General features: G+C 70.4%; 48 protein-coding genes (2 of these 48 running past the window's edge). 18 read left to right on the plus strand and 30 right to left on the minus strand.

Features of this window, described 5'->3' with window-relative positions; translation table 11 throughout:
* Positions 1-1,131, minus strand: partial view of a two-partner secretion domain-containing protein gene (locus H6G99_RS03650; RefSeq protein WP_353617163.1) — the 5' end (the start) only. Its footprint begins 2,394 nt before the window's first position; 1,131 of the gene's 3,525 nt are visible here — the first part of the coding sequence; its start codon is at positions 1,129-1,131; its stop codon lies beyond the left edge, outside the window.
* Positions 1,131-2,840, minus strand: coding sequence for a ShlB/FhaC/HecB family hemolysin secretion/activation protein (locus H6G99_RS03655; protein WP_190609951.1), 1,710 nt, complete (start codon positions 2,838-2,840; stop codon positions 1,131-1,133). The genes H6G99_RS03650 and H6G99_RS03655 overlap by 1 nt, the downstream gene beginning before the upstream one ends.
* A gap of 444 nt (positions 2,841-3,284) precedes the next feature.
* Between H6G99_RS03655 and H6G99_RS03660 the strand changes: the two genes are divergently transcribed.
* Both H6G99_RS03660 and H6G99_RS03665 read left to right on the plus strand, forming a co-directional pair.
* Positions 3,285-4,028 (plus strand): hypothetical protein, encoded by a 744-nt coding sequence (locus H6G99_RS03660; protein WP_190609953.1) that lies wholly within the window; start codon positions 3,285-3,287, stop codon positions 4,026-4,028.
* Positions 4,029-4,078: 50 nt separating this feature from the next.
* A complete protein-coding gene (locus H6G99_RS03665; RefSeq protein WP_190609955.1) occupies positions 4,079-4,537 on the plus strand; it encodes a thermonuclease family protein in 459 nt (152 codons plus the stop codon).
* Between the two features lie 7 nt (positions 4,538-4,544).
* Here the strand turns inward: H6G99_RS03665 and acnB are convergent, their stop codons facing one another.
* On the minus strand, positions 4,545-7,145 hold the full coding sequence (acnB, locus tag H6G99_RS03670) for a bifunctional aconitate hydratase 2/2-methylisocitrate dehydratase (RefSeq protein ID WP_502707670.1): 2,601 nt from the start codon (positions 7,143-7,145) through the stop codon (positions 4,545-4,547).
* Positions 7,146-7,335: 190 nt separating this feature from the next.
* Between acnB and H6G99_RS03675 the strand changes: the two genes are divergently transcribed.
* Together H6G99_RS03675 and H6G99_RS03680 are read left to right on the plus strand one after the other, a co-directional pair.
* Positions 7,336-8,409, plus strand: coding sequence for a 3-deoxy-7-phosphoheptulonate synthase (locus tag H6G99_RS03675; protein WP_094586423.1), 1,074 nt, complete (start codon positions 7,336-7,338; stop codon positions 8,407-8,409).
* A gap of 148 nt (positions 8,410-8,557) precedes the next feature.
* Complete coding sequence (locus H6G99_RS03680) at positions 8,558-8,914, plus strand: hypothetical protein (protein ID WP_094586421.1); 357 nt, start codon at positions 8,558-8,560, stop codon at positions 8,912-8,914.
* Between the two features lie 11 nt (positions 8,915-8,925).
* On the opposite strand, the gene H6G99_RS03685 is transcribed toward H6G99_RS03680, so the two are convergent.
* From H6G99_RS03685 to H6G99_RS03715, 7 genes are all read right to left on the minus strand, one after another.
* The gene (locus H6G99_RS03685; protein WP_190609959.1) at positions 8,926-10,389 is read right to left on the minus strand and encodes a mechanosensitive ion channel family protein; all 1,464 of its coding nucleotides are present in this window, start codon (positions 10,387-10,389) and stop codon (positions 8,926-8,928) included.
* Positions 10,389-11,060, minus strand: a complete 672-nt coding sequence (locus tag H6G99_RS03690; RefSeq protein ID WP_094586417.1) for a diacylglycerol/polyprenol kinase family protein — start codon at positions 11,058-11,060, stop codon at positions 10,389-10,391. Before H6G99_RS03690 ends, H6G99_RS03685 begins: the two co-directional genes overlap by 1 nt.
* Positions 11,061-11,080: 20 nt before the next feature.
* Entirely contained in the window at positions 11,081-12,106 is a 1,026-nt protein-coding gene (locus tag H6G99_RS03695; protein WP_094586415.1) for a sigma-70 family RNA polymerase sigma factor, read from the minus strand.
* A gap of 117 nt (positions 12,107-12,223) precedes the next feature.
* Positions 12,224-14,365 carry a polyphosphate kinase 1 gene (gene ppk1, locus H6G99_RS03700; RefSeq protein WP_286190979.1) on the minus strand — a complete coding sequence of 714 codons (2,142 nt, stop codon included), beginning with the start codon at positions 14,363-14,365 and terminating at the stop codon, positions 12,224-12,226.
* 55 nt (positions 14,366-14,420) lie between these two features.
* On the minus strand, positions 14,421-15,701 hold the full coding sequence (locus H6G99_RS03705; RefSeq protein WP_190609962.1) for an MFS transporter: 1,281 nt from the start codon (positions 15,699-15,701) through the stop codon (positions 14,421-14,423).
* A gap of 7 nt (positions 15,702-15,708) precedes the next feature.
* On the minus strand, positions 15,709-17,013 hold the full coding sequence (locus H6G99_RS03710; RefSeq protein ID WP_190609964.1) for a glycosyltransferase family 4 protein: 1,305 nt from the start codon (positions 17,011-17,013) through the stop codon (positions 15,709-15,711).
* A 65-nt stretch (positions 17,014-17,078) separates the two neighbouring features.
* Positions 17,079-18,071 (minus strand): glycosyltransferase family 2 protein, encoded by a 993-nt coding sequence (locus H6G99_RS03715; protein WP_190609965.1) that lies wholly within the window; start codon positions 18,069-18,071, stop codon positions 17,079-17,081.
* A 150-nt stretch (positions 18,072-18,221) separates the two neighbouring features.
* On the opposite strand from H6G99_RS03715, the gene H6G99_RS03720 reads away from it, so the two are divergent.
* Together H6G99_RS03720 and H6G99_RS03725 are read left to right on the plus strand one after the other, a co-directional pair.
* Complete coding sequence (locus H6G99_RS03720) at positions 18,222-18,869, plus strand: succinate dehydrogenase/fumarate reductase transmembrane subunit (RefSeq protein WP_190609967.1); 648 nt, start codon at positions 18,222-18,224, stop codon at positions 18,867-18,869.
* An 8-nt stretch (positions 18,870-18,877) separates the two neighbouring features.
* Complete coding sequence (locus H6G99_RS03725; RefSeq protein ID WP_286190980.1) at positions 18,878-20,788, plus strand: fumarate reductase/succinate dehydrogenase flavoprotein subunit; 1,911 nt, start codon at positions 18,878-18,880, stop codon at positions 20,786-20,788.
* Here H6G99_RS03725 and H6G99_RS03730 read toward each other — a convergent pair.
* Positions 20,745-22,496, minus strand: coding sequence for a putative bifunctional diguanylate cyclase/phosphodiesterase (locus H6G99_RS03730; protein WP_190609970.1), 1,752 nt, complete (start codon positions 22,494-22,496; stop codon positions 20,745-20,747). The genes H6G99_RS03725 and H6G99_RS03730 overlap by 44 nt on opposite strands.
* Before the next feature lie 211 nt (positions 22,497-22,707).
* Between H6G99_RS03730 and H6G99_RS03735 the strand changes: the two genes are divergently transcribed.
* Positions 22,708-23,451 carry a succinate dehydrogenase/fumarate reductase iron-sulfur subunit gene (locus tag H6G99_RS03735; RefSeq protein ID WP_190609972.1) on the plus strand — a complete coding sequence of 248 codons (744 nt, stop codon included), beginning with the start codon at positions 22,708-22,710 and terminating at the stop codon, positions 23,449-23,451.
* Positions 23,452-23,455: 4 nt separating this feature from the next.
* On the opposite strand, the gene H6G99_RS03740 is transcribed toward H6G99_RS03735, so the two are convergent.
* From H6G99_RS03740 to H6G99_RS03750, 3 genes are all read right to left on the minus strand, one after another.
* Complete coding sequence (locus H6G99_RS03740) at positions 23,456-24,559, minus strand: acetate/propionate family kinase (RefSeq protein ID WP_190609973.1); 1,104 nt, start codon at positions 24,557-24,559, stop codon at positions 23,456-23,458.
* Entirely contained in the window at positions 24,556-26,988 is a 2,433-nt protein-coding gene (locus H6G99_RS03745; RefSeq protein ID WP_190609975.1) for a phosphoketolase family protein, read from the minus strand. The genes H6G99_RS03740 and H6G99_RS03745 overlap by 4 nt, the downstream gene beginning before the upstream one ends.
* A 110-nt stretch (positions 26,989-27,098) precedes the next feature.
* A complete protein-coding gene (locus H6G99_RS03750) occupies positions 27,099-27,719 on the minus strand; it encodes a histidine phosphatase family protein (RefSeq protein WP_190609976.1) in 621 nt (206 codons plus the stop codon).
* Positions 27,720-27,855: 136 nt separating this feature from the next.
* On the opposite strand from H6G99_RS03750, the gene H6G99_RS03755 reads away from it, so the two are divergent.
* Entirely contained in the window at positions 27,856-30,069 is a 2,214-nt protein-coding gene (locus H6G99_RS03755) for a molybdopterin oxidoreductase family protein (RefSeq protein ID WP_190609978.1), read from the plus strand.
* Here the strand turns inward: H6G99_RS03755 and H6G99_RS03760 are convergent.
* The 6 genes from H6G99_RS03760 to H6G99_RS03785 all read right to left on the minus strand — a co-directional run bounded on the left by H6G99_RS03760 (position 30,040) and on the right by H6G99_RS03785 (position 37,011).
* Positions 30,040-30,621 (minus strand): Crp/Fnr family transcriptional regulator, encoded by a 582-nt coding sequence (locus H6G99_RS03760; protein WP_190609979.1) that lies wholly within the window; start codon positions 30,619-30,621, stop codon positions 30,040-30,042. The two genes, H6G99_RS03755 and H6G99_RS03760, sit on opposite strands and share 30 nt — an antisense overlap.
* A 20-nt stretch (positions 30,622-30,641) precedes the next feature.
* Positions 30,642-31,475, minus strand: a complete 834-nt coding sequence (locus tag H6G99_RS03765; protein ID WP_094586391.1) for a nitrate ABC transporter ATP-binding protein — start codon at positions 31,473-31,475, stop codon at positions 30,642-30,644.
* 38 nt (positions 31,476-31,513) lie between these two features.
* A complete protein-coding gene (locus H6G99_RS03770; protein ID WP_190609981.1) occupies positions 31,514-33,550 on the minus strand; it encodes an ABC transporter ATP-binding/substrate-binding protein in 2,037 nt (678 codons plus the stop codon).
* Positions 33,551-33,552: 2 nt separating this feature from the next.
* Positions 33,553-34,386: a nitrate ABC transporter permease gene (ntrB, locus tag H6G99_RS03775; protein ID WP_094586387.1), complete on the minus strand. Its 834-nt coding sequence runs from the start codon at positions 34,384-34,386 to the stop codon at positions 33,553-33,555.
* A 52-nt stretch (positions 34,387-34,438) separates the two neighbouring features.
* The gene (locus H6G99_RS03780; protein WP_190609983.1) at positions 34,439-35,752 is read right to left on the minus strand and encodes a CmpA/NrtA family ABC transporter substrate-binding protein; all 1,314 of its coding nucleotides are present in this window, start codon (positions 35,750-35,752) and stop codon (positions 34,439-34,441) included.
* A 206-nt stretch (positions 35,753-35,958) separates the two neighbouring features.
* Positions 35,959-37,011, minus strand: a complete 1,053-nt coding sequence (locus H6G99_RS03785) for an anthranilate phosphoribosyltransferase (protein ID WP_353617164.1) — start codon at positions 37,009-37,011, stop codon at positions 35,959-35,961.
* Positions 37,012-37,360: 349 nt separating this feature from the next.
* Here H6G99_RS03785 and H6G99_RS03790 point away from each other — a divergent pair, with 349 nt between their 5' ends.
* From H6G99_RS03790 to H6G99_RS03800, 3 genes are read left to right on the plus strand one after another with little or no spacing between them, the layout of a single operon-like run.
* Positions 37,361-38,956, plus strand: coding sequence for a ferredoxin--nitrite reductase (locus H6G99_RS03790; RefSeq protein WP_286190981.1), 1,596 nt, complete (start codon positions 37,361-37,363; stop codon positions 38,954-38,956).
* 7 nt (positions 38,957-38,963) lie between these two features.
* The gene (locus tag H6G99_RS03795) at positions 38,964-39,656 is read left to right on the plus strand and encodes a hypothetical protein (protein WP_190609988.1); all 693 of its coding nucleotides are present in this window, start codon (positions 38,964-38,966) and stop codon (positions 39,654-39,656) included.
* 30 nt (positions 39,657-39,686) lie between these two features.
* Positions 39,687-40,205, plus strand: coding sequence for a universal stress protein (locus H6G99_RS03800; RefSeq protein WP_190609990.1), 519 nt, complete (start codon positions 39,687-39,689; stop codon positions 40,203-40,205).
* On the opposite strand, the gene H6G99_RS03805 is transcribed toward H6G99_RS03800, so the two are convergent.
* From H6G99_RS03805 to H6G99_RS03825, 5 genes are read right to left on the minus strand one after another with little or no spacing between them, the layout of a single operon-like run.
* Entirely contained in the window at positions 40,166-41,770 is a 1,605-nt protein-coding gene (locus H6G99_RS03805; RefSeq protein ID WP_190609992.1) for a glycine betaine ABC transporter substrate-binding protein, read from the minus strand. The genes H6G99_RS03800 and H6G99_RS03805 overlap by 40 nt on opposite strands.
* Positions 41,767-43,143, minus strand: a complete 1,377-nt coding sequence (locus H6G99_RS03810; RefSeq protein WP_190609993.1) for an APC family permease — start codon at positions 43,141-43,143, stop codon at positions 41,767-41,769. The genes H6G99_RS03805 and H6G99_RS03810 overlap by 4 nt, the downstream gene beginning before the upstream one ends.
* 23 nt (positions 43,144-43,166) lie before the next feature.
* The gene (locus H6G99_RS03815) at positions 43,167-44,270 is read right to left on the minus strand and encodes an oxygenase MpaB family protein (protein WP_286190982.1); all 1,104 of its coding nucleotides are present in this window, start codon (positions 44,268-44,270) and stop codon (positions 43,167-43,169) included.
* 8 nt (positions 44,271-44,278) lie between these two features.
* The gene (locus H6G99_RS03820) at positions 44,279-44,824 is read right to left on the minus strand and encodes a DUF924 family protein (protein WP_190609995.1); all 546 of its coding nucleotides are present in this window, start codon (positions 44,822-44,824) and stop codon (positions 44,279-44,281) included.
* A 3-nt stretch (positions 44,825-44,827) separates the two neighbouring features.
* On the minus strand, positions 44,828-45,049 hold the full coding sequence (locus tag H6G99_RS03825) for an amino acid transport protein (RefSeq protein WP_190609996.1): 222 nt from the start codon (positions 45,047-45,049) through the stop codon (positions 44,828-44,830).
* Between the two features lie 63 nt (positions 45,050-45,112).
* On the opposite strand from H6G99_RS03825, the gene H6G99_RS03830 reads away from it, so the two are divergent.
* On the plus strand, positions 45,113-45,871 hold the full coding sequence (locus H6G99_RS03830; RefSeq protein WP_190609998.1) for a type 1 glutamine amidotransferase: 759 nt from the start codon (positions 45,113-45,115) through the stop codon (positions 45,869-45,871).
* Here the strand turns inward: H6G99_RS03830 and H6G99_RS03835 are convergent.
* Positions 45,816-46,979 (minus strand): anthranilate phosphoribosyltransferase, encoded by a 1,164-nt coding sequence (locus H6G99_RS03835; protein WP_286190983.1) that lies wholly within the window; start codon positions 46,977-46,979, stop codon positions 45,816-45,818. The two genes, H6G99_RS03830 and H6G99_RS03835, sit on opposite strands and share 56 nt — an antisense overlap.
* A 40-nt stretch (positions 46,980-47,019) precedes the next feature.
* Here H6G99_RS03835 and H6G99_RS03840 point away from each other — a divergent pair, with 40 nt between their 5' ends.
* Genes H6G99_RS03840 through H6G99_RS03865 form a run of 6 tightly spaced genes read left to right on the plus strand, consistent with a single transcriptional unit; the run spans position 47,020 to position 52,979 of the window.
* Positions 47,020-47,676: a CbiX/SirB N-terminal domain-containing protein gene (locus tag H6G99_RS03840; protein WP_190610001.1), complete on the plus strand. Its 657-nt coding sequence runs from the start codon at positions 47,020-47,022 to the stop codon at positions 47,674-47,676.
* A gap of 7 nt (positions 47,677-47,683) precedes the next feature.
* On the plus strand, positions 47,684-48,493 hold the full coding sequence (gene cobA, locus H6G99_RS03845) for a uroporphyrinogen-III C-methyltransferase (RefSeq protein WP_190610003.1): 810 nt from the start codon (positions 47,684-47,686) through the stop codon (positions 48,491-48,493).
* Positions 48,494-48,513: 20 nt separating this feature from the next.
* On the plus strand, positions 48,514-49,332 hold the full coding sequence (gene modA / locus H6G99_RS03850; RefSeq protein ID WP_190610005.1) for a molybdate ABC transporter substrate-binding protein: 819 nt from the start codon (positions 48,514-48,516) through the stop codon (positions 49,330-49,332).
* Positions 49,332-51,188: a molybdate ABC transporter permease subunit gene (gene modB, locus H6G99_RS03855; RefSeq protein ID WP_190610007.1), complete on the plus strand. Its 1,857-nt coding sequence runs from the start codon at positions 49,332-49,334 to the stop codon at positions 51,186-51,188. The genes modA and modB overlap by 1 nt, the downstream gene beginning before the upstream one ends.
* Before the next feature lie 41 nt (positions 51,189-51,229).
* Entirely contained in the window at positions 51,230-51,745 is a 516-nt protein-coding gene (gene moaC, locus H6G99_RS03860) for a cyclic pyranopterin monophosphate synthase MoaC (RefSeq protein ID WP_190610009.1), read from the plus strand.
* The gene (locus H6G99_RS03865; RefSeq protein WP_190610011.1) at positions 51,738-52,979 is read left to right on the plus strand and encodes a molybdopterin molybdotransferase MoeA; all 1,242 of its coding nucleotides are present in this window, start codon (positions 51,738-51,740) and stop codon (positions 52,977-52,979) included. The genes moaC and H6G99_RS03865 overlap by 8 nt, the downstream gene beginning before the upstream one ends.
* 1 nt (position 52,980) lies before the next feature.
* Here H6G99_RS03865 and H6G99_RS03870 read toward each other — a convergent pair whose 3' ends face one another.
* The 4 genes in view from H6G99_RS03870 to H6G99_RS03885 are tightly spaced (at most 34 nt apart) and all read right to left on the minus strand, a layout consistent with a single transcriptional unit that may run on beyond the window.
* Positions 52,981-53,562, minus strand: coding sequence for a pyridoxamine 5'-phosphate oxidase family protein (locus tag H6G99_RS03870; protein ID WP_190610013.1), 582 nt, complete (start codon positions 53,560-53,562; stop codon positions 52,981-52,983).
* Positions 53,563-53,596: 34 nt separating this feature from the next.
* On the minus strand, positions 53,597-54,082 hold the full coding sequence (locus tag H6G99_RS03875) for a molybdopterin synthase catalytic subunit (protein WP_190610015.1): 486 nt from the start codon (positions 54,080-54,082) through the stop codon (positions 53,597-53,599).
* A 3-nt stretch (positions 54,083-54,085) separates the two neighbouring features.
* Complete coding sequence (locus tag H6G99_RS03880) at positions 54,086-54,373, minus strand: MoaD/ThiS family protein (protein WP_094585365.1); 288 nt, start codon at positions 54,371-54,373, stop codon at positions 54,086-54,088.
* A 4-nt stretch (positions 54,374-54,377) separates the two neighbouring features.
* A protein-coding gene (locus H6G99_RS03885; RefSeq protein ID WP_190610016.1) for a bifunctional diguanylate cyclase/phosphodiesterase crosses the window boundary here: on the minus strand, positions 54,378-56,527 show its 3' portion. It continues 1,048 nt past the right edge of the window; 2,150 of the gene's 3,198 nt are visible here — the last part of the coding sequence; its start codon lies off the right edge, out of view; its stop codon occupies positions 54,378-54,380.

The raw sequence follows: 56,527 nt of genomic DNA on the forward strand, positions 1-56,527 counted from the left end.
GTCGACACGAACACCATCGGCATTCAGGAGAACGGCCCCGGCTGGCAACGTCAGGCCAAGGACGCTGGCCTCGTCTCGTTCTTCGGCGACAAGGTTGCCCTGGGCGTCGGTATGCGTCAGACGGCGCTTGAGGGAGCCCCCATTGGTGCTTTCCCGATGCCCCTCCTCGATCGCCTCGATGCCGTCATAGACGTAGAAATCAGCTGCCCGGAAGTTCGGGGAGAAGAAGAGATCGTTGAACTGACCGGCTTTGGCCCCGGAGGTGCTGATCACGAAGCGCTCCAGGTCGTAGGTGGCCTGGAGTGAAAGGGTCGCCCGTTGGGGAGAGGGCCTGCCACTGATCTGGATGAACCCGAAGCCGGTGGGCAGGCCAGGGGCCGCCGTGAAGGTGTTGGTCGGCAACCCGGTGGTGCCGATCCAGAGGGAACCTTCAGGCTGCACCCCATTGACGGTGGTGTTGACCCCATCTGTTCCGGTGGCTGCGCTGCGGGTGCCCCTGGTGAAGATCGCTGCCGTTGGACCCACGCTCACCGAGGGAGCCACCATGGCGATGCCGCCTCCGTTGGTGGATCGGATGGTGCCATCCACCTGGATGGGGCCATCCCCATCGGCCATGACGATGCTGATCAACGGGGCATTCAGGCCAGGGCCATAGACCTCGCCCGAAAGGAACCGCTGCTCAGCTCCGGCAGCGAGCGTGCCCGTGCTGAGCAGGATGCTGGGCACGGAAATCAAGGCGGTGGAGCCCACCGTGATGCCCTGGTTGTTGATCAACACCACAGGGTTGATGGCCCTGAGCACCCCATCAAGCCGTGAGGCACCGCCACCACCGCGCACGTAATTGAGAACCGCTCCCTGGTTCTGGAAATCGACCGTGCCACCGGGGCCGATGTTGAAGCTGCCCCAGCTGATCACCGCCCGGCCAGGGGTGGTGACGGTGAGGGTGCTCCCTGAGGTGGTCACGGTATGGGCCCCGCTGCCCACCTGCTGGGGACTGGTGGGCAGCACCTGGGCGCGGGCCATCGGCGGCGAGCTGGACTGGGCCAGCGTCAGTGCCACCATCCCTGCGTGTGACAGGCGCCAGAGGAGGGCCTGCAAGGTGGTCGGGACGGTTGGATCGGCGCGTTTCATCAGAACCACCACCGCAGGGAACCCCACACCCTGGCTCCCTTGTTGAAGCCGTCAGCATCGGTGTTATCAAGGCTGCCAGGGTTGTTGCCGATGGGGAAGCCGACCTTCAGGGAGAGAAGCCAGTCACCGGAGGTGCCCAGATCCACCCCCACGCCCGTTCCGGCCAGGCCAAAGGAATTGGGCTGCAGCGCATCGGTGAAGGGAGTGTTCCAGCGCCAGATGTAACCGGCATCGATGAACGCCACAAAAGACAGCAGCGGAGATGCACGGTAGATGAGATCAAACTGGCCACTGAAGCCGCTATCCCCGGGTGCTTCTCCCGGTGGATAGGCCCGCACACCATTGGGATAGCCGAGGGACATCTTTTCGGCACCGTCAAGATTGTTGAAAGCTTTCTGGGCCTGGATGAACACCTTGGCCTGCCAGCGATCGGAGAAGACCTGATAGCGGCTGTACACCAGCCCCACCTTGTTGAAGCCACCATCGGTGTTGGCGGTCAGGGCATCGAGAAACAGATCATTGCTGTTGCCGGAGCGATCCAGATTGCCAAGGCTGTACTGAAGCAAGGCTGTATTTAGGCCGGTGCCGAGTATCGCATCCTGCTTCTGGCCAATCAGGGAGAGCCGAAGCACCTGGCTGTCCCTGTCGCGGACCTCCGTCCGTTGGATTCTGTCGATGTAGCTGTTGTACTCCGCGCTTAAGGAGCCCCAGAGTGATTGCTTGGGCCGTCGCCACAACGGTTGCTGAAAGCCGAGCCTAATATTGCCAGTTCTGCCATTGATGTCAGCACTGAAGAGTTCATCAAGAAGCCGATACCTGTTGTAGTTGGCGTAGAGATTCAGTTGCCCGCCATCGGGTGTGACGGGAAGTGCAAAGTTCAGCGATCCCACCCAGTTACCCGTGCCGGAGCTGTTGCCCCACCAGCTCCCCTCGAGAGAAGTCCGCTCGCCTCGACCCAGCAGATTCGAACCCGTGAGCGTCAGATCAACGTCAACACTGCCAAGGAAACGGTTGATCTCGTTGTTGATATTGAGCTCGCCGCTGAAGCGATCGGTGTCGAAGACGCTGAGCACCACGTCGGTGGTGCCGGTCTCGGATCCCGGCTGGAGCCTGGAGCGCACCTGCACCCCCGCCAGATCGTTGAGCTTGAGCAGGGCGGATGTGAGTTTGTCGAGACGCAGCAGACTGCCCCGGGCCACGGAGGCCCTGATCGTGGCCTTGGCGATGCCGTCGTTGAGGTGATGCGGCACAGTGGAATCAATCTTGACCTCCCCCATGCGCGCCTCTGTGACGGTGATCATGAGCGGACCACCTTTGGGGCCGCTCGGATCGATCCGCACCAGAGCGAGCAGGCCACGGGAGCGATAGGCGTCGCGAATGGCGATGCGCAGAGTTTCCAGGTCGCGCAGGCTGACGGGACGGTTCAGATAGGGAGCGGCCAGGGTTTCGAGCTGGCCCTTCCACTGCACCGACACCCCTTCAAAGCTCACACTGCTGTAGGAGAAGTCAGGCAGAGTTTCCGGCAGTGGCTCTTTCTCTTGGACGGGTTGTTCGGGGAGCTGCGGCTTGTTGAGCTGCTCCAGCTGGCGACGGTTCTGCTCATCGAGGGTGTCGCGCAGGCGCTGGTCCCGCTCGTAACGCTGGATGGCACCGGAGGGGAGCGACTGAGCCCAGGCATCGCCTCCGGTGCTTGCCAGGGCCAGCAGCAAGCAAGCCCCAAGTTTAATGTTGCACCGACCCATTTACCGGTAATTCTACTCCTTATCGATTTACTTTAGCACACTGTCCTGCCTTCTGTTCTCCGTCTAGTCCTTGGCGACCTAAAAGTTGGGCTGTGAATGGATTGGTAGGGTGCTGCCCTGAGTTCCATCGGAAGGACGTATTTCTAAGGCCCTGGTCGACATCGTCATGGCCAGAGAGAAGTTCCCGATGGCCGGAGATTCTGGTCATGCCTGAGAGAGCTTCTGCAAGGCATTGGCTGGAGAGCCGAAGCATTGACAGGATCCTGATGGCCGTCCCTGCCTTTGAATGGAAGGTGTACACCAGATCCATACGAAGAGACGTGAAGAATGGTCCCTATGGATGTAGTCGTCGACCCTGGTCTGGGCAACCCTCCCAGGTAGGATCCCCTCAGTTTCTCGCCTAGGGAACCAATGCGTACTCCCGTCGCCTGTGTTGCTGCTGGTCTTCTGGCGATCAGCATTCCGGCCGGGGTTGGGCAAGCCCAGAGCGCGATCGAGAGCCAGAGGGTCACGTTTCGAGCCGGAGCTGATTCCACCCTGCTGAAGGGCCAACTCAAGGGCGACCAGACCATCGATTACAACCTGCGGGCCGGCGCCGGTCAGACCCTGACCGTGGAACTCAAGGGTTCCAACCCACAGAACTACTTCAATGTGATTGCGGCCGGAACCGACACCGCCCTGTTCATCGGCAGCAGCTCCGGGAATCGCTTCCGTGGGCCTTTGCCCAGCGATGGCGATGTCAGGGTGAGGGTGTATCTGATGCGGCCGGCGGCGCGCCGCAATGAATCCAGCACCTACAGCCTCAAGGTGGGGATCAGTGGTGCTCCCCTCGCCCCCGTGCCCGCGTCCCTCGATGCCCTGATCCCCGGCACGCCGTACCACGCCTCTGCGGAGGTGCCCTGTGGGTCCGGCAGCAGCGGCAAGGCCGCCCGGTGCAAGGCCTCCGTGATCCGCCGGGCCAACAACAGCGCCACGGTGGTGGTGATGAACCCCGAGGGCCAGAAGCGTCAGTTCCTGTTCGTGAAGGGCAAGGCTGTCGCTTCCGATCAGCCCGAGAAGCTCTCGGTGCAGCGGCGCGGCGATGTGTCGGTGCTGCTGCTTGGGGAGAACTTCGAGCGCTACGAGATTGTCGACGCCCTGGTGGTTGGGGGTTGAGGCCCCAGCCCGTGGGGAGGGATGGCGCCGTGAATCTCCCGTTGGTTGGTGTGTCCGCCCTGCTCCTTTCGATGACGGGGGCTCCGGTCCTCGCCATTCCCCCTCCTCCCGCTGACGACGTCCGGGTCGTGAAGGTGCTGGATGGCCACACGATCGTCGTCACCCCCTACGGCGATCCGTTCAAGGTGCGGCTGGCCTGCCTCCGGCCCCCACAACTCCCACAGAGCAGCTCGGGCCTGGCCGCCAAGGCCGCCCTGGAGGCCCTGCTCCAGCCCGGTGCCTGGGTGACGCTCTCGACGCGCAGCAAGGCCGCTGACGGCGTCGAGCTGGCGGAGATCACTCCCGTTGGTTCGAGGGTGCCGATCAACCTGAGCCTGGTGCAGGTCGGCATGGCGGCGCTGGATCGCCAGGCCGCGAGCCCATGCAATCAGGAGATCTACCACGAGGCGGAGATGAGAGCCCAAGCCATGCGACTTGGACTCTGGAGGCCATCGCCGGGAACCCGATAGGGGTAGCTCAGACCTCCGCCAGCACCTTCTCCTCCTCCTCCACGCTCACCACCCGCCCGGCATCCTCGAAGCCGTCGATCTGGTCGAAGTTGAGGTAGCGGTAGAGCTGGTCGGAGAGGGGATCGATCTTGGCCGCCGCGATCTCCAGGTACTCGGCCGGGCTGGGGATGCGCCCCAGCAGGGCGCACACCGCCGCCAGTTCGGCGCTGCCCAGGTACACCTGGGCGCCATTGCCGAGGCGGTTGTTGAAGTTGCGGGTGCTGGTGGAGAATACGGTGGTGTTGTCCTCCACCCGGGCCTGGTTGCCCATGCACAGGGAGCACCCGGGCAGCTCCATGCGGGCGCCGGCGGTCTCGAACTTGGCGGTGTAGCCCTCGGCCCGCAGCACCTCATCGTCCATGCGGGTGGGGGGACACACCCACAGACGGGCGGCGCTGGTGCCGGCCCCGTCCATCACCGTGGCGGCGGCGCGGTAGTGGCCGATGTTGGTCATGCAGGAGCCGATGAACACCTCATCGATCCGGTCGCCCGCCACCTCGCTCAGCAGCTTGACGTTGTCCGGGTCGTTGGGGCAGGCCAGGATCGGCTCGCTCAGCTCGTCCAGGTTGATGTCGATCACCGCCGCGTACTCGGCGTCGGCATCGGCCTCCATCAGCACCGGATCCGCCAGCCAGGCCTCCATCGCCTTGATCCGCCGCGCCATGGTGCGGGCATCGCTGTAGCCCCGGGCGATCATGTTCTTCAGCAGCGCCACGTTGCTGCGCAGGTATTCGCTGACCGTCTCGACGCTCAGCTTGATCGTGCTGCCGGCGCAGGAGCGTTCCGCGGTGGCGTCGGTGAGCTCGAACGCCTGCTCCAGCTTCAGGTCGGGGAGCCCCTCGATCTCCATGATCCGGCCGCTGAAGATGTTCTTCTTGCCGGCTTTCTCCACCGTCAGCAGGCCCTGCTGGATGGCCACGTAGGGAATGGCGTTGACCACGTCCCGCAGGGTGACGCCGGGCTGCAGCGAACCGGAGAAGCGCACCAGCACCGACTCCGGCATGTCGAGGGGCATGGCGCCGATGGCGGCGGCGAAGGCCACCAGGCCGGAGCCGGCCGGGAAGGAGATCCCGAGGGGGAAGCGGGTGTGGCTGTCGCCGCCGGTGCCCACCGTGTCCGGCAGGAGCATGCGGTTGAGCCAGCTGTGGATGATGCCGTCGCCGGGCCGCAGGGCGACGCCGCCCCGGGAGCTGATGAAGTCGGGCAGCTCGGCGTGGGTCTTCAGATCCACCGGCTTGGGGTAGGCGGCGGTGTGGCAGAAGCTCTGCATCACCAGATCGGCGGAGAAGCCCAGGCAGGCCAGCTCCTTCATCTCGTCGCGGGTCATCGGCCCGGTGGTGTCCTGGCTGCCGACGCTGGTCATCAGCGGTTCGCAGCTGGTGCCGGGGCGCACGCCCGCCAGGCCGCAGGCCTTGCCCACCATCTTCTGGGCCAGGGTGAAGCCCTTGCCCGTGTCGACCGGGGCCACCGGCCGGATGAAGGCCTCCGAGGGGGGCAGGCCCAGCTGCAGCCGCACCTTGTCGGTGAGCGAGCGGCCGATCAGCAGGGGGATGCGGCCGCCGGCCCGCACCTCGTCGGCGATGGTGCTGGGCTTGAGCTCGAAACGGGCCACCACCTCCCCGGCCCCCGGCTCGCCCGCGGCCCGCTCGATCGTGCCGGCGTGGGGCCGGATCGTGATCACGTCGCCGCTGCTGAGCCCGCTCACGTCGCACTCGATCGGCAGGGCGCCGGAATCCTCGGCGGTGTTGAAGAAGATCGGCGCGATCTTGCTGCCCAGCACCACCCCGCCGCTGCGCTTGTTGGGCACGTGGGGGATGTCGGTGCCGATGTGCCAGAGCACCGAGTTGATGGCGGATTTCCGCGAGCTGCCCGTCCCCACCACATCGCCCACGTAGGCGAGCGGGTGGCCCTTCGCCTTCAGCTCGGCGATCAGGGCCAGCCCCTCCGGCATCCGCGTCTCCAGCATCGCCATCGCGTGCAGGGGGATGTCGGGCCGGGTGGTGGCGTGGGTGGCCGGCGAGAGGTCGTCGGTGTTGGTTTCCCCGGTCACCTTGAAGACCGTGACGGTGATCGCCTCCGGCAGGGGCGGCCGGGCGTGGAACCATTCCGCCGCCGCCCAGCTGTCCACCACCTGGCGGGCCAGGGGGTTGGTCTCGGCCAGCTCCAGCACGTCGTGGAAGGCGTCGTACACGAGCAGAGTGCGGCTCAGCCCCCGGGCGGCCTCTTCGGCGACGGCGGCCTCCGGGCAGGAGAGCAGCTCGATCAGGGCGCCGACGTTGTAGCCGCCGATCATGGTGGCCAGCAGGCGCGTGGCCTCCAGGGGGCTCACCAGGGGGCTGGTGGCCGTTCCCTTGGCGATCCCACTCAGCCAGCCCGCCTTCACATAGGCGGCCTCATCCACCCCCGGCGGAATCCGTTCGCTCAGCAGGTGCAGCAGGAAGGCCTCCTCGCCGGCGGGTGGCTGCTCCAGCAGCTGGGTGAGGGCCTGGGCCTGGGGGGCGGTGAGCGGCAGGGGCGGCACGCCAAGGGCCTCGCGGGCCGCGGCGGCCTCCCGGTAGCTGGGCAGCAGTTCGGAGGCCGACAGGGGGGCGGAGCTCGGGGAGACGGACATATGGACGCAGGACCGCATGGGCATCCCTTCCATTGTTCTTCCCCGCGGGTCCGCCCTCTGGTGACGACGGCTGCAGAAGTCGGCGCTGGCATCGGTGCCGCCAGTTCGTAGGCTGAGGGGTCTGACCAATCCCCGCCGGCCGCCGCGCATGATCCCCACCTCCGATCTCCACGTGGTGGAAACCCGGCCGCTGGTGCCGCCGGCGGTGCTGCATGCGGAGTTGCCCCTGTCGGAGCAGGCGGCCCGCACCGTGCAGCAGGCCCGGGAACGGATCAAGGCCATCCTGCACGCCGGCGACCAGCGGATGCTCGTGATCGTCGGCCCCTGCTCGGTCCACGACGTGGCCGCCGCCCGGGAGTACGCCGAAGCCATCGCCCAGGCCCAGCGCCGCCATCGGGACGAGCTGGAGATCGTGATGCGGGTCTACTTCGAGAAGCCCCGCACCACCGTGGGCTGGAAGGGGATGATCAACGACCCCCACCTCGACGGCAGCTACGACATCAACACCGGCCTGCGCCGGGCCCGTTCCCTGCTGCTGCACCTGGCGGAGCTGGGCCTGCCGGCGGCCACCGAGGTGCTCGATCCGGTGGTGCCCCAGTACCTCGCCGACCTGATCAGCTGGACCGCCATCGGCGCCCGCACCACCGAGAGCCAGACCCACCGGGAGATGGCCTCGGGCCTGTCGATGCCGATCGGCTTCAAGAACGGCACCGACGGCAGCGCCGCCACCGCCATCAATGCCATGGAGGCGGCCGCCCGGCCCCACCATTTCCTGGGCATCAACAGGGAGGGCCAGGCCGCGATCGTGTCCACCACCGGCAACCCGGATGGCCACCTGGTGCTGCGCGGCGGCAAGAGCGGCACCAACTACCACGCCGAGGCTGTGGAGGCGGCGGCGGCCCTGCTGGCCAAGGACGGCCTGCCGGCCCGGCTGATGGTGGACTGCAGCCACGGCAACTCCAACAAGGACTACCGCCGCCAGGGGGAGGTGCTGCGCCAGGTGGCCGAGCAGGTGCGGGGCGGGTCCGTCCACGTGATGGGGGTGATGCTGGAGAGCCATCTGGTGGAGGGAAATCAGAAGATCTCCGCCGACCTGGACTCGCTCACCTACGGCCAGAGCATCACCGATGCCTGCATCGATCTGCCCACCACCCTGGATCTGCTCGTCGAGCTGGCCGAAGCGGTGCGCCAGGCCCAGGCCCGCAGTCTGGCCCTGGCCTGAAGGGCTCTGGTCTTCTCCAAGGCAGGACAATCAGCACTCGAAAGGTGAGAGTGCTGATCCGATCTTCTGCAACAGAGTGTTCCTGGTGAACAGCTGACTGGCGTGCCCTGGGTACGTTTGGGGCCAGCAAGATCGTGGTGGGACGCTGATGACCTATCTCCTGCAGTTCTGCGGGTTGTCCGACCCCTTGCAGCTGTTCTATCTCGAGCAGAAATCCGTCGCCTCCCCCTCCGGCGGCCCACCCGCCCCCGGCCCGATCTACGGCGGTTTCCGCCCCTTCCAGCTCGATGACCTGCTGGACTGGGCCCTCGACACGGCCCGGGGCCGCTGCTGGGACGGCGAGGCCATCCAGCGTCTGGTGATCGATGTCTGGATGGAGCGGGCCGATGTGATCCGCCAGTGGCAGCTGCGGCTGCGGGAGGAGCCGGCCGAGCGGCTGCTGGTGGCCGGCATCGGCACCCAGCGCGACTGGGAGCTCCGCTGCGAGCAGCTCCTGAGGGCCTGAGCGGCGTCCCCTCAGTCGACCTCGAGGCCGAACAGGTGGCGCATGCGCTCCAGGATCGAGGTCTGGCGGCGGGCTGCATCCGGTGAGGAGAGCTTCTCCAGTTCCGAGCGCCGCTGGCCCACGATCGCCGCCAGCGCCTCCAGTACCCCGGCGTCGTCCTCCACCAGGGGCATGAAGTCGTCCCGCTCCACCTCCAGCAGCACGCATTCCCCCCGCGAGCGCACCGTGGCCGTGCGGGGTTCGCCGGTGCAGACGGTCATCTCCCCGAAGATCAGATCCCGGCCCAGCACGGCCACCGAGCGCCCCAGGGGGGAACCGTCGGCCTTGAACACCTCCACCTCGCCGTCCACCACCTGGAACAGGGCCACGCCCTCCTCCCCCTCGGCCACGATCGTTTCGCCGGAGCCGAAGCGCAGGCAGCGCACCTCCGAGGCGAGTCGGTTCACCTGTTCGGGGTCCAGCTGGGCGAACAGCCAGCTGCGCCGCAGCAGCTGGGCCGTCAGCGAGGCATCCACGCCGGTGGGGTGGGCCGGATCCCGCTGGGTCTGGCGCCGCTTCAGCTCCCGCACCGGGTAGGGCAGCTCCCAGCCCTGGCGCTCCAGGGCGTACCAGATCTGCTCCAGCAGTTCGCCGCGCAACCGCAGCCGATCGCCCTCCGAGGGCCCCCGCTGGTACCCCTGCAGCTCGTAGCGGATGCGGGAGTCCTCGTAGGAGCTGATCAGCACCTCCGGCTCCGGGTCGACGAGCACCAGGGGGTTCTCGGCCATCACCCGCAGCAGCAGCTGGCGCGCCCGGGCCGGCGGGATCTCGTAGCCCAGGGCGATCTCGAAGCGGTTCCCCACCGGCTCGTGCTGGCTGAAGCGCCGCATCGGGTTGTCCGCCACCGTGTTGTTGGGCAGGTTCACCGTCGAGCCGTCCTTGCGGCGCAGGCGGGTGCTCATCAGATGCAGGGACTCCACCGTGCCGCTCTCGTCGCCGACGCTGATCCAGTCCCCCTCCCGGAAGGGCGGATCCACCTGCAGCTCGATGCCGGCGAACAGATCCTTGAGCGTTTCCTGGGCCGCCAGGCCGATCACGGCCGTGAGCACCGCCGAGGTGGTCACCAGACCCACCAGGTTGAGGTTGGCGAGGCGCTGCAGCACCAGCACCGTGGCCAGGGCCGAGAGGCCCAGCATCAGCAGGTCCCGCAGGATCTTGGCGGTGGGTCGCCACCAGCCCAGAGCCTCCGGGCACTCCAGGGCCAGCCAGGCCACCAGGGCGATCAGGGCGTAGACGGTGGCCAGCTCGTCGACGGCGCCGAGCCACTGCACCCCGGCTGGTCGGGCGGTGCCGCCGATCACGCCCCACAGCAGCACCGCCACCAGCGGCAGCAGCAGGGGCGGTGGCGGCAGCTGGAAGCGGCGGGTGGCCAGCCGCAGCCCCAGCAGGACCGCCGCCAGGGCCAGGCCGATGAGGATCCGCTCGATTGGTCCCATCAGCTCAGCACCCGCCACAGCCCGGCCACCGCCAGGGGCACGCTGATGTTGTCGATGCCCAGCAGGGCCCACTGCTCCAGCCCCGTGGCCACCAGGGCGATGAGGGCGATCGAGGCCGGCGCCGGGCCACCGCCCAGCAGCCCCAGGCTCAGCAGCGCCACCAGGCTGGCGATCCCCATGGCGGCGGTGCCCGCCAGGGAGCGGCGCTCGCCGAACACCGTCCAGCTCGGTGACGGGATCAGCGGGCCCAGCAGACCGGCCAGGCCGTCACCGAACGCCATCACCAGCACTCCCGCTGCCACCGTGTCGGGGTGGGCGGGCCACCAGAGCCACAGCATCAGGGTGATCGAGGCGCCGTAGGCGACCGTGCCGTAGCTGTGCCGGTCCACGTCCTCGATCGCCGGCAGCACCCGCACCCGGTGGTTGAGGGCGGCCAGCAGGGTGATGGCGGCGGCGGCGGGTATGGCGATCAGCCGTTCGACACCGAAGGCCCAGGCGATCAGCACCACCGGCCCGGCTCCGATATGCACCAGCTTGCGGCTCCATTCCCGCTGAGCGGGCCAGCGGCGGCGCAGCAGCAGGGCACCGGCGCTGAGCAGCGCCAGCCAGAGGGCCACGGCCAGCACACCGGTGAGCCGGGCCAGGTCGTCATGCTCCGGTGGAAGGACCAACGCCAGCAGGGAAGCTTGGGTCAGGCGGCCTGGTGAAGGTTGCTCATCAGGCGCAGTTTCATGATCGCCTTGGCCTCCAGTTGGCGCACCCGTTCGCGGGAGACGTTGATCTGGCGGCCGATCTCGGCGAGGGTGAGCGGTTCGGCGCCCTCAAGGCCGAAGCGCAGCCGCAGGATCTTCTGTTCCCGCTCGTTCAGCTGGGAGAGCCAGGCGCCGAGGTGCTCCTTCTGCAGATGGCGGTCCATCGAGTCGAAGTGCTCGTTGCTGGCCGGGTCGGCGATCAGCTCGCCCAGGGTGCTGCGATCCTCCTCGCCACGGGCATGGGCGTCGAGGGAGGCGCAGGGGGCGCTCTGGGTCATCAGTTCCTCGAGCTCCTCCGGCTGCATGCCCATGGCATGGGCCAGCTCGAGCCGGTTGGGCTGGCGCCCGAGCCGGTGGGAGAGCTCGCGGGTGATGCGCCGCATCTTCGAGAGCTTCTCGCTGATGTGAATCGGCAGGCGAATCGTGCGGGCGCTGTTATCGATGGCGCGTGTCATGCCCTGGCGGATCCACCAGTAGGCATAGGTGGAGAACTTGTAGCCCATGGCGGGGTCAAACTTGTCGACGGCCCGCTCCAGACCGATCGCCCCTTCCTGGACAAGATCGAGCAGTTCGAGACCCTGGTTCTGATACTTCTTGGCGACGCTCACCACCAGCCGCAGGTTGGCGGCCATCATGCGGTCGCGGGCCCGCTGGCCCATGCGCAGCTGGCGCCTCTGGCGGGCGGTGAGCTCACCGTCGACGAGGGCCTGGAGCTTCTTGCCCGCCTGGACGTGGTGGGCGAGTTCGATTTCCTCAGCCGGTGTAAGAAGAGGCACACGGCCAATTGTGCTGAGATACCAACCGATGGAGTCGGCGCTGATGCGCCCCCCCTGGCGGGCCGTGGTCTTGGCTGTGGCTGTCGGCTTGGAACTGACTGAACCGCCGCTGGATTTCGTCCTGCTGGACGAAGCCCCTTCTGCACTGCTCTTCAGCAGCGAGAGGGCGGAATGCAGAGGTGTCCCCATCACCCCAGGCTCCCGAATGAATTTGGCCGGAATGTAGCACCGCAGGAAGGTTGAAACCCGGATCCGGCGGAAGATTGTATGTATTTTGACTGAAAGAAGTTGCTTATGTCGTGTTGGCTACGCTTTGGCCTCCGGAACGAGGCCGCCGCGCCAGCGTTCCATCAGCAGCTTCTGGGTCAGTTTTGGCTCGCCGGAGTGCTGACGCTGTGCAAAGTGTCCATCGCTGTGCATGTGCCAGGCGCCCGTATCGGTGAGGTAAAGCTCAAGCAAGGCTTCGATCTGCTGCTGGAGCTTCGGGTCCTCGATCGGCGCCACCGCCTCGACCCGCCGGTCGAGGTTGCGGGGCATCCAGTCGGCGCTGCCGAAGAACATCTCCGGCTGGCCGCCGTTGGCGAACCAGAACAGCCGGGAATGCTCCAGGAAGCGACCGATGACACTGATCACCGTGATGCCCTCGCTGACCCCTTCGAGCCCGGGCCGCAGCGAGCACATGCCCCGGATGATCAGCTCGATCCGCACCCCGGCGGCCGAGGCTTCGTAGAGCAGGGCGATGATCGCCGGATCGACCAGGGCATTCATCTTGGCCTTGATGTGTCCACCGCGACCGGCCTTGGCATGGTCGATCTCCCGCCGGATCAGCCCCTCCATCCCCTTGCGCAGGGTGACGGGCGCCACCAGCAACTTGCGGAAACTCTGCTGCTTGGAGAATCCGGTCAGGTAGTTGAACAGTTCCACCAGATCCTGGCCGAAGTCCTCCCGGGCCGTCAGCAGACCGACGTCGGTGTAGAGCGAGGAGGTCTTGGAGTTGTAGTTGCCGGTGCCGATGTGTGCGTAGCTGCGCAGGGATCCCTTCTCGCGCCGCACCACCAGCAGCACCTTGGTGTGGGTCTTGAGCCCCAGCACGCCATACACCACATGCACCCCGGAGCGTTCCAGCTGGCGGGCCCACTGGATGTTGTTGTCCTCGTCGAAGCGGGCCTTGAGCTCCACCAGGGCCATCACCTGCTTGCCGTTCTCGGCGGCGCGGATCAGGGAGGCCACCACCGGCGAATCCTTCGACGTGCGGTAGAGGGTCATCTTGATGGCCAGCACCGAGGCGTCGGCGGCGGCCTGGCTGAGGAATTCCTCCACCGAGGTGGAGAACAGGTCGAAGGGATGGTGCAGCAGCACGTCGCCGCGCCGCAGCACCGAGAAGATGCTCTCGAACTCCTCCTGCTTGATCGAACCGTCCTCCAGCTGGCTGCGCTGGGCCCGCACCAGGGCCGGCGCCGTGCGTCCCTTGTGGGGGGCGTCCCGCAGCTGGCTGAGGGGGATCGCCATCAGGCTCATCAGGTCGTCGAGGCCCAGGGGGCCGTTGGTGCGGTAGACGTCCGCCGGCTCCACGTCGGTGCCCTCCATCAGCAGGTGCACCACCTCCTCGGGCATCTCGTCGGCCACCTCCACCCGCACCACCTCGCCGCCCACCCGGCGCTTGCGCAGGCCCTCCTGCAGGGCCTCCATCAGGTCGTCGGCCTCCAGATCCCGCAGCTCCAGGTCGGCGTCCCGGGTGATCCGGAAGAAGTAGTGCCCCTCGATGGTCATGCCGGGGAACAGCCAGCGCAGGTTGAAGGCCACCAGCTGCTCGAGCGGAACCGCCGTGTAGCCCGGCGTGGGCACGACGCCGCTCAGCTCGGTGGGGATCGGCACGAAGCGCGGCAGGATCTTCTGGGGCACCTTCACCCGGGCGAACTGCTGGCGGCCCGTGTCCGGGTCGCGGATCAGGGCCGCCACGTTCAGGCTCAGGTTGCTGAGGAACGGGAACGGGTGGGCCGGGTCCACCGCCAGGGGGGTGAGCACCGGAAAGATCGCCTTGCGGAAGTAGTCGTCGGCCCAGGCCTTCTGGGCCTCGTTGAGCCGCAGATAGTCGAGCAGCTGGACCCCGTACTCGGCCAGATGGGTCTTGAGGGAGTGGCGGTAGTGCTGCTGCTGCATCTCCAGCAGGGGCCGCAGCTTCGTCTGGATCGCCTCCAGCTGCTCCTGGGGCGTCAGGCCGTCGTCGCTGCGGCCGGTGACCCCCGCTTCCAGCTGCGACTTCAGCGAAGCCACCCGCACCATGAAGAATTCGTCGAGGTTGTTGCTGAAGATGGCGCTGAATTTGGCCTGCTCCAGCAGCGGCGTGTGCTCATCAAGCGCCAGGGCCAGCACCCGGCGGTTGAACTCAATCCAGCTCAGCTCGCGGTTGATGTAGAGATCGGGAGCGACGACCGGCTGCGACGACATACGGCGGGGCTCCGCGAGCATCAGAAAAGGCAAGGTAGCAATGGCGATCCCGCCGTCAGGGTGTCGCCTCTGCTTGACGGTGGGATCCCGCCGCCACCAGCCACACCACGACGGCCATCAGCAGAATCCCCAGCCAGAACGGACTGCGGCGGCCGATGGTCTCGTAGGCCAGCCCCGCCAGGGGTGGGCCGAGGAAGCTGGCCAGGCTCTGGAGTCCCTGCAGGCTGCCCAGGGCGGCGCCCTGGCCGCTGTCGGCGAGGCGCCGTGACACCAGGCTGCGCAGGCTGGGGGTCACCAGGCCGGTGCCCAGGGCCAGGATCGCCACCGCCGTGAACACCAGGGGCACGGCGTTGCCCTGATCCGCCAGGGGCACCAGCAGGAAGCCCGCCATGACACAGCCCAGGCCGATCTGGGTGAGGCGCCACTCCCCCAGCCGCTGCACCAGCGGACCGATCAGGCCCCCCTGCACCACCGTGGCCACCACACCGACCACCAGGAAGGCGCCCGCCGACAGGCCCGGGCCCCAGCCGAAAGCCTGCTTGAAGTACAGCACCAGCAGGGCGGTGAAGCCGCTGAACCCCAGGAAGAACAGGAAGAAGGCGGCGCAGAGGCGGCGCACCCTCGGATCGGCGAACACCCGCTGCAGCTGGCCGAAGGGCTGCAGCTCCCAGACCCGGGGCAGGGGCAGCCGCTCGTTGGGCGGATGGGTTTCCGGCAGCAGGGTCACCACCACCACCAGGTTCAGCGCGGCGAAGCCCACGGCGAGCAGCAGCGGCAGGCTCACGTTGATGCGGCCCAGCAGGCCGCCCAGGGCCGGGCCGAGGATGAACCCCAGCCCGAAGGCCACACCGATCAGGCCGAAGGCCCGGGCCCGCCGTTCCGGCGTCGAGATGTCGGCCAGCACGGCCGCGGCGGTGGCGGCGGTGCCGCCGCTCACCCCGTCGATCAGGCGGGCGGCGAACAGCAGGGCCAGGGGCAGGCCGGCGGCGGCGGCCTCGGGCCAGAGGCGGCTCCAGGGCAGGATCACGGTGAGGGCGAACAGGCCCAGGCCCAGCACCGAGCCGGCCACGCAGGCGGTGATCACGGGCTTGCGGCCGTAGCGGTCGCTGAGGGCCCCGATCAGGGGGGTGAAGCTGAACTGGGCGATGGCGTAGCTGCCGGCCAGCAGGCCCAGGGTGCGGCCGTCGGTGGTGAAGTCCGCGAGCAGGAACGGCAGCAGCGGGAAGACGATGCTCTCCCCCAGCCGGTCGTTCAGCAGCGTCAGGAAGGCGCAGAGGAGGGTGGAGGGGCGCGAGAGTCGCACGGCCGGGCGCCGGGGTTCCCTGCACCCTCCCATGCCGGGGTCACCCCTTCCGGCGACGGCCCAGGACCCCCTTGATCCGGTGCTTGGCCCTGGCGACGGCCGTGCGCAGGGCCTGCCGCAGGGCGGCGGAGCGGGATTGGGGGGCCCGGTACTCCTGATGGAAGGAGGGCGGGATCCCCCGCAGGCCCTCGATGCGGCGGCAGGGGATCGGGTAGGGGCTGGACGGGGCGGCCCTGCCCTGCTGATCGAGCTCCTCCAGCAGCCGGCGCCACAGCAGGTAGCTGGCGTCGGCGTTGTAGTGGCCGCTGACGAGCTCCCGGGCCGCCGTTGAGCAGCGCCGCCAGAGGGCGGGATCGTCGGCCAGCCGCCCCAGGGCAGCGGCGGCCTCCTCGGGATCCTCCGACACCAGCAGGCCGGTGCGCCCATCGTCGACCAGCTCGGGGATGCCGCTGGGGATGCGCCGCACCACGGGCACCACGCCGGCCGCCATCGCCTCCAGCAGGGCGATCGGCAGCCCCTCGAAGTCGGACATCAGCAGGATGGCCTGGGCATCCAGCAGCCGGGCCTTCACCTGCTCGGGGGGCAGCGATCCGGTGAAGTCGATCGCCGCGGCGAGGCCGGCCTCGGCCACCTGCCGTTCACAGTCCGCCCGGGCATAGCCATCGCCGATCAGGGTGGCGCGGATGGAGGCCTTCGACCGGCAGGCCTGGATCAGCGTCCGGATCACCAGCGAGGCGCGCTTCTGGTGCTCCCAGATCCTGCCGCTGAACACCACCCGGAAGGGATCGGCGCGGACGTCCGTCGCCGTCGCCGGCACCTGCACGCCGTAGGGAATCACCCGGGCTGGCCGATCGATGCCCCTGGCGGTGCAGGCCTCGCGGATGTGGCGGGACACGCAGACCAGGACGCTGCCCTGGCGGGCGCCCCCGAAGGCCGCCACGGTCGCCCAGTAGTCGGGATCATCCGAATGCAGGGTGAGCGCCCAGGGCAGCCCCCGGCGGCCGGCCTGGGCCGCCGCCGCGTAGTTGGCCGGCTTGCACTGGGGCAGGAACACCGTGGGCCGCCAGTGGTTGAGGAAGGCCAGGGTGTCCCGGGCGTCCGCTTCGAGGCTGGCCCGCCTGGGCGTGGCGAACACCTCGATGCCCTGGCGCCGCAGCGCCTTGAACAGCGGCGGTTCGCCACGGCCTTCCGCGCTCCCTTCGCTGCTTCCTGCACCGGGGGCGATCACGAAATGGATGGCGACGCTGACACCATCGGCCGCCAGTCGTCGGGCCAGTCCCAGCACCCAGGTGGTGACGCCGCTGATGTCATCCGCCTGGCTGTAGTGGGCAAAGGCGACGCGCAATGACCACCCAGGGCTGCCGAGCCCAACGATAGTCGCGGCCACCGGGCCGGCCCGGTGGTGTCGCCTCAGCCGGTGGGCCAGCGGAGGTAGCGGCGGCGAAGTTGCGGCGACTGCAGCAGCCGCGCGTACAGCCCCAGGCGCAGGGGGCCGTGCAGGATCCGGATCAGCAGCTTCTCGGCCAGCGATGGCTTGTAGCGCCAGAGGTATTCGTAGAGAATCCAGTCCCAGCCGCCGCTGGTGGCCACGGCATGCCAGTGCCAGGCCGGCTTCGGCCGGGTGATGCGCAGCACCGAGGCGATGGCGGAGGAATATTCCGCGAAGCGGAGTCTTTCCTGGCCGCGGCTGACGGTGCTGCGGGTGGTCTTGTCGTGACAGCGGAAGCCGGAGAGGGCCTCGGCGTCGAAGGCCACGGTGCCACCCATCCGCATCAGGTAGTGGCTCCAGAACAGCCAGTCGCCGGTGCAGCGCCGGCCGGCGGTCAGCGGGCCGAGGGCCTCCAGGGTCGCGGCATCGGGCTTGCGGAACACCACGCCACTGGCATTGGCGATGACATTGCCCCGGTCCATGTAGGTGCGACACAGCTGCGACCCTTCGAGGGTGAAGGAGTGCTGCCAGCGCTCCGCGTCGAAGTGATCCGGCCAGAAACTCTGGTCGGCGATCGGATCGCCCGTGGCATCCATCGTGGTGGTGCGGCAGTACGCCAGCACGCTGCCGTTCTCGAGGTGGGTCACCATCCGTTCGAGAAACAGCGGTGCGCAGGTGTCATCCGATTCGGCGATCCAGATGTAACGCCCCGCGGCCATGTCCATGCCCTTCAGCCATTGCGAGCACGGCTGACCTGAGTTGACCGCATTGCAGACCAGCCGGTGGGGATGGGCCTGGAGCCGCTCCCTGATCACCGCGAGGGAATCGTCGCGGGAGGCGTCATCGAGAACGATCAGCTCGAAGTCCTGAAATGTCTGGTCGAAAATCGATCGCAGCCGCTCCCCCAGGAAGGCCCCGTGGTTGAAGTTGGGTACGATGACGCTCACCAGGGGCGCCTGGTCGGACCGCTTCATGTCGGCGCAGTGCCCAGCGCACCACCCAGCACACCGCCTGGCACACCACCTGGCGCCCCGCCTGGCTTCCGGCGGCCGCATGCCCCGCCCCGGCCCCTTCCCCCGATGCCTTCTGCCACCTTGCCTCCAGGGGCGCTGACCTGCAGCTGAATGATCATCGGATTCTGGATCGCCGTCACCGGCCTGGCGCTCGTGCTGTTCCTCGCCGTCCACCTCGGCGGCGTGCTGCTGGCCCTGGTGGATCCGCCGGCGTTCGAGAGCTATGCCGCCTCCCTGCACCAGCAGGGCTGGCTGCCCTGGCTGGAGCTCGCCCTGCTGGCGGCCGCCCTGGGCCATCCCCTGCTCTCGCTGCACCGGGCCCACGTCAATCGCCAGGCCCGCGGCCCGGCGGCCGGCCCCCTGCGCAGCCGCCGGACGGGAGCGTGGGAGCCCCTGGCGGCCCTGGCGGGCCGGGCCATCCCCTGGAGCGGCTCGCTGCTGCTGCTGTTTCTCTGCCTGCACCTCGCCCAGCTGCGCTGGCATCGCCCGGCGGCGGGGGCTGAGCTGGCCGCCGTGCTGGAGGTGCTGGCGACGCCCTGGTGCCTGGCCCTCTACGGGGCCGCCGGGGTGGCGGCGGGTCTGCACCTGATCCACGGCACCGAGAGCGCCGTGCGCCGGCTGGGGCTGCTGGAGCCCGCCAATGCCGCCGCCCTGCGGCTGGGGGGCCGGGGGCTGGCCCTGCTGCTGGGGGCGGGCTTCACCCTGGTGCCGATCGCCCTGGTGCTGCGGCCCGTGGGCCCGCTGCTGGCCGGCGGATGAGCACGACGATGCCGCTGGATCCGCGCCTGCCCGACGGCCCCGTCGCCACCGCCTGGCAGCGCTGCCGGGAGAACCTGCCGCTGATCAGCCCCAACCGCAAGCAGCGGCTGCGGATCCTGGTGGTGGGCAGCGGTCTGGCGGGGGCTTCGGCTGCCGCCAGCCTGGCCGAGCAGGGCTACCGGGTGCAGGTGCTCACCTACCACGACAGCCCCCGGCGGGCCCATTCCGTGGCGGCCCAGGGGGGCATCAACGCCGCCCGCAACTACGCCAACGACGGCGACAGCGTCGAGCGCCTGTTCCGCGACACGGTGAAGGGCGGTGATTTCCGCGCCCGGGAAGCCGGCTGCCACCGGCTGGCCGAGATCAGCGGCGCGATCATCGACCAGTGCGTGGCCCAGGGGGTGCCCTTCGCCCGGGAGTACGGGGGCACCCTCACCAACCGCAGCTTCGGCGGCGCCCTGGTGAGCCGCACCTTCTACGCCCGCGGCCAGACGGGCCAGCAGCTGCTCTATGGCGCCTACCAGGCGATGCTGCGCCAGGTCGCCGCCGGGCGGGTGGAGCTGCTCTGCCGCCGCGACATGCTCGACCTGATCGTCCATGACGGCAGGGCCAGGGGGGTGGTCTGCCGCCACCAGCTCACCGGCGCCCTGGAGGTGATCAGCGCCGATGCGGTGCTGCTGGCGACCGGCGGCTATTCGAACGTCTTCTACCTCTCCACCAATGCCCTGAAGTCGAACGCCACGGCGATCTGGCAGGCCCACCGGAGGGGGGCCTGCTTCGCCAACCCCTGCTTCACCCAGATCCACCCCACCTGCATCCCCAGCGGCGACGCCCACCAGAGCAAGCTCACCCTGATGAGCGAGAGCCTGCGCAACGACGGCCGGATCTGGCTGCCGCTGCACCCCGGCGACGACCGGCCGCCGGCGGCGATTCCGGAGGCGGAGCGGGACTACTTCCTTGAGCGCCAGTACCCCAGCTACGGCAATCTGGTACCCCGGGATCTGGCCTCACGTCGGGCCCGGGAGCTGTGCCTGGAGGGCCGGGGCGTCGGGCCCGGCGGCCGCTCCGTCTACCTCGACCTGGCCGGCGCCATCGCCCGGGACGGCACCGGGGCGATCGACGCCCGCTACGGGAACCTGCTGGAGATGTACGAGCGGATCACCGGCGACGACCCCAGGGCCACGCCGATGCGGATCTATCCCGCCCCCCACTACACGATGGGTGGGCTGTGGGTCGACTACCACCTGATGAGCACGGTGGGCGGCCTGTTCGTGCTCGGGGAGGCCAACTTCTCCGAGCACGGCGCCAACCGGCTCGGGGCCAGTGCGCTGATGCAGGCCCTGGCCGACGGCTACTTCATCGCCCCGGCGACGGTGACGGGCTGGCTGGCCGGCGCCGGTGCCGGCGCCCTGGTGGATGACCACCCGGCCTGCCGGGAGGCCGTGGCGGCGGTGGAGGCCCGCATCGGGGCCCTGCGAAGCACGGGGGGAACCCAGCCTGTGGATGTCTTCCACCGCCGGCTGGGCCACCTGATGATCGACGCCTGCGGCATCAGCCGCCGCGCCGATCGCCTCACGGCGGCGCTCACCGAGCTGGAGGCCCTGCGCCAGGACTTCCTCCGGGATCTGCGCCTCCCTGACCAGGACGGTGTGCTCGACGGCGAACTGGAGAAGGCCCTGCGCCTAGAGGACTTCTTCGGACTGGCGGATCTGATGCTGCGGGACGCCCTGGCGCGGGAAGAATCCTGCGGCGCCCACTTCCGCGAGGAGCATCAGACCCCGGACGGCGAAGCCCTGCGGGACGACGAGCGCTTCGCCCACATCGCGGCCTGGGAGCACCGGCCGGGAGCCACCCCCCTGCGCCACTGCGAGCCCCTCACCTACCGATCCGTTGTGCCGGGACCGCGAAACTACGGCTGAGCGGTTCGGGTCGTCCGAAGAAGAATCCCTGGCCCTGGTCGCAGCCCATGGCGAGCAGGCCTTCGTGCTGCTCGGCGGTCTCGATGCCTTCGGCGATCAGGCCCAGGCCCAGGTCGTGGGACAGGCGGATCATGGCGTCGAGCACCACGGCCTTGCGGTGGTCGTTGAGAAAGTCGGCGATGAAACTGCGGTCGACCTTGATCGAATCGATCGGCAGCCGAGCTAGCCACGACATGCTGGAGTATCCCGTGCCGAAGTCATCGAGATGCACCTTGACGCCGGCCTCCCGTAACCGGCTCAGCTCGGAGGTGGCCAGTTCGGGATGTTCGATCAGGATGCTTTCGGTCACCTCGATCACGGTCCAGCTGGGATCCACCCCGAGCCGTTCCGCCTGGGTGAGGAAGTAATCGCTGAGGCCGCTTTCCTTCAGCTGCAGGGGACTCACATTGATCGCCATCGTGACCTCCGAGCCCTCGGCGCGCAGCTGGGAGAGGCGCCGGAGGGCTTCGCTGATCACCCAGCGGCCGATCGGCAGGATCAGGGCCGTGCGCTCGGCGAGGGGGATGAATTCCGAGGGGGTGGCGATCGGCGCCGTGATCGCCCCAAGGCGCAGCAGCGCCTCCATCCCCACCACCTGCCGGTCCTCCAGCCCGACGATCGGCTGATAGGCGAGGAACATGGCCTCGTGCTGGATCGCCCCCTCCAGCTGATGGCGCAGATGGATGTTCTTCCGGACTTTCTTATCGATGGAGGAATGGTAGAAGGAGATGTGCTGATCGTTGGTCTTGGCTTCGTACATGGCGAGATCAGCCCGCCGGATCAACTCATCCACGGTGATGTCCGGATCGTCCGAGATGGTGATGCCGATGCTCATCGACGGGCGGATCGTGTGGTCTTCCACCGACCACGCCTGACCGACGGCATCATTGAGCCGCATCGCCAGCTGCAGGGCATCGGCCTCATTGAAGATGCCCATCGTCAGCACGACGAACTCATCACCACCAAGGCGAGAAAGGATGTCGCCGAAGCGCAGGGAGTGCTGCAGCCGGCGGCCGATCTCGATCAGCAGGTCATCGCCGATCTGATGGCCGTGCAGATCGTTGATCTCCTTGAAGCTGTTGAGATCGCAGAACAGGATGCTGATCCGGCCGCCGCTCTGGCGCTGGGTCTTGAGGGCGGCCCGGATGCTGACGTGGAGACCGCGGCGGTTGGGCAGGCCGGTGACGGGACACTCCATCACCTTGGTGGCCAGGGCGAGGCGTTCCAGTTCCAGGGCCCGGTTCAGGTTCTCGGTCTGCTGGCGGCGCCGTTCGATCCGCTCGGCCTCGACCCGCAGCTGCTCGTAGGAGAGCAGGGCGCTGACGTCCCGGAAGCAGAAGATGAGCGGCCTCAGCCGCTCGCTGCGAATGGGCTTCCACTCGATCTCGATGGCCCGCAGCTCGCTGCGGTCCAGCACCCGGGTGAAGTGGCCCCCCAGGTCGCCGCCGGCGAGCACCAGCTCCGGGTTGAGCAGGGGGGCACTGTCGCAGTCGCGGGGCAGCTGGTCGTAGATCGATTCCCCCAGGACCGCCGGGGGGGTGCGGTCCACCAGCCGCGCGTAGCTGGCGTTGCACCAGAGCACCCGCCCCTCGCAGCTGGTGATCACCAGGGCATCGCTGATCGTGCCGAGGGCCGCCTCAAGCCGCCCCATCGACCGGCGAAGCTCCACGACAAGTTTTCGGTGATCGTTCACGCGGCAGCAGGGACCCGATCGGGCATGGCGGGCCGGAACCCTATTTCTGAAAATTGACTGAGTATTGCATCTTTCGCCTTGGGACCGGGGCCATTGCGGCGTGGATGACGCGGAACGACAACATCCCCGCCGCCTGACCGGCAGAATCAGCCCCGACGCCACGGCTGTCCCCGCCACGGCCGTTTCCATGCAGACCGTTTCCCTCACCCTGAGGATCTGGCGCCAGGCCGGTCCCGATCAGCCCGGCGGCTTCGAGGTCCATGGGCTGGAGGGGGTCTCCACCGACCTCTCCCTGCTCGAAGCCCTCGACCTGCTCAACGAACGGCTGATCGCCGCAGGGGCCCGGCCGGTGGGCTTCGAGCACGACTGCCGCGAGGGCATCTGCGGGTCCTGCGGCTTTCTCGTCAACGGCCAGGCCCAGGGACCCCAGCGGGCGACCAGCGTCTGCCAGCTCTACCTGCGCCAGTTCCGCGACGGCGCCGTGCTGACGCTGGAGCCCTTCCGCGCCCGGGCCTTTCCCGTCCTGCAGGACCTGGCCGTGGACCGTTCCGCCTTCGACCGGATCATCGCCAGCGGCGGCTACTGCTCGATCAACACCGGCAGTGCGCCGGAGGCCAACGCCCTGCTGATCGGCCGGGAGCAGGCGGCCCAGGCCTTCGACACCGCCGCCTGCATCGGCTGCGGCGCCTGCGTGGCCAGCTGCCGCAACGCCTCCGCCAGCCTGTTCGTGGCCGCCAAGCTGGCGCACCTGGGCCAGCTGCCCCAGGGCCAGCCGGAGCGGCGGCAGCGCGCCCGGGCCATGCAGGACCAGATGGTCAGCGAGGGCTTCGGCAGCTGCAGCAGCCACCTGGAATGCGAGGCCGCCTGCCCCAAGCAGATCTCCGCCGACTGGATCAGCTGGATGCACCGCGAGTCCTGGCGCCGCCCCTGAGGCCTCAGGGGCCGACCGCACCGCAGTGCCGGGCGATCACCCCTTCCTCATCGGCGGGGATCCGCAGCAGCTCGAAGGGCGCCAGCCAGGCCAGCGCCGCCTCCAGCTCCTCCCCAAGGGCCCGGTCGTGTTCACCGATGCCGCCGGTGAGGGCGATCACGTCGACCCCGCCCAGGCTGGCGGCCATGGCCCCGATGCCCTGCAGCAGCTGGTGGCGGAACACCGCGATCGCCAGCTCGGCGCCGGCGTGGCCTGCGGCGGCGGCCTGGCGCAGGTCCTTCATGCTGGCGCTCAGCCCCGAGAGGCCCAGCAGGCCGCTCTCCTGCTGCAGCCCGTGGTCGAGTTCCTCGGCCGTGACGCCCCGGCGCAGCTGGTGCAGCAGCAGGCCGGGATCGATGGAGCCGCTGCGGGTGGCCATCACCAGCCCCTCCAGGGGCGTGTAGCCCATGGTGGTGGCGATGCTGCGGCCCCCCCGGATGGCGCAGAGGGAGCAGCCGGCGCCGAGGTGGCAGCTGATCAGCCGCAGCTCCTCGCCGCGGTGCTCGCTTTCGGTGCGGCGGGCCACGGTTTCGGCCACGTGCTGGTGGTTGAGGCCGTGGAAGCCGAAGCGCCGCAGGCCCTCGGCGCGCCAGCGGGCCGGAATCGCGTAGGTGCGGGCCGCCTCCGGCAGGGTGCCGTGGAAGGCCGTGTCGAAGCAGGCCCACTGGGTGATCCCGGGTTGCCAGCGGCTCAGCCAGCGCATCACCCGCAGGGCCGGACCGTTGTGCAGCGGCGCCAGGGGCACCAGCTCCTCCAGAACCGCGAGCACGGCGGCATCGAGCCGGACGGGGGCCGTGAACCGCTCGCCGCCGTGGACGACCCGGTGGCCGGCGACGGACAGCCCGGTGACCCGGCCGGCGAGGGCCCCGGGCAGCCAGGCGTCCAGCACCGCCTCCAGCCGCTCCTCGGGAGCCGTCCCTTCCGCGGCGCCGACGCTCCAGCTGCGCTGGTCCCGCCAGAGGCAGTCCCCTGTGCGGGTGTGCACGGAGACCTTGAGGCTGGAGCTGCCGGCGTTCAGCACCAGCACCTCCCCAGCCACCTCGCCGGCCAGCGTCGCCGGCTCCGTCATCCCTGCGCGGCCGCCGGGGGCGTCCAGCGCCAGTCGGTCACCTCCGGGGCATCGGTGCCGTGGGTGTGGGCATAGGCCCGGTTGGAGAGGATCGCGTCCTGCATCCGCTCCTTGACGTGGGCGGCGCGGGAGCGCAGGAAGGGCACCCGGTTGACGACGTCGATGACCAGATTGAAGCGATCGATCTGGTTGTTCATCGCCAGTTCGAGGGGCGTGTTGATGTTGCCCTTCTCCTTGTAGCCGCGCACGTGGATGTTGGCGTGGTTGGTGCGGCGGTAGGTGAGGCGGTGGATCAGCCAGGGGTAGCCGTGGAAGTTGAAGATCACCGGCCGGTCGGTGGTGAACAGGGTGTCGAAGTCCCGGTCACTGAGGCCGTGGGGGTGTTCGTTCGGCTCGGTGAGGGCGAACAGCTTGACCACGTTGATCACCCGGATCCGCAGGCTGGGGATCTCCCGGTGCAGGATCTCCACCGCCGCCAGCGTCTCCTTGGTGGGGATGTCGCCGGCGCAGGCCATCACCACATCCGGCTCATCGGGGGTGGCGCCGCAGTCGTCGTTGCTGGCCCAGCCGACGATGCTCACCCCCTTGGCCACATGGCGCCGGGCCTGTTCCAGGTTGAAGTACTGCAGGTGCTTCTGCTTGTCGGAGACGATGATGTTGCAGACGTTCGTTTCCTGCAGGGCCTCCTCCGCCACCGCCAGCAGGCAGTTGGCATCGGCCGGCAGGTACACCCGCACCACGTCACCGCTCTTGTTGCCCGCCAGGTCGATGAAGCCGGGATCCTGGTGGGTGAAGCCGTTGTGGTCCTGCCGCCACACCGTGGAGGAGATCAGGCAGTTCCAGGGGCCGATCGGGGCCCGCCAGGTGGCATGCAGCAGGCAGGATTCCAACCATTTGGCGTGCTGGTTGAACATCGAGGCGATCACATGGGCGAAGGCCTCGTAGGTGTGGAAGAACCCGTAGCGCCCGGTGAGCAGGTAGCCCTCCATCATTCCCACCAGGGTGTGCTCGCTGAGCATCTCCACCACCCGTCCGCTGCGGGCCAGTTCACTGCCGTTGAGGTCTTCAGGGAGGAATTCCTCCATCCATACCTTCTTGCTCACCTCATAGATGGCCTGCAGGCGGTTGGAGGCGGTTTCGTCAGGGCCGAACACCCGCATCGACACGGGGTTCGACTGGATGATGTCGCGCAGCAGTTCGCCGAGCGGGAAGGTGTTCTCCTCCTCCGTGGTGCCGGGGGCCGCCACCTCCACCGCGTAGTCCTCGAGGGGGGGGAACTGCAGCTTGCGGCGCAGCAGGCCGCCGTTGGCGTGGGGGTTGGAGCCCATCCGCCGGTGTCCCTGCGGGGAGAGCGCCTGCAGGTCAGGCCGCAGGGTGCCGTGCTCGTCGAACAGCTCCTCGGGCCGGTAACTCTTGAGCCACTCCTCCAGCAGCTGCAGCTGCTCGGGATCGGTGTTCGGCGCCGCCAGGGGCACCTGGTGGGAGCGCCAGAATCCCTCCAGCTTCTTGCCGTGCAGGGAGGCCGGTCCGGTCCAGCCCTTGGGCGAGCGCAGCACGATCATCGGCCAGGCGGGGCGGACGGCCTCGCCGCTGGCGCGGGCCTCGGCGCGGATCTGCAGGATGCGCCCGACCGCCTGGTCCATGGCGGCGGCCATGGCCCGGTGCATGGCCATCGGCTCGTGGCCTTCGACGAAGATCGGCTCCCAGCCGTAGCCGCGCATCAGGCTGGCCAGCTCCTCGTGGGGGATGCGGGCCAGCAGGGTGGGGTTGGCGATCTTGTAGCCGTTGAGGTGCAGCACCGGCAGCACCGCCCCGTCGCCGATCGGGTTGAGGAACTTGTTGATGTGCCAGGAGGTGGCCAGGGGGCCGGTCTCGGCCTCGCCATCGCCCACGCAGGCCAGGGCGATCAGGTCGGGGTTGTCGAACACCGCCCCGCAGGCATGCGAGAGCACGTAGCCGAGTTCGCCGCCCTCGTGGATCGACCCGGGGGTTTCCGGGGTGCAGTGGCTGCCGATGTGGCCAGGGAAGGAGAACTGCTTGAAGAAGCGGCGCATCCCCTCGGTGTCCTGGCTCTTGTCCGGGTACACCTCGCTGTAGCTGCCGTCGAGGTAAGTGGGGCCGAGCACCCCGGGGGCGCCGTGCCCCGGCCCCGACAGGTAGATCATGTCGACGTCGTGGCGGCGGATCACCCGGTTGGCATGGGCCCAGAGGAAGGCCTGGCCGGGGGAGGAGCCCCAGTGCCCCAGCAGCCGGGCCTTGACGTGCTCATGGCGCAGCGGTTGGGCCAGCAGCGGGTTGTCCCGCAGATAGATCATCCCGACGGCCAGATAGTTGGCGGCGCGCCACCAGGCATCGATCAGGGACAGCTCCTGCTCCAGATCCGGCGTCATGGCGGGGGCCTCGAAGGGGGCCATCGTCGAGATGGTCATGGCCGTCACATGCGGGGGGCTGTGACCTCAACTTTCGCCTGCCGGCGCAGAAAAGCAGGTGATTCGCCGAACGAGCCGGGCGAGGGTCAGCAATCCGACATGGACCCTCTTCAAGGCACCGGTGCCAGGGGAGCGTTCCAGCACTTCACGGCCGGCAGACCCCGGTAATCAGAGAGCACCGTGAGGGTGGCGGTGTCGAGCAGGAAATGGGCCCCGTGGCTGGGCGTCAGACCGATCCAGCGGGCCACGAACACCCGCAGCAGATGGCCGTGGGCGACCAGGGCCACCCGGCCGCCCTCCTGCCGCAGCCGGCCGATCACCCGGTCGACCCGTTCCCCCACCTGGGCGGGACTCTCCCCGTCGGGACAGCCATCCCGGAACACCATCCAGCCCGGCCGATCCCGCTCGATTTCCGTGCTCGTCAGACCTTCGTAGGCCCCGTAATTCCACTCGACCAGATCGGGCTCGAGGCAGGCCTGAGCAGCCAGCCCCGCCAGTTCGCAGGTGCGCCGCGCCCGCTGCAGGGGGCTGGACAGCACCAGGGAGAACGGGCTTCCCGCCAGCAGCGGTGCGAGGCCGCGGGCCGCCTCCTCCCCGCGCGGGGTGAGCGGGATGTCGGTGTTGCCGGTGTGCTGGCCCGAGAGGCTCCATGCCGTTTCGCCGTGACGGATCAGGACCACCTCAACGGGGCCGGTGGGGGTGGCGGTTGGGCCGTTCTGAATCGTTGTCACGGAAGGGCTCTCGGGGGATGACGTCGTGACACTCACTTAAGCTCGGTGCTCCGGCCGGAGTGGTGATGGGGGTGGCCGCAGCGGACGCCCGAACGTCCGCCGGGAGGCTACCCGTCGCTGTCGTGCCCCCGCCATCTTGAGCCTCCCCGCCACGCCCCCCTCCCCCTCCGACGGCCCGGCCCGGGCCCAGTGCCCCTATTGCGGCGTCGGCTGCGGTCTGGAGATGAAGCCCCCCGCGCCGGCCACCGAAGGAGGCGCGGCGATCTGGACGGCCCGCGGCGACCGCCACCACCCCTCCTCCCTGGGGCAGGTCTGCGTCAAGGGGGCCACCGTGGGCGAGACCCTGCACCGCAACCGCCTCACCACCCCGCTCTACCGGCCGCGCACCGACCAGCCCTTCGAGCCGATCAGCTGGGACCGGGCCTTCGACCTGATCGAGGCCCAGGTGCGCCGCACCCTGGCCGAGCAGGGACCCGACGGGATCGCGATCTACGGCTCCGGGCAGTTCCTCACCGAGGACTACTACGTCGCCAACAAGCTCATCAAGGGGGCGCTGGGCAGCAACAACTTCGATGCCAACTCGCGCCTTTGCATGAGTTCGGCCGTGTCCGGCTACGTGCGCAGCTTCGGCAGCGACGGTCCCCCCTGCTGCTACGACGATCTCGATCAGGCCGACACGGTGCTGCTGATCGGCACCAACACGGCCGAGTGCCATCCGGTGCTGTTCCAGCGGCTGTTGAAGCGCAAGCGCAAGCAGAAGCAGGACCTGCAGATCGTGGTGGTGGATCCCCGCGCCACCGCCACCAGCGACGCGGCCGACCTGCACCTGGCGATTCGGCCCGGCACCGACCTGGCGCTGCTGCATGGCCTCGGCCATCTGCTGCTGGAGCAGGGGGCGGTGGATCGGGCCTACGTGGCGGCGTCCACCGAGGGCTTCGAGGCGCTCGCGGAGCTCTGGGCGGGCTGGACGCCCGAGAAGGTGAGCCTGTTCTGCGGCATCGAGGAGCAGCAGCTGCGCCAGCTGGCGGCCCGCTGGGCGGCCAGCACGGGCGTGGTGAGCCTCTGGTCGATGGGGGTGAACCAGAGCGTGGAGGGCACCGCCACCGTGGCGGGGATCATCAACCTGCACCTGGTGAGCGGCCAGATCGGCAGACCCGGGGCGGGGCCCTTCTCCCTCACCGGCCAGCCCAATGCCATGGGGGGCCGGGAGGCCGGGGGGCTGGCCGGGCTGCTGCCGGGCTACCGCTCCGTCACCGACGCCGGCCACCGCGCCACGATCGAGCAGCACTGGGGCCTGGCGCCGGGGAGCATCGCGCCGGCTTCGGGCCTCACCGTGTGGGAGCAGATCGAGGCGATGGAGCGGGGGGCCCTGGGGCTCTGGTGGGTGGCGGCCACCAATCCGCTGGTGAGCCTCCCCTGGCTCGATCGGGTGCGGGCCGCCGTGGCCCGCTGCCCGCTGGTGGTGCTCAGCGAGGCCTACGCCGGCACCGAAACCGCCGCCATCGCCCACCTGGTGCTGCCGGCGGCGCAGTGGAGCGAAAAGGCCGGGGTGATGACCAATTCCGAGCGCCGCGTCACCCTGTGCCCGGCCTTCCGTGCGCCTCCGGGGGAGGCCCGTCCCGACTGGGCGATCTTCGCCGAACTGGGGCGGCGCCTGGGTTTCGAGGAGCAGTTCCGCTATGGCTCTTCGGCCGAGGTGTTCGCCGAGTTCGTGGCGATCACCGCGGGCCGGGTGTGCGATCTGAGCGGCCTCAGCCACGGGCTGCTGCAGGAGCACGGTCCCCAGCAATGGCCCTTCCCCGCCGGCACGGCGCCCGGCGGCGGTGCCCCGCGTCTGCACACCACCGGCCGCTTCCCCACCCCCTCCGGCCGGGCCCGGTTGATCAGCGAGCAGCCGATGGGCCTGGGGGAACCCCCCGATGGCGACTACCCCCTGGTGCTTACCGTGGGCCGCTATCTGGAGCAGTGGCACACCATGACCCGCACGGGCCAGGTCGAGCGGTTGCTGCGGCCCCATGCCGAGCCGCTGCTGGAGGTCCATCCCGCCGACGCCCGGGCCCACGGACTGGTCGATGGTGGCCGGGCGCAGGTGATCTCCCGGCGGGCTGGCGTGACGGCCCGGGTGCTCGTCACCGACCGCATCCGCCAGGGCACGGTGTTCCTGCCGATGCACTGGGGGGCGGCCCAGACGCAGGCCTGCGAGGCCAACCGGCTGATGCATGCCCTGGGCTGCCCGATCTCCCAGCAGCCGGAGCTCAAGGCCGCGGCGGTGACGCTGCAACCGGTGGCGGTTTCTTCGACACAGGCGCCCGCCGACGCTTCAGCCGATCGGCCCCCAGCCAGCCCCTGAGTCGGCGACCAGCGGCTCCACCAGCCCGGGCGCCAACCGCAGGTCACCGGCCGGGCCACGGCAGGTTTCGATCAGCCGGGCGCGGCGGAGAAGGGAAAACTGCTGGGTCACCGTCACCCGCGTGTGGCCGATCAGATCGGCGATCTGGGCGTGGGTGAGCTGGAGCGGCAGCACGTACCAGTCCTTCTGACGCCGGCCGATGCGTTCGGCGAGCAGCCGCAGCAGGGCCGTGAGCCGTAGCTCGGCCGTGGTCAGACGGCGGATCAGCAGCAGATCCACGGCCCAGTCGTTGAGGCTGTGCTGCCCGGGCTGGGGCGCTTCCACGCCGCATTCGCTCAGCTGCACCGGCGTGATGGCCTCCAGGTGCATGGTGGCCCGCCGCTGAAACTCCAGCGGCAGCTGGTCGCCGGCCTGCAGGAATCCCAGGGTGATGGGCTGGCTGTCGGTGGAGGACAACGACACCTTCAGCAGCCCCCGTTCGATCAGGAAACAGCGCACGCCACCCTGACGGTCAGGTTCCAGCAACAGGGTGTGGCCTTCGGCGATCGTCACCCAGTCAGGGTGTGGCGGCCTCACTGGTCGTCGTGGGCGAAACGGCGGTAGAGGAAGTCCAGGGCGTGGTTCCGGTAGTCGTAGTACTCCGGCATCTCCATCAGCTGGGCCCGCTGGCGGGGACGGGGGAAGGGCAGTTCGAGGATCTCGCCGATCGTCGCCGCCGGGCCGTTGGTCATCATCACCACCCGGTCGGCGAGGAACAGGGCCTCATCGATGGAGTGGGTGATCATCAGCACGGTCACCCGGTGCTCCTGCCAGATCTTCAGCAGCTCCTCCTGCAGCTCCTCCTTGGTGATCGGATCGAGGGCGCCGAAGGGTTCATCGAGGATCAGCACCTTGGGCTGCAAAGCCAGGGCCCGGGCGATCGAGACCCGCTGCTTCATCCCTCCTGAGAGGCTGCCCGGCTTCTTGTCGGCGGCCTCACTCAGCCCCACCATGGCCAGGTGGCTCTCCACGATCCGGCTGGCGTCGCCGTTGCGTTTGAGGTGGGGGAACACGTTGTTCACCGCCAGGGCCACGTTCTCGGCGGCCGACATCCAGGGCAGCAGCGAATAGTTCTGGAACACCACCATCCGGTCCGGTCCCGGTTCCCGTATCGGCACCGACTCCAGTCGCACCTCGCCGCTGGTGGGCTGGCCGAAGCCGGAGACCAGATCCAGCAGGGTGGATTTACCGCATCCGGAATGGCCGATGACGCAGATGAACTCCCCTTCGGTCACCTCCAGGCTGATGTTGTCCAGCACGGTGTAGGGCCCGTTGGGGGTGGGGTACACCTTGCTGACCCCGTCGATCACCAGGAACGGTTCGGCGGCGCCGGTGGTGGTGGGCTGGGGCGTCGTCAGGGTCTGCATCTGGGCGAAGGAGCGGAAAGGAAGGGGAGGGCGTGGGGTCAGCGGCCGGCCGGGGCGGGCACCGGGGCGTCCGCACTCCGGGCGGGCGGCGGTGGCAGGGGTGCCGGGGCCACGGTCACCTGGCCCTTGATGGGCAGGCGGTCGAGGTAGCTGAGGGGATCGAGCGGGTCGAGGCGATCGCTTTCGAACGCCGCCGCCACCGCTGACGGGGGGCGCTCCGCGGCAGGCAGCCCCAGGGCGGCGGCCGCGCTCCGGAACAGGGCCCGATCCTGCACGCGCTCGGCCACCTCCTGCCAGTTGCTGGGGAAGCTGGTCAGGCCCCAGCGGCCCAGCTGGCTCAGGATCCAGACCGCCTCCGCCGGGTTGGGCTCGTTGACCTCGGGGCCGAAGAAGCGGTTGAAGGAGGGCATGGCGGTGGGGGCGCCGGTGCCGCGGTCGTAGGCATCGACGAGGCCCGGCCGGATCGTCGCCACATCGGTGCCCACGTACGGACCCTGGGACAGCAGCTCGGCCAGTTCGTCGCGGTGGGCAGGGTCTTCGCAGTAGCGGCAGGCCTCCAGCAGCGCCAGCACCAGGGCCCGGTGGGTGCGGGGGTAGGCGGTCGCCCAGGCCTCCTTCACCCCCAGCACCTTCTCGCCGTGGCCGTTCCAGAGCTCCACATCGGTGGCGATCACCGTGCCGAGACCCTCCAGGACGGCGCGGGAGTTCCAGGGTTCGCCGACGCAGTAGCCATCGATGGTGCCCGCCTTGAGGGCCGCCACCATCTGGGGCGGCGGGATCACCAGCAGTTCCACGTCGCGCTCGGGGTGGATCCCCGCCGAGGCCAGCCAGGCCCGCAGCATCAGGTTGTGCATCGAGGCCGGATGCACGACGGCAAGCACCGGCCTGGACTCCGGGTGGGCGGCGATCCAGGCCTTGAAGTCGTCCAGGGTGTTCACCCCGGCCTCATGGAAGCGGCGGTGCAGGGTGATGGCATTGCCGTTGCAGCTGAGGGTGAGGGCACTCACCATTGCCAGGGGCGGCTGGCCGCCGCAGCCGAGGGTCATGGCGATCGGCATCCCCGCCACCATCAGCGCCCCGTCGAGCACGCCCTGGCGCACGTGGGTCTCGAGGGTTTTCCAGTTGCTTTCGCGCCGCAGCCGCACCTGGGTGAGGCCGTGTCTGGCGAAGAAGCCCTTCTCCTGGGCCACCACCAGCGGCAGGCAGTCGGTGAGGGGAATAAAGCCCAGCTCCAGGTTCACCTTCTCGAGGCCGTCGGCGGCGACCGGCTCGGCGGGCTTGAGCCGCTGCTGCCGGGCCCGGCGCTGGTCCGTCAGAAAGTTGACGATCTCGGCGCGCAGCCCGTAGTAGCGGGGGTGCTCCACCGTGCCCAGCTGGGTGCGGGGCCGGGGCAGGGGCACCTCGAGAACCTGGTCGATGTGGGCCTCGGGGCCGTTGGTCATCAGCACCACCCGGTCGGAGAGCAGCAGGGCTTCGTCGACGTCGTGGGTGACCATCAGGGCGGTGACCTTCGCCTCCTGGCAGATCCGCATCAGCTGCTCCTGCAGGTTGCCCCGGGTGAGGGCGTCGAGGGCGCCGAAGGGCTCATCGAGGAGCAGCAGCTTCGGCCGCAGGGCCAGGGCGCGGGCGATGGCGACCCGCTGCTTCATGCCGCCGGAGATCTCCCGGGGGTACTTGTCGGCGGCGGCCTTCAGGCCCACCAGCTGGATGTGGTGCTCGATGATCGCCTCCCGCTCCCGGCGGTCGCTGGCGGCGATCACGTTGTCGACGCCCAGGGCGATGTTCTGGCGCACCGTGAGCCAGGGGAGCAGCGAGTAGTTCTGGAATACCACCATCCGATCCGGGCCTGGATCGGTGACCTGCCGGCCGTTCATCAGGATGCCGCCCTGGGTGGCGCTGGTGAGGCCGGCCAGGAGGTTCAGCAGGGTGGACTTGCCGCAGCCGGAGTGGCCGACGAGGGAGATGAATTCGCCTTCGGCGATATCGAGAAAGATGTCCCTCAGGGCCACGTATTCACCCCCGCCGGGCAGGGGGAAGGCCTGGGTGACGTGGTCGACGGTGAACAGGGCGGCCATGGTCAGGCGGCTCCCTTGCTGAGCTTGCGGCCGACGAAGGCCACCAGGCGATCGAGCAGCAGACCGACGATGCCCACATAGATGATGGCCAGCACAATCTCGCTGGAGCTGCCATCGCCCCCAGAGTTGTAGGCATCCCAGATGAAATAGCCAATGCCGCCATCGGCCTTGAGCATCTCGGCGGCCACGATCGCCAGCCAGGCCAGTCCCACGGCGATCCGCAGTCCCGCGAACACGAAGGGCACCGTCGCCGGGATGACGATGTCTTTGATGTAGGCGCTTTTTCGCAGCTTCAGCACCCGGGCCACGTTGATGTAGTCCTCGGGAATCTGACGAATGCCCACGGCCGTGTTGATGATGATGGGCCAGATCGCCGTGATGAAGATGACGAACACGGCCGAGACGGCGGAGTCCTGAAACACCATGAGGGCGATCGGGAACCAAGCCAGGGGCGGCACGGTGCGCAGCACCTGGATCACGGGATCAAAGCCCTTGCCGAGGAAGCGGCTCATCCCCAGGAGGCCGCCGATGGTGATCCCCACCACGGCGGCCAGCCCATAGCCCATGGCCACCCGCTGCAGCGAGATCAGGATCTGCCAGGCCAGGCCCTTGCTGGTGCCGCCATCATCGAAGAAGGGATGGATGATGTAAGGGTCCCAGGTGTCGGCGACGACATTGATGGGCCCTGGCAGGCGGGCAACCCCCAGGATCAGGGACACCAGCTGCCACACCACCAGAAAGGCGCCGATGCAGATCACATAGGGGGACACCCAGGAGACCCAGATCGGCGTGATCCTTCTGGACCGGTTGTGGGGTGCTGCTGCGCTGAGGGCCATGGGGGAACGGTGGGAACGGGCTGGAGGAACAAGGGAAGGGGCGTCTTCCGTGTCAGGACATGGCCTTGATCTTGAGGGCGTCCAGGTAGGCCTTCGGATTCTCCGGATCGAAGACGACACCGTCGAAGAAGGTTTCCTTGCCGCGGGAATCACTGGCGGGAATCGCCTTCTCCTGCCCGATCGCCTTGGCCGCCTCCTTCCAGAGATCGGCCCGGTTCACCTGGTTCACAAGGGCGTCGATGTCAGTGCTGGCGGGGAGATAGCCCCAGCGCATGTCTTCAACGACGAACCACTGGTCGTGGCTCTTGAACGGGAAGGAGGCGTTCTCGCTCCAGAAGCGCATGCGATACGGGCTGTCGGTCACGACGCGGCCGTCGCCGTAGTCGAAGTTGCCGGCCAGCCGTGGCTTGATGTCGGCCACCGAGGCCTTGAAGTACTTGTCCTTCGAGGTGATCTCGCAGAGCTCGTCGAGGTTGGCGGGGTCTTCGCACCACATCTGGGCTTCCAGGACCGCCTTCAGCAGGGCCTGGGTGGCCTTGGGGTTCTTCTCTACCCAGTCGGCACGCATCGAGAAGGATTTCTCGGGGTGGAACTTCCAGAGTTCCCCGGTGACGGCGGCGGTGTAGCCGAGCTTCTTGTTGACCAGGCGCTGGTTCCAGGGCTCGCCGACGCAGAAGGTGTCCATGGTGCCGGTCTGCATGTTCGCCACCATCTGGGGCGGGGGGACCACCACCAGGTCGGCGTCCTTGTTGGGGTCGATGCCGTTCGCCGAAAGCCAGTAGCGCATCCAGAGGTCGTGGGTGCCGCCGGGGAAGGTGACGGCCGCCTTGAACTTCCTGCCGGTCTTGGCCGTGGACGCCACGGCGTCGGCGAGGCCGGCCTTGTTGTCGATGGTGAGCTTGTTGGCCAGGAAATCCTTCGAGACCGAGATTCCCTGGCCCTGTGTATTCAACCGGGCCAGGGTGGCCATCGGCAGCGGCTGCTGGCTCTTGGTGATCTTGCCCGCCGCCAGCATCAGGGGCATCGGCGTGAGGATGTGGGCGCCATCAATGCCGCCGCCGCCGCCGCCCAGTTCCAGGTTGTCGCGGGTGACGGCCCAGGAGGTCTGCTTCATCACCTTCACATCGGGCATGCCGTGCTTGGCGAAGAAGCCCTTCTCCTTGGCGATGATCAGCGGGGCGGCATCGGTGAGGGCGATGAAGCCGAGGGTCACCCCGGGAACTTCAGGCGCATCGGCGCCACCTCCGGCCGGGGCCGGGGTGGGGGCGGCCGCTTCCTTGGTGCCGCCACAGGCACTCAGCCAGATGGCACCGGCCGTGGTGCCGGCGGCGGTGATCAGAAACTTGCGACGGGAAAGATTCGACATGGAGCCGGAGGGGGAGCCAGGGGGGACCGGAGGGACGCACCAGCAGGTGCATGGGTTCTCAGGACGGGCTCCACAACGAAGCGCACCGTGCTGGCGAAGATTGGGTTGGCTGGCGCGCATGCTGACCAGACATGAATCAAGAGACCACGGCGACAGCCCTTACCAGGGTCGCGACGGTTACCGATTCGGATTTTCGAGCGGTCGGTTCAGCCTTCCGGTGCGGCCAGCTGGCGGCGCAGCCGCTCGCCGCTGCGGGCTACGAGCAGGGCCGTCGCCTGGGCGAGGGCGTCCTCGAGCCGTTCGAACCGGCCGGCGAACCAGAGGTAGGCCGCCACGTTCCAGCGCAGCGCCGGCACCAGGGCCCCTTCGCCGCAGAGGGCCGCCAGGGCCTCGGTCCGCCAGGCTTCCAGGCCCTGCCACGGCACCTCCGCGCTGGTGATGCCGTGGTCGCGGGGGTGGAGCAGGATCCGCTCGGTGGTTCCGTGGCGCACCCGGGCGGTGATGCCGGCGCGGGAGGTGGGCAGGTCGGTGGAGCCCTCCAGCCCCTTCACCGTCAGCAGGTCGGTCTCGCCGCAGTCCTGCAGGGCCTGCCAGGCGCGGGTCTCGGTGGGGGGATGGACGAAGCCGCTGACCAGCAGGTGCTCCCCCCGGTGCGGCGTCCAGAGCAGCTCCAGGCTCGCCACCGGCGGCCGTTTGCCGATGGCGTCCCGCACCGGCACCAGCCGCTCCGCCCAGACGAAATGGTCGGGCTGGTGGGTGAGGGCCAGGCCGTGGCGATCAAGGCGCCGCTGCACCGCTGCGAGCGACAGGCCGGTGGAAGGGATGCCGATCGCCTCGAACAGTTCCGCCAGGGTGACGCCGAACTTCACCGGCATCGGATCGCCGCCGTGCAGCACCACCGGCACCGCGTCGCTGGCCAGCACCAGGGCCACCAGGGGCAGCAGGGGGGCGGTGCGGCTGCGGCCGTCGTAGGGCACGCCGAAGCAGAGCGGCCGCCGGCCGGGGGTTTCCAGCACCGGCCCGCAGCGCCGGTAGCTGTCGAGCATGCCGGAGAGCTCGGTGGGATGGGGACGGCGGATCCGGTGGGCGATCAGGAAGGCCCCCATCTGGGCGTCCGCGACCCGACCCTGGAGCATCAGGTCCATGGCCTCGGCGGCCTCCCGGCGATCCAGGCCGGTGCTGGTGTGCTCGCCGCTGCCCACCTTGCCGATCAGCTCGCGGAACCGGGCCCGCTCGGGGCCGAGCGCCTGCAGGCGCACCTGGCGCCGATCGTCGGCACCGTTCCGGGGCTCCGCCGTCCCCCCTGGGGAAGCGTCAGGTGCGGGCCTGGCCGGTTCTGGTAACAGTGACGACATGGGTGGACGGTTCCATGCCGGAAACTAAACCCTTCCGGATCGGTGGGTTCGCGCAGCTTTCCCCGGCGCTCCCCGACACAACGATCCTTCCGGACGACGCAGCTCTCATCGGCGTCCCGGGTTCCCGTCTCGCCGGACCGGCTTGAGACGCGCTCCCTGAAGCACCCCCCGAGGCACCCCCGAGGCTCCGCTTCCGCCCACCTGCCTGGCAGGAATCCGCCGCATGGCTGGCCATGCGTACCGCCGTTTTCGCATGAACAGCACCGATACCAGCACCGATACCAGCGTCGCCACCGACACGTCCGCCCCGCTCCCGGCGGAGCTCAGCAAGGTGGAACGGGCCAAGGCGGAGCTCTGCGGCCTCGACCTGGCCCCGCAGCTGGCGGAGCTGGCCGCGGCGGGCTGGGAGTCCCTCGACGAGGCCACCCTGACGATCCGCCTCAAGTGGCTGGGGATCTTCTTCCGTCCCGTCACCCCCGGTCGCTTCATGGTGCGGCTGCGGCTGCCCAACGGGGTCATCCGTGCTGAACAGCTGGAGCTGCTGGCCGACGCCGTCGACCGCTGCGGCGAGCACGGCAGCGCCGACATCACCACCCGCCAGAACCTGCAGCTGCGGGGTCTGCTGCTGGAGGACATGGCGCCCCTGCTGGCGGCGATGGAGCAGGTGGGCCTCACCAGCCGCCAGTCGGGCCACGACAACCCCCGCAACATCACCGGCAACCCCCTGGCCGGCCTCGATCCCGAGGAACTGATCGACACCCGGCCGCTGGTGGACGCGATCCAGGCCCGGCTGCTGGCCGATGGCGGCCCCCGCAACCTGCCGCGCAAGTTCAACGTGGCCGTCGGCGGCGCCCCCGACAGCTTCCTGCTCCACAACGACCTGGCCTTCCTGCCGGCACCCCATCCCCAGGAGCCGGCCGGGCCGCTCGGCTTCACGGTGATGGTGGGCGGCTTCTTCTCGGCCCAGCGCAACGAACTGGCGGTTCCCCTCGGCCTGTGGCTGCGGCCCGACCAGCTGCCCGACTTCACCCTGGCCCTGCTGCGGCACTACGACGCCCACGGCAACCGGACCCAGCGCAACAAAAGCCGGCTGATGTATCTGGTCGATGGGCTGGGGCTGGAGGCCTACCGCGATGCCGTGGTGGCGGCCTATCGGCAGCTGGCCGGATCGGCGGCGACGGCTCCGCTGCCCCACGACGGCCGCCATCTGGTGGTGCGGCCCCCCCGCGACGGGCTGGGACTCCAGGCCCAGAAGCAGGCGGGCCTCCACTGGGCAGGTCTGCATGTGCCGATGGGGCGCCTCGACGCCGCCTCCATGCTGGAGCTGGCCCGCCTGGCCCGCACCTACGGCAGCGGTGAGCTGCGCCTCACCGAGGCCCAGAACGTGCTGATCGTCAATGTGCCCACCGACCAACTCGCGGCGCTGGAGGCCGAACCGCTGCTGGAACGGTTCCGCCTGGAGCCCGGCGCCCTGCAGGCCGAAGCGGTGAGCTGCACGGGCAGCCGCTACTGCAGCTTTGCCCTGATCCCCACCAAGCGCACCGCCCAGGCGGTGATCGACGAACTGGAGCGGCGGCTGGAGCTGCCCGAGGCCGTGCGCAGCCACTGGACCGGCTGCCCCAACGCCTGCGGCCAGCCCTACATGGGCCAGATCGGCCTGATGGGGGCCAAGGCCCGCCAGGACGGCCAGATGGTGGAGGCGGCGAAGATCTTCCTGGGGGGCCGCCTGGATCAGGACCCGCAGCTGGCCGAGCTGCACGAGAAGGCGGTGCCCCTCTCCGAGCTCCCGGATGTGCTCGAAGGGTTGCTGGTGGAACGCTTCGGTGCCCGGCGGCGGACCGCGCCGTGAGCGCCCCGTGACGGCCGCTCGCGCCTCCTGGGAGCCCCTGGCGCTGCCGGCCGGCGGCAGCCCCGAGCGCTGGCCCTGGCTGCAAGGCCTGCGGCGGGCCCGGGACCTCGACCTGGAGCCCTGGCTGCAGGCGGTGGAGGCGGGATCGCTGCGGCCCGCCCCTGACCTGCTCGCCGCCCTGGCCGAGCGGCTCGATGGCCCGGCGGCGGCACGGCTGCTGGCCTGGTGGCTGGCCCAGCCCGCCGCCGACCCCGCCCTGCTGGCCGTGATCGGCCGCCACCGCGATCCCCGCTGCCGCACCCTGCTGCGGCAGGCCCTGGCAGCGTCCGCCGCCTCCCCCGCCGACGGCTCGGCAGCGGCGGCACGGGCCGCGCTCCTGCTGCCCCTGCTGGGCCATCAGCGCCACCCGGACGATTTCCCGCTGCTGCGGGAGCGGGCGCTGGCGCCCTTGCCGCTGCAGCAGCGCCGGGCCGCCCTGGAGGGCCTGGCCGTGGGGCTCGGGGTCTGGCCGCCGCTTCCCCTGCGGCAGGCGCTCGGCGCCCTGGTGGGGGATCTGGACCCCGCCCTGGCCGCCACGGCCGTGGATCTGCTGGCCCGCCTGCCCGGGGGAGGGCAGGACCTGGCCGCCCTGGATCGCCGCCGCCTGGACCCGGAGCTGGCGCGGCGGGTGGAGCGGCGCCTGGCGGCCGGGCGATCATGAGCGCACCCCAGCGCGCTTGAGGCGAGGCCGATGTTCCGTCACCTGCTGGTGCCCACCGATGGCTCCGATCTCTCCGATGGCACGATCCGGCGGGCGGTGAGCTTCGCCCGCGAGGCGGGGGCCTCCATCACCTTCCTGCACGTGCTCGCCAACCTGGCGATGCCGCCCCAGGGCTCCCTCTATGGCGATCCGGTGCTGCTCGATCCGGCCGTGGTGGAGCAGTTCACCCAGGCGGAGCGGTCCTATGCCGACGAGCTGCTGGGGCGGGCCAGGGCCCTGGCGGAGGAGGCCGGGGTCCCCTGCGACACCGCCATCGGTGAGCATCCGGTCGTCTACGAGGCGATCATCGACGCCGCCACCCGCCACGGCTGCGACCTGATCTTCATGGCCTCCCATGGCCGCCGCGGCCTCGCCGGGCTGCTGCTGGGCAGCGAGACCCAGCGGGTGCTGACCCACACCGAGTTGCCGGTGCTGGTGTTCCGGCGCCCCGGGCCCGCCGCCGGCAACGGTCAGGAGTCGCCCTCGGCCCCGGCCGCGCCGGCCTCCTGAAGGCGCCAGCGGCGCACCACCTCGGCCACGTCCAGGCCGTCGAGGTCGACCTGGGCATTGAGGCGCTGCATGGTGGCGGCGGGGATCCGGCCGGCCAGCGCCTCGATCACCGGCACCAGCTCCGGGCGCCGCCGCATGGTGGCCGCGTTGAACACGGGCACCGCGTCGTAGGGGGGGAAGTAGTGGCGGTCGTCCCGCAGCTGCTGCAGGTCCAGGGCGGGGATCAGGCCGTTGGTGGTGTCGCCGGCGATCAGGTCGACGCGCCCCTCGGCCAGGGCGCGGTAGGTGAGGCCCAGATCCATGGCCTCGGGCGGCTGGGCGAAGCGCAGCCCGTAACGCTGGGCCAGGCCGGCGAAGCCGTCGGGGCGGTTGAGGAACTCGTAGCCGAAGCCCGCCCGCCAGCCCGGGGTGTGGGGGGCCGCCTCGCTGATCGTGGCGATCCCCAGCCGCCGGGCCTCGGATCGGCGCACCAGGATCGCGAAGCTGTTCTCGAAGCCCAGGGAGGGGAACACGGTGAGCCCGAAGCGCTCGCCATAGAGCCGGCGCGTCTCCTCGAACACCTCCCGCGCCGGATCGGGCGTGTCCGGCGGCGGAGGGGGCTGGCTAAGAAGCGTGGTCCAGGCGGTGCCGGTGTACTCCACATAGCCGTCGATGCGGCCGCTGCGCACGGCGGCGTGGATCAGGCCGGTGCCCCCCAGGCCGAAGTCCCGCTTCACGTTCAACGGGGTGGCGGCCTCGATCTGCTGGGCCAGCAGTTCCCCCAGGATCAGCTGCTCGGTGAAGCTCTTGCTGCCGATCCGCACCGTGCCGGCGCCGGCGGGCGGCAGCAGCTTCAGCGTCAGCACGGCCCCCAGGGCCAGGCCCGCCAGGCCCCAGGCGAGCCGCAGCAGCCGTCGCCGCCCGCCGCTGGGACCCTTGGCACGGGGCTGGGCCAGCCGCCGTTCCAGCCACCCCAGGCCGCCGTCGGCGAGCAGGGCGATGGCGGCGGCCGGCAGGGCCCCGGCCAGGATCAGGCCGTTGTTCACCGTGGCGATGCCCCGGAAGATGAACACCCCCAGGCCACCGGCGCCGATGGCGGCGGCGATCGTGGCCACCCCCACGCCGATCACCGTGGCCACCCGCAGGCCGGCCATCAGGGTGGGCAGGGCCAGGGGCAGCTCCACGTGCAGCAGCACCTGACGCTCGCTGAGGCCGAGGGCATGGCCGGCCTGCTTCAGCCCCGGAGGTACCTGGGCCAGGCCGGTGACCAGGCCCCGCAGCAGGGGCAGCAGGGCGTAGAGGGTGAGCGCCACGATCGCCGGGGTAGTGCCGATCCCCCCCAGCAGCGGCACGGTGAGCAGCAGGCCGAAGATCGCCAGGCTCGGCACCGTCTGGACGGTGCTGGCCACCGCCAGGACGGGCCCGGCCCAGCGGGGCCGGCGGCTGATCCACAGGCCCAGCGGCAGGCTGATGGCCAGGGCCAGGCCGATGGCGGTGCCCACCAGCAGCAGGTGCTCGCCGCTGCGCTGCAGGATCTCCCCCGCCAGGGCGCCGTCCCACCAGGCCGGCGGCCACCGCGAGGTCATGGGGCTTCGGCCGGCGTCAGGGCCCGGGTGGCCTGGAACACCGGCACGCTGACGCCGATCAGCAGCAGGGCCCAGCCGCTGTTGGCGGTGTCGTTGAGCAGGGCGCCCACCAGAAAGGCGATCGACCCCACCAACACGATGGCGGTGCTCCACGGGTGGCCCCAGGCCTTGAACGGCCGTGGCCGCTCCGGCTCCCGGTGGCGCAGCACGAACAGGCAGACGATCCCCACCAGGTAGAGGCTCACGTAGAGGAACGCGGCCAGCCCGAGCAGGATCGTGAAGTCGCCGCAGAGCACCAGCAGGGCCGAGGCCAGGCTGGTGAGCACCAGGGCCACGGTGGGGGTGCCGCCCCTGTTCACCCGGTCGACCAGGGGGCTGAACAGCCTGTCCCGGCTGAGGCCGTAGAGGATGCGCGGCGCGCCCATGATCGAGGCGTTGATCAGGCCCGCCAGGGACAGCAGCGCCAGCACGGTGATCGCCTGGCCGCCGAAGGCGCCGAACAGCAGGGCGGCCGCGTCCGCCACCGGCAGGCTGGAGACGGCGATCACCTTCAGGGGCAGCACCCGCAGCAGGGCCAGGTTGAACAGGGTGTAAATGGCGATCACGGCCAGCACACCGCCGATCAGGGAGCGGGGCAGGTCCTCCTGGGGTTCGCTGAACTCCTCGGAGAAATAAATGGGGCTGTGCCAGCCGTCGTAGGTGGTGACGATCGCCTGCAGGGAGAACACCAACGCCACCGCCATCCCCGTCCAGCCCGCCGGGGTGGCCAGGGCCGTGGCGGCGGTGGGGATCGCCGCGCTGGCGGCGGCGCGGCTGTCGGGGCCGCCCAGCAGGAAGCAGGCCACCACCACCGCCAGGAAGGCGATCGCCTTGGCCAGGCTCAGCAGCTTCTGGCTGCCGCTGCCGGCCTCCACCCCCAGCAGCTGGATGAGGGTGAACAGAGCCACCACCCCCAGCCCCACCAGCTTCCCGGGCAGCTCCAGGCCTGGCACCAGGAACAGCGCGTAGTCGCCGATGGTGACCGCCACCCAGGCGATGCCGGTGCAGTGGCCGATCCAGTCCATCCAGCCCACGGTGAAGCCGGCGGCATCGCCGAAGCAGCGCCGGGCGTAGACGTACCAGCCGCCGGCCAGGGGCAGGCTGGCCCCCAGCTCCGCCACGGCGATGGCGCCGAGCAGGGCGTAGAGGCCGCCGGCCAGCCAGGCCGCCACCACCCAGGGGCCGCTTCCCAGCTGGGCCGCCACCAGGCCAGGGGTGCGCAGGATGCCGGCGCCGATGGTGCCGCCCACGGCGCCGGCGATGCCGAAGGTCACCCCGAGCACGTTGAGCAGGCGGCCCGGGGTCTGGGCGGTCGCGGGCTGGTCCGGGACCACCGGATCGGGGGGAGTGGCGGGAGTCAGGAGGCGATCACCCGTTCCAGCAGTCCGTGCAGCTCCTCCAGCTCGTGGCGGCTCAGTAGCCAGTCGCCCTCCAGATCCTTGGTGACGCGGGCCTCGAGGATCCAGCCATCCTCCGTGCGCACGAGGGCGAAGTGGGGGGACTGGAAGGGGGCGGCCATGGGCTGGCGGGAGGGAGGCTGTCCCTCCTGCTTAGCCAGGGCCGGTGGGGCGGGCAGTGCCAGATTCGCCAGCAGCGGCGGCGGCCCCAGCTGCTCGAGCCGGAACGTGGCGCCGTAGCTGGGGGTGGGCTGCTGGGAATAGAAGCGGGCGGGGGCTGGCCTGCCCAGGCGTGCGCGGCCTGCGGCCACAAGGGCGGCGGCCCGGCTGCGGGCCCGCAGGGCCTGCAGTACCAGCGCCTGCAGCCAGTCGGGCGGGGTGCTCCAGCCCAGGGCGGCGCAGGTCTGGCGGTCCAGCAGGCCCAGCAGACCCCGCCGCAGGGCGGGGCGCAGGGGGCCGGGCCAGTCGGCCAGGAGCATGGCCAGGGTGGCGTCGGCGATGCGCCGGTTGGTGGCCGCCGGGGCGAAGGCCTCCCGCTCCACCCGTTCATTCAGGGCCAGCAGGTCCGCCAGGGTGTCCGGCAGCGCCGCGATGCCCATCCGCTCGCCCACCCCGCGCCAGAACAGGAACAGGTGCTCCTGTTCCAGGGGGGTCAGGGGCCGCCAGCCGTAGCGGGCCAGCCAGCGGATCGGCTCGGCCACGAAGGTGGAGAGCACGTAGAGGAAATCGTCGTTGCCGATCGCGTAGTGGCCGTGGATGCGGTTCATGCGCTCGATCACCGCGGCCCCGGCCGGGCTGTCCAGGCCATGGCGCAGCAGTTCGGCCACCATCAGGCCGGTGTCGTCGTAGCGCTTGCGGGGTCGTTGCTCGAATTCCCCCGTGCGGGCCAGCAGCCCGGAGATGGAGGGCACGCAGAAGGTCTTGAGCAGGGCCAGCTCCAGGGCCCGGGTGAGGTCCCAGGGAAACAGCTCGCCTGCCAGCCGGTGGGCGGTGGCTTCGGCGGCCCGCAGGGTCGTGTCGGCGTCGGCGTCGGCGGCGTCGGCAGGGTCGGTGGGGGAGCGCATCGGGGGCCTCAGAAGCGGGAGCCGGGCTGCTGCAGGAACACCCGTTCCTCCGGGCTGCTCGGCCGCCCGAGGGTCTGGTTGCGGTGGGGGAAGCGTCCGAAGCGGGCGATCACCGCATGGTGACGGCGGGCGAACTCGCTGGTGCGGGCGTCGGTGTGGCGCTCGAACAGGGGCAGACCCAGCTCCTGCACCGCCAGATCCTCGCTGTGCATCAGGGGCATCAGCCAGAACGGCCGCCGTTCCGGTGCCGGCTCCGCCTCCACCCAGCCCGCCTCCACGGCCCGCAGCGTCAGGGCCAGGGCCTGCCCATCGCCGGCGAAGGCGCGGGCCTGGTCGCGCCAGATCTGACGGGGGAACTGGTCGAGCACCAGGAGCAGGGCCAGGGCGTCCACGGCGCTCTCGCCCCAGGCGGCCCGGTTGCCGGCCAGGGCCTGGTCGGTGAGGGCCCCGAACCGTTCCCGCACGATCCGGTCGCGGTCGGGACCGGGTCGGAACCAGGCGGAGGAGGGCGTCTCCTGAAACCAGAAGTGCAGCACCTCCTGCGGCGTCGGCATGGCTCAGACGAGGAAGCGGTGCAGGAGGAATGGAAGCACCATCAGCAGCAGGGCCACGGCCACCAGGGCCGGCAGGTGGCTGATGCCGTAGGGAACCACCACCAGCAGCACCCCGCAGCCCAGGGCCACCGCATGGGCCTGCTTCCTGCCGTAGAGCACATAACCGAGCCCGATCGACCCGATCACCAGCATCAGCAGCTGGCGGAGGCTGGGATCGCTGCCCATGGAACCTGGCCCGGAGCGGCGGACGCCCCCATGCTGGGGCTCCCATCGCCCTCCTGCCCACCCATGACCCACCTGGTGGTGCTCCAGCACCTGGAGCGGGAAGGTCCGGGCCGTTTCGGCGAGGAGGCCCGGCGCCGGGGCTGGACGGTGACGGTCTGCCGGCCCGACCTGGGGGAGCCGATGCCCCGGCTCGGGGCCGACCAGGCCCTGCTGGTGCTGGGGGGACCGATGGGGGTGGGCGATATCGGATCGTCGTCCTTCCCCTGGCTGGCGGCGGAGGTGGCCCTGCTGCGGGAGTGCCTGGCGTGCGAGCGCCCGGTGGTGGGGCTGTGCCTGGGGGCCCAGCTGCTGGCCTTCGCCGCCGGGGGGCAGGTGGTGCCGCTGACGGCGGGGGACCCGCCGGTGCGGGCCTACGAAGTGGGCTGGGGGCCGGTGGACTGGACACGGTCCGAGGGTCAGGAACCGGTGCTGGCGGGGCTCGGGGCCGGCCTGCCGGCGCTCCACTGGCACGGGGACCGAATCCGGCTGCCCGCCGCCGCCACCCTGCTGGGGTCGACGCCCCTGTGCGCCGAACAGATGTTCCGCATCGGGCACCACGCCCACGGGCTCCAGTTCCACGCGGAGGTGACGGACGCCGCCCTGGAGGTCTGGCTCGAGGAGGACGGCGACTACGTGCGCCAGGCCCTCGGACCCGACGGGGTGGAGCAGATCAGGGCCGGCCGGGAGCGCTGGGGGGAGGAGGGGGAGCGCCAGGGGCGGCAGTTGATCAACAACCTGCTGGATCGGGTGGGTGCCCTGCTGGGGGGCTATCCCCTGCTGTGAGGGCCAGCCCGTCGGCCAGCTGGCGGCGCCGGTCCTCCACCGCCCCGTCCTCCAGCAGCCGCTCCGCCCGGGTCAGCCCCGCCTGGAGGCTCTCGCTGATCCCGGCGCGCCAGAGCAGGAAGCCCCCGTTCCAGATCAGTCCGGGCCGCAGCGGTCCGGAGCCCGTCAGGGCCTCCCGGGCCTGGCCCCGCCACTGGGCCACGCTCTCCAGCGGCACCTCGGGGGCCCCCAGGCCGTGGTCGCGGGCCCGCAGGATCAGCCGCTCCGCGTCACCCGCCGCTGCCCCCTGCCGGTGGGAGGCGATCGCCACCCGGTTGGTGGGCAGCTCCACGCCCCCCTCCATCCCCTTGATCAGCAGCAGATCGTGCTGGCCCGTGGCGGCAAGGGCCTCAGAGGCCAGCCGCTCGGTGGGGGCGTGGACGAAGCCGCTGACCTGCAGGTGGGGTCCGGGGTGGCAGCTCCAGAGCAGTTCCAGGGTGGCGACCGGCGGGCGCTTGCCGACCTGCTCCCGCAGCGTCACCAGCCGCTCGGCCGCCGGGAAGTGGGCCGGCTGGTGCAGCAGGGCCAGCCCCTCCGCGGCGAAGCGCCGGTTCACCGCGTCCCAGGGGAGGCCGCGGCGGTCGAGGTCGAGGGCGGCCAGGGCCTCGGCGGTGGTGAGGCCGTACTTCACCGGCATCGGATCGCCGCCGTGCACCACCACGCCGGCCCCCGCCGCCAGCAGCAGCAGGGCCACCAGGGGCAGCAGCGGCGCGGAACGGCTGCGGCCATCGAAGGGCACGCCGAAACTCAGCACCCGGCGGGGGCTCGCCGCCAGCCGCGGGCCGCGGCGTGCGTAGCTGTCGAGCATGCCGGCCAGCTCCTGGGGCTCGGGCCGCCGCAGGCGATGGGCGATCAGGAAGGCGCCGGCCTGGGCGTCCGTGCAGCGCCCGTCGAGCAGGTGATCGAGGGCTTCGCCGGCCTCGGCCCGGCTCAGGGCCCGGCCGCTGCGTTCGCCGCTGCCCAGGGCGGCGATCAGCTCGCGGAAGCGGCGCTGGTCGGCCCCCTGGGCCTCCGCCCGCTCCTGCCGCCGCTGCGCCGTCCATTCCCCCCCGGGGCTCGGCGTCGACATGCGCGGCGGCCTCCTTACGGTGATCCCTAGGGTGAGGGGCATGCCCGGGATCATCGCAAGCCCCCTTCTGCTGGTGGTGCATGGCCGTGCCGGTGGCGTCATCCCCGCCGAACTGCAGGCCCTGGCCAGGGAGCTGGAGGCGGGGCGCGGCGCTCCGGTGGGGCTGGAGGCCCTGACGGCGGGCGAGCCGCCGGATGCCCCCCGCGGCAGCGCCGCCGCCCCCCTGGCCCTGGTGCCCCTGTTCCTTTTGCCCGGCAGCCATGTGCGCCGGGACGTGCCGCGGATCGCCGAGCGTTGCCGCCGGGGCGGGCCCGTGCGGCGTCTGCCGTTCCTGGGGGCCTGGCCCGCCTGGCAGAGGGCCCTGGCCGCCGAGCTGGCGGCGCTGCCGGCGCCAGTTCAGCCGCCCGGAGCCCCTGCCCAGCCAGCACCCTGGCTGCTGCATCACCCGCTGGAGGGGCCGCTGGGGGCGGCGTTCCTGGCCCACCTGGAGGCGGTCACCGGTGGCCGCTGCCGCGCCACTCCATACAGTGCCCCCAGTCCCGAGGACGCTCCGCTGCCCCTGTCTGGCCCCGCCCTGCCCCTGGCCCTGGCCGCCAACCGGCTCACCGACGCCCTGCCGCCGTCGCTGGGCCTGCCGCTGCTGCAGCGGCCCCGGTTCCGGGCCGTGGTGCTGGAGGCCCTGATGGCGTTGCCATGACGGAGCCATGACGGACGAGACCCTGGCCCCCAGCGTCGATGACGGCCCCGGGACCGTGTACCTGGTGGGGGCGGGCCCGGGGGATCCGGACCTGCTCACCCTGCGGGCCCACCGCCTGCTGCAGCAGTGCGACGCCCTCGTCTACGACTCTCTGGTGCCCACCGCCCTGCTGGACTTGGTGCCCGAAGGGTGCGAGCGCCATTTCGTCGGCAAGCGCCGCGGCCACCACTCGGTGCCCCAGCCCAGCACCAACGCGGTGCTGCGGGAGCTGGCCGGCCGCCACCGGCTGATCGTCCGCCTCAAGGGCGGCGATCCGTTCCTGTTCGGCCGCGGCGGAGAGGAGGCAGCGCACCTGGCGGCCCACGGGATCCCGGTGCAGGTGGTGCCGGGGGTCACGGCCGGCATCGCCGCCCCCGCCTACGCCGGCATCCCGGTCACCCACCGGCGGGCGGGATCGAGCGTCACCTTCGTGACCGGCCATGAGGAGATTGACAAGCGCCGCCCCGGCGTCGACTGGCGCGGCCTGGCCCGCAGCAGCGACGGCCTGGTGATCTACATGGGGCTGCACAACCTGCGCCACATCATTGCGGAGCTGATCGCGGGCGGGCTGGCCCCCAGCACCCCCGCCGCCGTGATCCAGCAGGGCACGGTGCGGGGCCAGCGGCAGCTGGTGGCCACCCTGGACGTGCTGGCCGACCGGGTCGAGGCCGAGGCGTTCGCCTCCCCTTCGATCGTGGTGGTGGGCGCCGTGGTGCAGGAGCGGGTGCCGTCCTGCGCCCCGTCGCCGGCCGATGTGGCGATGCCGATACCCTTCTGAGGCCTCCGACTGCGCCGCCGATGGCCACCGCCCTGCCCCGGCGCGCAGCGGTTGCGGTTCTGCTGGCCGGACCTCTGCTCGTCGTTGGCCTGGTGGCCGCGGCGGGCGGCCGCCAGGGCGAGGCCAGGGCCGCGGCCCCGCCGCTGCTGGTGAGTGCGGCGGCCAGCCTTTCGGGGCCGCTGCAGGACCTGGCCGTTCCCTTCACCAGGGGCCAGGGAACGGCGCCGCCCCAGTTCAACTTCGGCGCCTCCGGTCTGCTGCAACAGCAGATCCAGCAGGGGGCCCCGGCGGATGTGTTCCTCTCCGCCGGCGCCCGGCCGATGGACACTCTGGAGCGGGCGGGCCTGCTGCTGGCCGGCAGCCGCCGGGATCTTCTGGGCAACCGGCTGGTGCTGGTGGTGCCGGCCCGGGCGCCGCGGCGCCCCCTGGACGTCACGGGACTGGCGGGCCCCGGGGTGCGGCGCATCGCCATCGGTGACGGCACCGTGCCGGCCGGCGACTACGCCCGCCAGGTGCTGGCCCACAAAGGACTCACTGCGGCCGTGGCCCCGAAGCTGGTGCCCCTGGGGTCGGTGCGGGCCGTGGCCCGGGCCGTGGCTGACGGCAACGTGGACGCCGGTTTCGTGTACCGCAGCGATGCGGTGCAACTGGGGGGCCTGCGGGTGGTGGCCACCGCCCCGCTCACCAGCCATGCCCCGATCCGCTACAGCGGCGCGGTGCTGCGCAGCAGCCGCCAGCCCCAGCTGGCCCTGGCCTATCTGCGCTCCCTGGGCAGCCCCGCCGCCCGGGCCCTGTTCCGTCGCGAGGGCTTCGAGATCCTGCCCGGTCGGGCCCCCTGATGGAGGCCGGCCCCGGCCTGTCGCCCCTGGTGCTGTCGCTGCGCAGCGCCACCCTGGCGGTGCTGCTGGTGCTCCCGGCTGGGTTCCTCGCCGCCGATCGGGTGCGGCGCTGGCGGGGCGCGCGGCGCGCCACGGCCGACCTGCTGCTGCTCTCCCCCCTGGTGCTGCCGCCCACGGTGCTGGGGTTCGTGCTGCTGCAGCTGCTGGGCCGTTACGGCCCCCTGGGGGAACCCCTGGCGCGGCTGGGGCTGGAGCTGGTGTTCAGCTGGCCCGCCACGGTGCTGAGCGCGGCGGTGGTGGCCTTCCCCCTGATGTACCGCACCCTGCTGGCGTCGCTGGAGCAGCTGGATCCCGGCCTGGAGGGGGTGGCCCGCAGCCTGGGGGCTGGGCCGTGGCGGGTATGGCGGCGGATCACCCTGCCCCTGGTGCTGCCAGGGCTGGGGGCAGGCCTGAGCCTGAGCTACGCCCGGGCCCTGGGGGAGTTCGGCACCACCCTGATGCTGGCGGGCAACATCCCCGGCCGCACCCAGACCCTGCCCCTGGCGATCTACACGGCCGTCGATGCCGGCGACCTGCCCCGGGCCTGGGCTTGGACCGGCCAGGTGCTGCTGCTGAACGGGCTCTGCCTGGGGCTGGTGCAGCTGTTCCTCCGCCGCTCCCGCCGGACGCGCCGGCCGGGCACACCCGCGGCTGCGCCTGCCCCGGCCGTGCCCCCGTCGCCGCCGGGGCCTCCAGTGCCCCCCCTGGTGCTCGAGCGCCCCTTCGCCCTCTGCTTTGCGCTCCAGCAGGGCCACGGTGACTTCCGCTTCGAGCTGGCCCTCGACACCTCCTGCCGCCGGCTGGCGATCCTGGGGCCCTCCGGGGCCGGCAAGAGCCTTCTGCTGCGCCTGCTGGCCGGGCTGGAGCGCCCCCGGGCCGGGCGGATCGAGCTCAACGGCCGGGTGCTGTTCGATGCGGAGCGGGGCATCGACCTGCCGCCGGAGCGGCGCCGCATCGCCGTGATGCTTCAGAACGATGCCCTCTTCCCCCACATGAGCGTGGCCGCCAACGTGGGCTTCGGCCTGGCCCACCTGCCGCCGGCCGAACGCCACGCCCGGGTGGCGGCCCAGCTGGCGGCGGTGGGGCTGCAGGAGCAGGCGCGGCTGTTCCCCGCCCAGCTCTCGGGGGGCCAGCAGCAGCGCACGGCCCTGGCCCGGGCCCTGGTGACCGAGCCGGACCTGCTGCTGCTGGATGAGCCCCTCTCCTCCCAGGACACCCACCGCCGCCAGCACCTGCAGCAGCTGATGGAGGACCTGACGGCCCGCTCCGGGGTGCCCACCCTGCTGGTGACCCACGACATGGAGGAGGCCTACCGCCTGGGCGAGGAACTGCTGGTGATCGACCGGGGGGCGCTGCTGCGCCATGGCCCCCGCGAGGAGGTGTTCGAGCGGCCCGGGGCCGTGACGGTGGCGCGGCTGACGGGCTGCAGGAACATCTCCGCGGTGCAGTGGCTCGGGCCCACCCGGCTGCGGGCCCTGGCCTGGGGCCTGGACCTGGAGCTGCCGGAGCCCCTGGAGGCGGCCGTCAGCCACGTGGGGATGCGGGCTCACCAGCTGGAGCTCGCCGCCGCTGCCGTGCCAGGGGCGGCCCACCACTGGTCCTGCCGGGTGGTGGGGGTGAGCGAGGGGCCGCGCCATGTCAGCGTCTCGGTGGTGCCCCAGGCCAGCCCCGCGGGGCCCGGCCTCCCGGGGGGCGGGCCCATAGAACCGATCCTGGTGGAGCTGCCCCGAAGGGCCTGGAGCGTCCTTGCCCTGGCTGCGGCAAGCGGCCCCCTGGTGCTCTCCCTGCCCGCGGGCGGGCTGCTGCCGCTGCGATGAGCGCCATGCTGGGGGCACCGTCCCGACGCTTCCGCCCCGGCATGAACCAGCCTGGCCTCTCGCACCTCAACGCCGCCGGCCAGGTGCACATGGTGGAGGTGGGCGACCGGCCCGCCAGCGACCGTCGCGCCGTGGCCGAGGGCTGCATCACCATGGCCCCCGAGGTGCTGGCCCTGGTGCTGGAGGGCCGGGCGGCCAAGGGGGACGTGCTGGCGGTGGCCCGGGTGGCGGCGATCCAGGGTGCCAAGCGCACCTGGGAGCTGATTCCCCTGTGCCATCCGATCGCCCTGACGGGCCTGGAGGTGTTGATCGAGCCGATGGCCGACGGCAGCGGGCTGCGGCTGGAGGCCAGCGCCCGCACCACCGGCGCCACCGGCGTGGAGATGGAGGCGCTGACGGCGGTGCAGGTGGGCCTGCTCACCCTCTACGACATGGTCAAGTCGGCTGATCCGGCCATGACCATCGGCCCGGTGCGGCTGCTGCGCAAGGAAGGGGGGCGCCGCGGCCCCTGGCAGCACCCCGACGTCCGGGGCCTGGCCGGGGAGAGCGATGGCTGAGCCGTTCCCCCGCGAAGGCCTCCCCCTGGAGGAGGCACGGCGCCGGGTGCTGGCGGCGATCACCCCGCTGACGGGCCGTGAGCGGCTGCCGCTGGCGCGCTGCCTGGGCCGGGTGAGCGCCGAGCCGGTGCGGGCCGCCGAGGCCGTGCCGGGTTTCCGGGCCTCGATCATGGATGGCTACGCCATCGCCGACGCCGAGGCCCCAAGCCCTGGCCGCCGCTGGTCCCTGGTGGGCCGCTCCGCCCCCGGCGCGCCCTACGGAGCGGTGCTGGCGGCGGGGGAGGCGATCCGGATCCTCACCGGCGCGCCCCTGCCCGAGGGGGCCCAGCGGGTGCTGCCCCAGGAGCTGGTGACGCCCGATCCCGCTGCCGACAGCCTTGTGCTCACCGGAGAGGCGGGTCCCAACCCCTGGATCCGGGCCCCGGAGGAGGAGGCCGCCGCCGGCGACGCACTGCTGCCGGCCGGGGTGCGCCTGGGGGCCGCCGCCCTGGGGCGGCTGGCCAGCTGCGGTGTGGCGGCGCTGGAGGTGCGTGTCCAGCCGCGGCTGGGGCTGCTGATCAGCGGCGATGAGCTGGTGGCGGCCGGCGCGGCCCGGGGGCCGGGGCAGATCTGGGAGAGCAACGGCACCCTGCTGCGGGCCCTGCTGGAGCGGCTGGGCTACCCCGTCAGCGAGCAGCGGGTGGTGGCCGACGATCCCGCCGCCCTCCGCCAGGCCCTAGGGGAGCTGGCCGCCGGCTGCGACGTGGTGGTCAGCACCGGCGGGGTGTCGGCCGGCGACAGCGACTGGATCCGGCCCCTGCTGAGCGAGCTGGGGGAGGTGGGCTTCTGGAAGCTGTTCCTCAAGCCCGGCCGGCCCTTCGCCTTCGGCCGGCTGGGGACGCGGCCCTTCTTCGGCCTGCCCGGCAACCCGGTGGCCGCGGCGATCACGGCCCTGCAGCTGCTGTGGCCGGCCCTGCAGCAGCTGGAGGGGGGCGAGGTGGTGCTGCTGCCGCGGCTGAAGGTGCGGCTGGCCTCGCCCCTGAAACGGGGCGCCGGCCGGCCCGAACTGGCCCGGGCCCGGTTGGCGGTAGATGGCGACGGCGCCCTGCTGGCGCTGGTGGAGGGCAGCCAGGCCTCCTCCCGCATCGGCTCGCTGCAGGGGGCCGACCTGCTGCTGGAGATCCCCGCCGAGGTGGGTGCCCTGGAGGCCGGCACGGAGCTGTGGGCCCAGCTGCTGCGGCTGCCGCTGCTCTGAGTCAGTCGCTGCTGGCCTCAGGCGCTCCGGGGGCGGTGATCGGCGCCGGAATCGGGGCGGGGAGGCCGTCGATGCTGCGGCGGTTCTTGCGCTTCCAGTAACGCTCCAGGCCGTCGTTCCCCTTCCGGCGCGCCCAGCTGTCGAGCTCGGTGCGGTCGCCGCCGTAGCTGTAGCGGGGCACCGCCATGCCGCAGGAGGTCTGGACCCGTCCGATGGCCAGATCGAAGATCTGGCGGGCGCCGGCCAGGGGCTCGAAGTGGGCGTACAGGCCGTCCCAGTCGGCCTCGCCCCGCTGGATGGTGCGGGCGGTGCCGTAGAGCCGCAGGATCTGGGGCGGGCCCTCGAAGGCACAGAACATCAGCGTCATGCGCGGGCACGCCTGGACGTGGGCGGCGGTTTCGTTGCCGCTGCCGGTGAGGTTGAGCCAGATCACCCGGCGCTCGTCGAGCACCCGAAGCGCATCCCGCCCCTTGGGGGACACGTTCACCGTGCTGTCCGCGGTGGCGGTGCCGACGAAGAAGAGCTTCTGGGCGGCGATGAAGCTGATCTGGTCGGCCGAGAGGGCGTCGCTGGACTGGCCCATGGAACGGGGTGCGAAGGGAGGGGAGTGGAAGGGTTCACAGCGGTGTGTTGCCGGCCACCCAGGTGCCGCGGCCGCCGCTCCACTCCCGTTTCCAGAAGGGGGCGTGGTGCTTGAGATCCTCCAGCAGCTCCTGGACGCAGCGCAGGGCGGGACCGCGGCGGTCGGCCTGGACGGCCACCAGCACGATGGCCTCCCCCGGCCGCACCCGCCCCACCCGGTGCGCCACCAGCACTGCGCCCGCCCCGTGGCGCGCCGCGCAGGCCTCGGCGAGGCTCCGCAGCTGGGCCTCGGTCATGCCGGGATAGTGCTCCAGTTCCAGGGCCTCGAGAGGCTCGCCGGCGGCGGTGGTGGGGCGGACGCGGCCGATGAAGTGGCTTTCGGCGGCTGAGCTCGTGGCGTCGGGCACCTCGGCAGCCAGGCTCCGCTGCCAGGCCGCCAGCCGTTCCAGCGGCTGGAAGGGGGCCTCCAGGAGCTGCACCACGATCGGGGCTGGCGGGCGGACGGGGCTGGTGGTGGACATCGGTCAGCCTCCGGTGATCGGGGGCAGGAAGGCCACCTCGTCGCCGGGGGACAGGGGGCTGTCGGGGGCGGCGAAGGCCTGGTTGATGGCCACCCGGACCGTGGCCGGCAGCTCGGCGCCCTCCTCGCCGGGGCCGCCGTCCAGGGCCAGCTGCCGCCAGAGATCCGCGGCGGTGGTGCGCTGGGCACCTGGGCGGGCGTCGAGCTGGATGAGCCGTTCGCCCCAGCCCGCCTGTTCGCGCAGGCCGGCGAACAGGCGCACATGCACGGGGGGGACGCTCGGGTGGGTCATGGGGTCAGGCGGAGAGGCCGACCTGGCTGTGCAGGGACCGGCAGACCACCCGGTTGCGGCCATGGCGTTTGGCTTCGTAGAGGCAGTCGTCGGCCAGCTGCAGCAGCCTGTCGGCGTCGCACTCGGCCATCGAGTTCGGATCCCAGGCCGCGATGCCGATGCTGACGGTGAGGACGTTGCCGGTGGCGACTCCCGGGTGGTAGATGCCCTTGTCCTGGATCGACTCGCGCAGCTTCTCGCACAGGAGCAGGGAGGCATCGGCATCGGTCTTGGGCAGGATGATGGCGAATTCCTCGCCCCCCAACCGGGCCACGAAGTCGCTTTTTCGGCGCAGGGACGTCCGCAGGGCATCGGCGATCTCCTTGAGGCATCGGTCGCCGTAGGCGTGGCCCAGAACATCATTCACCACCTTGAACTGATCGATGTCGATGAGTGCCAGGGACAGGTTGACCTGGGCGGCTCTGGAGGCGGAGACATTCCCCTTCAGGAAGGAATCGAAGCTGCGGCGATTGGCGAGCTGGGTGAGGGGATCCAGCATCGCCAGCCGCTTCGAGCGCTCGCTCTCGAAGGCATAGAACAGCAGGCTCAGCAGGCTGCTCATCGCTTCGATGCGTTGCACCTCCTGGTCGCTGAAGACGCTGCCTTCATGCAGGGCGATCGTGAGCACCGGGATGGAAACCCCGCGTGAGTCCAGTCGGATGCCGAGGTAATCGCTGCAGCCCACCTCCCTGAGGGAGTCCAGAAAGGGGAAGCCGTTGTCCTTCGTGGCGACCAGCTGCTGCCGAAACACCTTGCTCCTGGTGGCGATGAAATGCAGGGGGCTGCGCAGGTGTTCATCCTGCTCCAGGAAGTCCCGCTCCATGCGCAGGGTGCTGACAAGGCCCGGCCTGGAGCTCACCCAGACATACTGGCTGCAGTCGATGTCATCCTGGTCGGGTAGGAAGGCCAGGGAGAAACGGTGGATCTCCAGGCCCCAGGACTTCAGTTCATTGACGAACAGGAGCACGAACTCCTCGAAGCTGCGCAGCCTCGACCAGTTGTCGATGATGTAGCGCTCCAGCGGAATTTTCCTGTCGGAGGTGTTGAATTCGTCGCCATGCCCGGAATCGCGCAGTCTTGATGTGGCACGGATCTGCTCCAGCGTCTGCTGCAGGGAATCGCGGTCCGCCCATTCGGAGGATCGGATGAACGACTCCACCTCCTCTAGGGGAAGGGGTGGCGAGACGAGGAACCCCTGCAGGGCATCAGCTCCCAGCCGGATGACGGCGGTGAGTTCGTTGTGGGTTTCGACGCCCTCACAGACCACGGTCTTGCCGAGGGCGTGGACGGTGTCGATGAAGGAGCCGACATAGCGCTGCAGCCGGAAGGAACGATCGACCCCCTTGATCAGATCAATGTCGAGCTTGATGGCGTCGTACCAGGCTTCGCTGATGCGTCGGTAGTTGGAGAGTCCGGAGCCGAAGTCGTCGATGAAGATTCTGAAGTTCAGCTCCCGCATCAGCCGCTCCGAAGCCGTTGTCACCCCCTCCGATCCCGCCAGAATGTCCGTGGCGGCCATCTCCGTGATCTCAATGCAGAAAATCGAGCTGTCGATGCCATGGTGCTTGACCAAACCGATCAGCTGGTTGAGGCGCTGATCGGTGGAGACGGAATCAGAGCTGATGTTGACGGAGACATACTCGATGCGATGACGCAGAAACTCCGAGGCATTGATCTGCTGTTGCACGTCGTTGAGCCTGCTCACCACAAGGGCATCGATCTTGTGGGCGATGCCGATGTCATGGGCCAGCTGAATCACGTGCCCCGTGCCGAGCTTGCCCAGGGCCGGCGGCAGGAAGCGGATCAGCAGTTCAAGCCCGAAATGGCCTGGATTGCTGAGCTGAAGAATCGGCTGGAAGCGCAGTTCCAGGTCACTGGCCTTCAGGGACGTGAGTTGGCTTCTGATCTCGCCCTTATCCTTGACGAGCAGATCATCACCGCTCTTCACGAGGCGGTAGGAACGTCTGTCTTCGGCCGCCAGTATCTCCCCGAAGGCCTGCATCGTCAGCAGGGTTTCGGGTGGGGCATCCAGCTGAAATCGCTGCCCGGTGATGGTCACATCGTCCCAGGCGAGCACGGTATCGCTGGAGATCTGGATCGATCCGGAGACAATGC

Origin of the sequence: Synechococcus sp. FACHB-909, from assembly GCF_014698945.1 — a bacterium.
Lineage (GTDB): Bacteria > Cyanobacteriota > Cyanobacteriia > PCC-6307 > Cyanobiaceae > Cyanobium.

What these genes read in the sequence shown, in the direction of transcription:
- H6G99_RS03870 (WP_190610013.1), bottom strand. Translation starts at nt 53,562, where the DNA reads ATGGGCCAGTCCAGCGACGCCCTCTCGGCCGACCAGATCAGCTTCATC.
- H6G99_RS03830 (WP_190609998.1), top strand. Translation starts at nt 45,113, where the DNA reads ATGACCCACCTGGTGGTGCTCCAGCACCTGGAGCGGGAAGGTCCGGGC.
- H6G99_RS03695 (WP_094586415.1), bottom strand. Translation starts at nt 12,106, where the DNA reads ATGGGGACACCTCTGCATTCCGCCCTCTCGCTGCTGAAGAGCAGTGCA.
- H6G99_RS03715 (WP_190609965.1), bottom strand. Translation starts at nt 18,071, where the DNA reads ATGAAGCGGTCCGACCAGGCGCCCCTGGTGAGCGTCATCGTACCCAAC.
- H6G99_RS03765 (WP_094586391.1), bottom strand. Translation starts at nt 31,475, where the DNA reads ATGCAGACCCTGACGACGCCCCAGCCCACCACCACCGGCGCCGCCGAA.
- H6G99_RS03865 (WP_190610011.1), top strand. Translation starts at nt 51,738, where the DNA reads ATGGCTGAGCCGTTCCCCCGCGAAGGCCTCCCCCTGGAGGAGGCACGG.
- moaC (WP_190610009.1), top strand. Translation starts at nt 51,230, where the DNA reads ATGAACCAGCCTGGCCTCTCGCACCTCAACGCCGCCGGCCAGGTGCAC.
- H6G99_RS03835 (WP_286190983.1), bottom strand. Translation starts at nt 46,979, where the DNA reads ATGTCGACGCCGAGCCCCGGGGGGGAATGGACGGCGCAGCGGCGGCAG.
- H6G99_RS03735 (WP_190609972.1), top strand. Translation starts at nt 22,708, where the DNA reads ATGCAGACCGTTTCCCTCACCCTGAGGATCTGGCGCCAGGCCGGTCCC.
- H6G99_RS03705 (WP_190609962.1), bottom strand. Translation starts at nt 15,701, where the DNA reads ATGGGAGGGTGCAGGGAACCCCGGCGCCCGGCCGTGCGACTCTCGCGC.
- H6G99_RS03745 (WP_190609975.1), bottom strand. Translation starts at nt 26,988, where the DNA reads ATGACCATCTCGACGATGGCCCCCTTCGAGGCCCCCGCCATGACGCCG.
- H6G99_RS03685 (WP_190609959.1), bottom strand. Translation starts at nt 10,389, where the DNA reads ATGGGACCAATCGAGCGGATCCTCATCGGCCTGGCCCTGGCGGCGGTC.
- ppk1 (WP_286190979.1), bottom strand. Translation starts at nt 14,365, where the DNA reads ATGTCGTCGCAGCCGGTCGTCGCTCCCGATCTCTACATCAACCGCGAG.
- H6G99_RS03820 (WP_190609995.1), bottom strand. Translation starts at nt 44,824, where the DNA reads ATGCCGACGCCGCAGGAGGTGCTGCACTTCTGGTTTCAGGAGACGCCC.
- H6G99_RS03840 (WP_190610001.1), top strand. Translation starts at nt 47,020, where the DNA reads ATGCCCGGGATCATCGCAAGCCCCCTTCTGCTGGTGGTGCATGGCCGT.
- H6G99_RS03780 (WP_190609983.1), bottom strand. Translation starts at nt 35,752, where the DNA reads ATGTCGAATCTTTCCCGTCGCAAGTTTCTGATCACCGCCGCCGGCACC.
- H6G99_RS03740 (WP_190609973.1), bottom strand. Translation starts at nt 24,559, where the DNA reads ATGACGGAGCCGGCGACGCTGGCCGGCGAGGTGGCTGGGGAGGTGCTG.
- H6G99_RS03805 (WP_190609992.1), bottom strand. Translation starts at nt 41,770, where the DNA reads ATGACCTCGCGGTGGCCGCCGGCCTGGTGGGACGGCGCCCTGGCGGGG.
- ntrB (WP_094586387.1), bottom strand. Translation starts at nt 34,386, where the DNA reads ATGGCCCTCAGCGCAGCAGCACCCCACAACCGGTCCAGAAGGATCACG.
- H6G99_RS03770 (WP_190609981.1), bottom strand. Translation starts at nt 33,550, where the DNA reads ATGGCCGCCCTGTTCACCGTCGACCACGTCACCCAGGCCTTCCCCCTG.
- H6G99_RS03675 (WP_094586423.1), top strand. Translation starts at nt 7,336, where the DNA reads ATGATCCCCACCTCCGATCTCCACGTGGTGGAAACCCGGCCGCTGGTG.
- H6G99_RS03875 (WP_190610015.1), bottom strand. Translation starts at nt 54,082, where the DNA reads ATGTCCACCACCAGCCCCGTCCGCCCGCCAGCCCCGATCGTGGTGCAG.
- H6G99_RS03725 (WP_286190980.1), top strand. Translation starts at nt 18,878, where the DNA reads ATGCCGCTGGATCCGCGCCTGCCCGACGGCCCCGTCGCCACCGCCTGG.
- modA (WP_190610005.1), top strand. Translation starts at nt 48,514, where the DNA reads ATGGCCACCGCCCTGCCCCGGCGCGCAGCGGTTGCGGTTCTGCTGGCC.
- H6G99_RS03680 (WP_094586421.1), top strand. Translation starts at nt 8,558, where the DNA reads ATGACCTATCTCCTGCAGTTCTGCGGGTTGTCCGACCCCTTGCAGCTG.
- H6G99_RS03880 (WP_094585365.1), bottom strand. Translation starts at nt 54,373, where the DNA reads ATGACCCACCCGAGCGTCCCCCCCGTGCATGTGCGCCTGTTCGCCGGC.
- H6G99_RS03815 (WP_286190982.1), bottom strand. Translation starts at nt 44,270, where the DNA reads ATGCGCTCCCCCACCGACCCTGCCGACGCCGCCGACGCCGACGCCGAC.
- cobA (WP_190610003.1), top strand. Translation starts at nt 47,684, where the DNA reads ATGACGGACGAGACCCTGGCCCCCAGCGTCGATGACGGCCCCGGGACC.
- H6G99_RS03800 (WP_190609990.1), top strand. Translation starts at nt 39,687, where the DNA reads ATGTTCCGTCACCTGCTGGTGCCCACCGATGGCTCCGATCTCTCCGAT.
- H6G99_RS03790 (WP_286190981.1), top strand. Translation starts at nt 37,361, where the DNA reads ATGAACAGCACCGATACCAGCACCGATACCAGCGTCGCCACCGACACG.
- H6G99_RS03720 (WP_190609967.1), top strand. Translation starts at nt 18,222, where the DNA reads ATGATCATCGGATTCTGGATCGCCGTCACCGGCCTGGCGCTCGTGCTG.
- modB (WP_190610007.1), top strand. Translation starts at nt 49,332, where the DNA reads ATGGAGGCCGGCCCCGGCCTGTCGCCCCTGGTGCTGTCGCTGCGCAGC.
- H6G99_RS03660 (WP_190609953.1), top strand. Translation starts at nt 3,285, where the DNA reads ATGCGTACTCCCGTCGCCTGTGTTGCTGCTGGTCTTCTGGCGATCAGC.
- H6G99_RS03825 (WP_190609996.1), bottom strand. Translation starts at nt 45,049, where the DNA reads ATGGGCAGCGATCCCAGCCTCCGCCAGCTGCTGATGCTGGTGATCGGG.